This is a genomic window from Pseudomonas sp. GW821-FHT09C09, from assembly GCF_059418105.1.
Map to the genome: position 1 here is coordinate 227,123 of NZ_JBWKPF010000006.1, position 57,671 is coordinate 284,793.

At 60.8% G+C, this 57,671-nt stretch carries 43 protein-coding genes (2 of these 43 running past the window's edge); 26 read left to right on the plus strand and 17 right to left on the minus strand.

Features of this window, described 5'->3' with window-relative positions; translation table 11 throughout:
- A protein-coding gene (locus AC07NR_RS20560; RefSeq protein WP_248739007.1) for a helix-turn-helix transcriptional regulator crosses the window boundary here: on the minus strand, positions 1-66 show its 5' portion. The gene continues 780 nt to the left of window position 1, outside the view; the window shows 66 of its 846 coding nt (coding positions 1-66); it begins with the start codon at positions 64-66; its stop codon lies off the left edge, out of view.
- A gap of 95 nt (positions 67-161) precedes the next feature.
- Between AC07NR_RS20560 and AC07NR_RS20565 the strand changes: the two genes are divergently transcribed.
- From AC07NR_RS20565 to AC07NR_RS20575, 3 genes are all read left to right on the plus strand, one after another.
- Positions 162-1,118, plus strand: a complete 957-nt coding sequence (locus AC07NR_RS20565) for a threonine dehydratase (RefSeq protein WP_248739008.1) — start codon at positions 162-164, stop codon at positions 1,116-1,118.
- Between the two features lie 103 nt (positions 1,119-1,221).
- Complete coding sequence (locus AC07NR_RS20570; RefSeq protein ID WP_495079306.1) at positions 1,222-2,766, plus strand: methyltransferase regulatory domain-containing protein; 1,545 nt, start codon at positions 1,222-1,224, stop codon at positions 2,764-2,766.
- A 196-nt stretch (positions 2,767-2,962) separates the two neighbouring features.
- Positions 2,963-4,498 (plus strand): sensor domain-containing diguanylate cyclase, encoded by a 1,536-nt coding sequence (locus AC07NR_RS20575; RefSeq protein WP_495079307.1) that lies wholly within the window; start codon positions 2,963-2,965, stop codon positions 4,496-4,498.
- Positions 4,499-4,546: 48 nt separating this feature from the next.
- Here AC07NR_RS20575 and AC07NR_RS20580 read toward each other — a convergent pair whose 3' ends face one another.
- Together AC07NR_RS20580 and AC07NR_RS20585 are read right to left on the minus strand one after the other, a co-directional pair.
- Entirely contained in the window at positions 4,547-5,668 is a 1,122-nt protein-coding gene (locus AC07NR_RS20580) for an alkene reductase (protein WP_495079308.1), read from the minus strand.
- A 107-nt stretch (positions 5,669-5,775) separates the two neighbouring features.
- Positions 5,776-6,453 (minus strand): type 1 glutamine amidotransferase domain-containing protein, encoded by a 678-nt coding sequence (locus AC07NR_RS20585; RefSeq protein ID WP_192553318.1) that lies wholly within the window; start codon positions 6,451-6,453, stop codon positions 5,776-5,778.
- A 211-nt stretch (positions 6,454-6,664) separates the two neighbouring features.
- Between AC07NR_RS20585 and curR the strand changes: the two genes are divergently transcribed.
- Positions 6,665-7,249 (plus strand): TetR family transcriptional repressor CurR, encoded by a 585-nt coding sequence (curR, locus tag AC07NR_RS20590; RefSeq protein WP_423205418.1) that lies wholly within the window; start codon positions 6,665-6,667, stop codon positions 7,247-7,249.
- 4 nt (positions 7,250-7,253) lie between these two features.
- Here curR and AC07NR_RS20595 read toward each other — a convergent pair whose 3' ends face one another.
- On the minus strand, positions 7,254-8,510 hold the full coding sequence (locus AC07NR_RS20595) for a PucR family transcriptional regulator (RefSeq protein WP_495079309.1): 1,257 nt from the start codon (positions 8,508-8,510) through the stop codon (positions 7,254-7,256).
- A 248-nt stretch (positions 8,511-8,758) separates the two neighbouring features.
- Here AC07NR_RS20595 and AC07NR_RS20600 point away from each other — a divergent pair, with 248 nt between their 5' ends.
- Genes AC07NR_RS20600 through AC07NR_RS20610 form a run of 3 tightly spaced genes read left to right on the plus strand, consistent with a single transcriptional unit; the run spans position 8,759 to position 12,096 of the window.
- A complete protein-coding gene (locus tag AC07NR_RS20600; protein ID WP_248739015.1) occupies positions 8,759-9,028 on the plus strand; it encodes a YtcA family lipoprotein in 270 nt (89 codons plus the stop codon).
- 9 nt (positions 9,029-9,037) lie between these two features.
- Complete coding sequence (mdtN, locus tag AC07NR_RS20605) at positions 9,038-10,090, plus strand: multidrug transporter subunit MdtN (protein ID WP_495079310.1); 1,053 nt, start codon at positions 9,038-9,040, stop codon at positions 10,088-10,090.
- Positions 10,087-12,096 carry an FUSC family protein gene (locus tag AC07NR_RS20610; protein WP_495079311.1) on the plus strand — a complete coding sequence of 670 codons (2,010 nt, stop codon included), beginning with the start codon at positions 10,087-10,089 and terminating at the stop codon, positions 12,094-12,096. Before mdtN ends, AC07NR_RS20610 begins: the two co-directional genes overlap by 4 nt.
- Here AC07NR_RS20610 and AC07NR_RS20615 read toward each other — a convergent pair.
- Both AC07NR_RS20615 and AC07NR_RS20620 read right to left on the minus strand, forming a co-directional pair.
- On the minus strand, positions 12,093-13,031 hold the full coding sequence (locus tag AC07NR_RS20615; RefSeq protein WP_495079312.1) for an AraC family transcriptional regulator: 939 nt from the start codon (positions 13,029-13,031) through the stop codon (positions 12,093-12,095). The two genes, AC07NR_RS20610 and AC07NR_RS20615, sit on opposite strands and share 4 nt — an antisense overlap.
- A gap of 21 nt (positions 13,032-13,052) precedes the next feature.
- Positions 13,053-13,886, minus strand: coding sequence for an oxidoreductase (locus AC07NR_RS20620; RefSeq protein WP_495079313.1), 834 nt, complete (start codon positions 13,884-13,886; stop codon positions 13,053-13,055).
- A 189-nt stretch (positions 13,887-14,075) separates the two neighbouring features.
- Between AC07NR_RS20620 and tspO the strand changes: the two genes are divergently transcribed.
- From tspO to AC07NR_RS20640, 4 genes are all read left to right on the plus strand, one after another.
- Entirely contained in the window at positions 14,076-14,519 is a 444-nt protein-coding gene (gene tspO, locus AC07NR_RS20625; RefSeq protein ID WP_085708550.1) for a tryptophan-rich sensory protein TspO, read from the plus strand.
- Positions 14,520-14,529: 10 nt separating this feature from the next.
- Complete coding sequence (locus AC07NR_RS20630; protein ID WP_495079314.1) at positions 14,530-15,498, plus strand: alpha/beta hydrolase; 969 nt, start codon at positions 14,530-14,532, stop codon at positions 15,496-15,498.
- 181 nt (positions 15,499-15,679) lie between these two features.
- Positions 15,680-16,405 (plus strand): Nmad2 family putative nucleotide modification protein, encoded by a 726-nt coding sequence (locus AC07NR_RS20635; protein WP_495079315.1) that lies wholly within the window; start codon positions 15,680-15,682, stop codon positions 16,403-16,405.
- 367 nt (positions 16,406-16,772) lie between these two features.
- A complete protein-coding gene (locus AC07NR_RS20640) occupies positions 16,773-17,738 on the plus strand; it encodes a hypothetical protein (RefSeq protein ID WP_495079316.1) in 966 nt (321 codons plus the stop codon).
- A gap of 243 nt (positions 17,739-17,981) precedes the next feature.
- On the opposite strand, the gene AC07NR_RS20645 is transcribed toward AC07NR_RS20640, so the two are convergent.
- The gene (locus tag AC07NR_RS20645; protein ID WP_495079317.1) at positions 17,982-18,302 is read right to left on the minus strand and encodes a hypothetical protein; all 321 of its coding nucleotides are present in this window, start codon (positions 18,300-18,302) and stop codon (positions 17,982-17,984) included.
- 529 nt (positions 18,303-18,831) lie between these two features.
- On the opposite strand from AC07NR_RS20645, the gene AC07NR_RS20650 reads away from it, so the two are divergent.
- Positions 18,832-19,278 carry a hypothetical protein gene (locus tag AC07NR_RS20650; protein ID WP_495079318.1) on the plus strand — a complete coding sequence of 149 codons (447 nt, stop codon included), beginning with the start codon at positions 18,832-18,834 and terminating at the stop codon, positions 19,276-19,278.
- Position 19,279: 1 nt separating this feature from the next.
- Positions 19,280-20,302: a serine/threonine-protein kinase gene (locus AC07NR_RS20655; protein ID WP_495079319.1), complete on the plus strand. Its 1,023-nt coding sequence runs from the start codon at positions 19,280-19,282 to the stop codon at positions 20,300-20,302.
- A 203-nt stretch (positions 20,303-20,505) separates the two neighbouring features.
- Here the strand turns inward: AC07NR_RS20655 and AC07NR_RS20660 are convergent, their stop codons facing one another.
- Complete coding sequence (locus tag AC07NR_RS20660) at positions 20,506-20,988, minus strand: hypothetical protein (RefSeq protein ID WP_495079320.1); 483 nt, start codon at positions 20,986-20,988, stop codon at positions 20,506-20,508.
- Between the two features lie 579 nt (positions 20,989-21,567).
- Here AC07NR_RS20660 and AC07NR_RS20665 point away from each other — a divergent pair.
- Positions 21,568-21,930 carry a DUF6124 family protein gene (locus AC07NR_RS20665; RefSeq protein ID WP_102621811.1) on the plus strand — a complete coding sequence of 121 codons (363 nt, stop codon included), beginning with the start codon at positions 21,568-21,570 and terminating at the stop codon, positions 21,928-21,930.
- Positions 21,931-22,068: 138 nt separating this feature from the next.
- Here AC07NR_RS20665 and AC07NR_RS20670 read toward each other — a convergent pair whose 3' ends face one another.
- Positions 22,069-23,025, minus strand: a complete 957-nt coding sequence (locus AC07NR_RS20670; protein ID WP_495079321.1) for a GlxA family transcriptional regulator — start codon at positions 23,023-23,025, stop codon at positions 22,069-22,071.
- Positions 23,026-23,131: 106 nt separating this feature from the next.
- Here AC07NR_RS20670 and AC07NR_RS20675 point away from each other — a divergent pair, with 106 nt between their 5' ends.
- Both AC07NR_RS20675 and AC07NR_RS20680 read left to right on the plus strand, forming a co-directional pair.
- On the plus strand, positions 23,132-23,926 hold the full coding sequence (locus AC07NR_RS20675; protein ID WP_495079322.1) for an SDR family NAD(P)-dependent oxidoreductase: 795 nt from the start codon (positions 23,132-23,134) through the stop codon (positions 23,924-23,926).
- Positions 23,927-24,115: 189 nt separating this feature from the next.
- Positions 24,116-26,998 carry an ATP-binding protein gene (locus AC07NR_RS20680; RefSeq protein WP_495079323.1) on the plus strand — a complete coding sequence of 961 codons (2,883 nt, stop codon included), beginning with the start codon at positions 24,116-24,118 and terminating at the stop codon, positions 26,996-26,998.
- Here AC07NR_RS20680 and AC07NR_RS20685 read toward each other — a convergent pair.
- From AC07NR_RS20685 to AC07NR_RS20695, 3 genes are all read right to left on the minus strand, one after another.
- On the minus strand, positions 26,985-27,599 hold the full coding sequence (locus tag AC07NR_RS20685; protein ID WP_495079324.1) for a response regulator transcription factor: 615 nt from the start codon (positions 27,597-27,599) through the stop codon (positions 26,985-26,987). The two genes, AC07NR_RS20680 and AC07NR_RS20685, sit on opposite strands and share 14 nt — an antisense overlap.
- A gap of 77 nt (positions 27,600-27,676) precedes the next feature.
- Positions 27,677-28,048 (minus strand): response regulator, encoded by a 372-nt coding sequence (locus AC07NR_RS20690; protein ID WP_085733930.1) that lies wholly within the window; start codon positions 28,046-28,048, stop codon positions 27,677-27,679.
- On the minus strand, positions 28,048-29,634 hold the full coding sequence (locus tag AC07NR_RS20695) for a PAS domain-containing sensor histidine kinase (protein WP_495079325.1): 1,587 nt from the start codon (positions 29,632-29,634) through the stop codon (positions 28,048-28,050). The genes AC07NR_RS20690 and AC07NR_RS20695 overlap by 1 nt, the downstream gene beginning before the upstream one ends.
- Positions 29,635-29,977: 343 nt before the next feature.
- Here AC07NR_RS20695 and AC07NR_RS20700 point away from each other — a divergent pair, with 343 nt between their 5' ends.
- Entirely contained in the window at positions 29,978-30,943 is a 966-nt protein-coding gene (locus AC07NR_RS20700; protein WP_495079326.1) for a quinone oxidoreductase family protein, read from the plus strand.
- Here AC07NR_RS20700 and AC07NR_RS20705 read toward each other — a convergent pair.
- Complete coding sequence (locus AC07NR_RS20705) at positions 30,930-32,159, minus strand: MFS transporter (RefSeq protein ID WP_495079327.1); 1,230 nt, start codon at positions 32,157-32,159, stop codon at positions 30,930-30,932. The genes AC07NR_RS20700 and AC07NR_RS20705 overlap by 14 nt on opposite strands.
- A 216-nt stretch (positions 32,160-32,375) precedes the next feature.
- Here AC07NR_RS20705 and AC07NR_RS20710 point away from each other — a divergent pair, with 216 nt between their 5' ends.
- The 4 genes from AC07NR_RS20710 to AC07NR_RS20725 all read left to right on the plus strand — a co-directional run bounded on the left by AC07NR_RS20710 (position 32,376) and on the right by AC07NR_RS20725 (position 36,200).
- The gene (locus AC07NR_RS20710; protein WP_495079328.1) at positions 32,376-33,722 is read left to right on the plus strand and encodes an epoxide hydrolase family protein; all 1,347 of its coding nucleotides are present in this window, start codon (positions 32,376-32,378) and stop codon (positions 33,720-33,722) included.
- Positions 33,723-33,821: 99 nt separating this feature from the next.
- Entirely contained in the window at positions 33,822-34,865 is a 1,044-nt protein-coding gene (locus AC07NR_RS20715; protein ID WP_495079329.1) for an alpha/beta fold hydrolase, read from the plus strand.
- 24 nt (positions 34,866-34,889) lie between these two features.
- Positions 34,890-35,399 (plus strand): cytochrome P460 family protein, encoded by a 510-nt coding sequence (locus AC07NR_RS20720; RefSeq protein WP_248739042.1) that lies wholly within the window; start codon positions 34,890-34,892, stop codon positions 35,397-35,399.
- A gap of 24 nt (positions 35,400-35,423) precedes the next feature.
- Positions 35,424-36,200: an alpha/beta fold hydrolase gene (locus tag AC07NR_RS20725; protein ID WP_495079330.1), complete on the plus strand. Its 777-nt coding sequence runs from the start codon at positions 35,424-35,426 to the stop codon at positions 36,198-36,200.
- Positions 36,201-36,246: 46 nt separating this feature from the next.
- Here the strand turns inward: AC07NR_RS20725 and AC07NR_RS20730 are convergent, their stop codons facing one another.
- The gene (locus tag AC07NR_RS20730; RefSeq protein ID WP_495079331.1) at positions 36,247-37,461 is read right to left on the minus strand and encodes an MFS transporter; all 1,215 of its coding nucleotides are present in this window, start codon (positions 37,459-37,461) and stop codon (positions 36,247-36,249) included.
- A 135-nt stretch (positions 37,462-37,596) separates the two neighbouring features.
- On the opposite strand from AC07NR_RS20730, the gene AC07NR_RS20735 reads away from it, so the two are divergent.
- Positions 37,597-38,412 (plus strand): AraC family transcriptional regulator, encoded by an 816-nt coding sequence (locus tag AC07NR_RS20735; RefSeq protein ID WP_495079332.1) that lies wholly within the window; start codon positions 37,597-37,599, stop codon positions 38,410-38,412.
- Between the two features lie 134 nt (positions 38,413-38,546).
- The gene (locus AC07NR_RS20740) at positions 38,547-39,296 is read left to right on the plus strand and encodes a creatininase family protein (RefSeq protein WP_115077463.1); all 750 of its coding nucleotides are present in this window, start codon (positions 38,547-38,549) and stop codon (positions 39,294-39,296) included.
- A gap of 61 nt (positions 39,297-39,357) precedes the next feature.
- On the opposite strand, the gene AC07NR_RS20745 is transcribed toward AC07NR_RS20740, so the two are convergent.
- From AC07NR_RS20745 to AC07NR_RS20755, 3 genes are all read right to left on the minus strand, one after another.
- Positions 39,358-40,791, minus strand: coding sequence for a catalase (locus AC07NR_RS20745; protein ID WP_495079333.1), 1,434 nt, complete (start codon positions 40,789-40,791; stop codon positions 39,358-39,360).
- A gap of 150 nt (positions 40,792-40,941) precedes the next feature.
- Entirely contained in the window at positions 40,942-41,358 is a 417-nt protein-coding gene (locus AC07NR_RS20750) for an organic hydroperoxide resistance protein (protein WP_119429218.1), read from the minus strand.
- 22 nt (positions 41,359-41,380) lie between these two features.
- Positions 41,381-41,806, minus strand: a complete 426-nt coding sequence (locus AC07NR_RS20755) for a hypothetical protein (RefSeq protein WP_265814865.1) — start codon at positions 41,804-41,806, stop codon at positions 41,381-41,383.
- 815 nt (positions 41,807-42,621) lie between these two features.
- Here AC07NR_RS20755 and AC07NR_RS20760 point away from each other — a divergent pair.
- The 3 genes in view from AC07NR_RS20760 to AC07NR_RS20770 are tightly spaced (each overlapping or abutting the next) and all read left to right on the plus strand, a layout consistent with a single transcriptional unit that may run on beyond the window.
- On the plus strand, positions 42,622-51,621 hold the full coding sequence (locus AC07NR_RS20760) for an amino acid adenylation domain-containing protein (RefSeq protein WP_495079334.1): 9,000 nt from the start codon (positions 42,622-42,624) through the stop codon (positions 51,619-51,621).
- Entirely contained in the window at positions 51,618-55,730 is a 4,113-nt protein-coding gene (locus AC07NR_RS20765) for a non-ribosomal peptide synthetase (RefSeq protein ID WP_495079335.1), read from the plus strand. Before AC07NR_RS20760 ends, AC07NR_RS20765 begins: the two co-directional genes overlap by 4 nt.
- Positions 55,727-57,671: the 5' portion of an amino acid adenylation domain-containing protein gene (locus tag AC07NR_RS20770; RefSeq protein WP_495079393.1), read on the plus strand. The gene runs 7,151 nt beyond the window's last position; the window shows 1,945 of its 9,096 coding nt (coding positions 1-1,945); its start codon is at positions 55,727-55,729; the stop codon falls past the right edge of the window. The genes AC07NR_RS20765 and AC07NR_RS20770 overlap by 4 nt, the downstream gene beginning before the upstream one ends.

Here is a 57,671-nt window from a genome sequence, read left to right on the forward strand (position 1 = left end):
GATACGACGGACCGGTTCCGGGACGACGGCTGGCTGCTGACGGTTTCGATGGCTCATGAGCGCCATAGTAGTGAAGAGTGCAGGCGAAAGTCAGGTCAGTTTTTTGAAAGCCGATGTGATGTGCCCATGCCTAGACTGGGGCCAGGCACAAGGAGATTCTCATGCATTCACTCACTCGCGAAGACATCGAACAGGCTGCCCGTCAGGTTTACCAGGTGATGCCGGCCACCGCCCAATACCGCTGGCCGTTGCTGGCCGAGCGGCTGGGCTGCACGGTGTGGGTCAAGCACGAAAACCACACACCCACCGGCGCGTTCAAGGTGCGCGGCGGCATCACCTTCATGCACTGGCTGCGGCGCGAACATCCCAACGTCAAAGGCATTGTTTCCGCGACGCGTGGCAATCACGGGCAGAGCCTGGCGCTGGCAGCCAGTGCCGTCGGGTTGAAGGCGCTGATCGTGGTGCCGAAGGGCAATTCGCTGGAAAAGAACAACGCCATGCGCGGTTTTGGCGGCGAAGTGGTCGAGTACGGGCGTGATTTCGACGAGGCCCGCGAGGAAGCGGCACGTCTGGCGCTGGAACACGGACTCTATCTGGTGCCACCGTTCCACACCGAACTGGTCAAGGGCGTGGCGACCTATGCGCTGGAGCTGTTCAGTGCGGCGCCGGATCTGCACACCGTCTATGTGCCGATCGGTTGTGGCTCGGGCATTTGTGGCGTGATCGCCGCTCGTGATGCGCTGGGTCTGGATACTCAGGTCGTAGGTGTGGTCTCGACCGAAGCGGCCGCCGCCAAGCTGTCCTTCGAGGCGAAAACGATCTGCGAGACCGCCTCCGCCAATACCTTTGCCGACGGCCTGGCCGTGCGCAAACCGATTGCCGAGGCGTTCGATGTCTATGGGGCCGGCGCTGCACGAATCGTGTCCGTCAGCGAGGACGAAATCGCCGAAGCCATGCGCGTGTATTACACCGACACCCACAACCTTGCCGAAGGTGCCGGCGCCGCCGCGCTGGCCGCATTGATGCAGGAGCGGGACAGGATGCAGGGCAAAAGGGTGGGGGTGATTCTGTCCGGGGGCAACATCGACCGGGCGGTGTATGCGCGGGTGATTGGCTGATAGACAACGGCTGGCTACGGGACGTCGCTTTTGCGCTTGTGATTGGTCCCGACTACCCCTTATAAGATCGACTTTCACTTTCGATATAAAAAGGGTGTCACGCATGAGCAATGCCTGGAACGAAGGTTATTTCACGGACGAAGGCTACACCTACGGGTATAGCCGCGAGATCAATCCGGTTTTCCAGCGCTATTGTTTGTTGCTGCGTGGTTTCACCACGCTGGAGAGCACTGACGGCTATCACTGCGAGCTGGGTTTTGGCCAGGGCGTTTCGATCAATATCCATGCGGCGGGCAATCCGGGCACCTACGTCGGTACGGATTTCCATCCGGGCCAGGCCGCCCATGCCATCGGGCTGGCGAACGATTGGGGCAGCGATGCGCGGCTGTATGACGACAGCTTCGAGCAACTGCTGGCCCGCCATGACCTGCCGCAGTTCGACAGTATCAGCCTGCACGGCATCTGGACCTGGGTCAGCCGTGACAATCACAAGCTGATCATCGAGTTTGTCCGTCGTCATCTGAAGCCGGGCGGTCATGTGTACATCAGCTACAACTGCTTCCCGGGCTGGTCGCCCATGGCGCCGTTGCGCCAGTTGTTCAGCCTGCATGACCGCTTTGCCACACAGACTTCGGCACGCCCGGACCAGCGGATCGACGCCGCGCTGCAATTCTCCGAAGCCCTGCTGGCGGCCAACCCCAACTACGCCAATTCGGTGCCGGGGCTGGACGCCAAACTCCAGAGCATCAAGGGCCAGAATCGTCAGTACGTCGCCCATGAATACTTCAACCGCGACTGGAACTGCATGTACTTCACCGACGTGGTCGATGCCCTGGCTCCTGCCAAACTCGACTACGCCACCACCGCCGTGCCGCTGGACACGGTGGACCCGCTCAATCTCAGCGCCGAAGGCATGGACTTTCTGGAAGGCATCGAGCATCCGGTCATGCGTGAGCAGGCGCGCGATTACTTCGTCAATCAGAACTTCCGTCGGGACCTTTACGTGCGCGGCGCCAACCGCTTGTCCGCCAGTGAACACCGCGAGCGCATGCTCAGTACCCGTTTTGTCCTGATGCAATTGGCAGACAGCGTCGCGGGCAGCGTCACCGGTCCGGCAGGCTCGGCCACGTTGCAGGCAGATATTTACGGCCCGGTACTCGACGCGCTGGCGGATGAGGCCTATGTGCCGAAAACCCTGCGTCACTTGCTGGAAGCCTCGCCTGCATTGGGCTATGGCGATGTGGAGCAGGCCATCAACGTTCTGATCGGCATGGGCGCCGTGGCGCCATGCCAGAGCGAAGCGGCCGAGAAACTGGCACAGGCGCGCTGCAACACCCTCAATCTGCAACTGTGCAGACGCTCGTTGTTCGACCACAAGATCCAGGTGCTGGCCAGCCCGGTCACCGGTGGCGGCGTAACGGTCAGTCGTTTCCAGCAGTTGTTCCTGATTTCGATCAAGCAAGGCAAAACCCGTCCGGCCGAGTGGGCATTGCTGGCGTGGGGCATCATCGGCGGTCAGGGTGAAGGTCTGCTGAAAAACGGCAAGGCGCTGACCACCGCCGAAGAAAACATTGCCGAACTGACCGAACAGGCCGAGGCGTTTGCCGGACAGTCGCTGGTCATTCTCAAGGCCCTGAAAATCGTCTAGCGGCAAAAGTCTTTTGGGGTCCGGTTTTTTCATCGAACCGGCCGATCAGCGAACAGTTCTTCGAGGGCCTGACACGCCGTTGCTGCGCCTTCGATGGACTGCTTGTATCCTGCGCGGCCCGGGACATACGGTCGCTGTTGTGGCCCCGGTCCGACAACGGCCGTGACGGAAAACGGACTTTCCAAAAGGTACTGATGTGAAGCGTGATACCCACCTCGTGATGCTGTTGCTGTTGGTGATCGGCTGCTCCCTGGCGTCGCTGACCATCTGGAAGGTGCTGGGCTCTCGGGACCGTGCGCTGGACGAGGTGAACGTCCATGGGTTGAACCTGACCCAGGCGCTCGCGACCTATTCCGAAGGCATCGTCCGGCAAAGCTCGCTGCTCTTGCTCGGGCTCGTCGAACGCCTGGAAACCGAGGGCAGCGGCCCCGCGCAGATCGAACGGTTGAATGCGCTGGTCAACCGTCAGCAGCCGCTGATGCCGCAGCTCAGCGGCATCACCGTTTACGATAATCGCGGCCGCTGGCTGATGTCCTCCAACCGACCGATTCCGGCCGGGGTCAACAGCAGCGACCGGGACTATTTCATCCATCACCGTGACGATCCTTCCCGCGAGCCCTTCATCGGCCCGCCCATCCGTAGCCGCTCGAATCAGGAGTGGGTGATTACCGTCAGCCGCCGCTTCAATGACGCGCGCGGAGAGTTCGCCGGCGTGGTGGCGGTCACCCTGGGAGTCGAAAACTTCCTGCGACTGTTCGGCAAGCTCGATGTGGGGCAGGAAGGCGCCATCGGTCTGTCCTACACCGACGGCACGCTGCTGGTGCGTTATCCCTTTCGCGAACAGGACATGGGGCGCAATTTCTCCAAGTCGCCCATTTATGCGAAGTACCTGGTGGATCAGTCGGTGGGCACCGCTTCCTTCACGTCCAGCCTCGACGGGGTGGAGCGGCTCTACGCATTTCGCAAGAGTGAAAAGCTGCCGCTGATCACCACGGTCGCGCTCGGCAAGCGCGAGGCATTGGCGGCGTGGCGACTGGAGGCGCTGCTGTCGATTGTGGTCGTCGCATCGTTGCTGGGGCTCACTGGCGTGATCGGCTGGTTTCTCATTCTCGATATACGTCGGCGGACCCAGGTGGAAGGGGAGTTGCGGCTCACTCAACAGCAGTTGCTCGGATCAAACCGGCAGCTGGAATTGCTGGCGATGAAGGATGCGCTGACCGGTCTCGCCAATCGCCGCTGCTTCGATGAAACACTGGCCATGGAAGCGCGCCGGGCGCAACGGGACGGGGCTTCGCTGGCCTTGCTGATGATCGATATCGACTACTTCAAGCTGTTCAACGATTCCCAGGGACATGTTGCCGGCGACGCCTGCCTGCAACGGGTGGGGAAGGTGCTTGAGGCCTGCGTGCGGCGACCGTCGGATCTGGTGGCGCGCTATGGCGGGGAAGAGATGGCGATCATCATGCCCGACACCGATGGCGAGGGGGCGGCTGTCGTGGCGCAACTGATTCTGGAGCGACTGACGCAAGAGCACATTGCTCACCCGGCGAGCCCGTTCGGTCAGGTGACGGTCAGTATCGGCGTCACTGCGGCGGCCGGGCCGCAACTGGCCGTGGTGCAAGCGCTGATCGAGACGGCAGATCAGGCGTTGTACCAGGCGAAGACCACAGGGCGGAACCGGATGGCAAGGAAAGCTCCAGGCGACAGCATCCCTTCAGCACAGCCCGTGTGAGCGGTGCTGAAGGGGCGGGTGTTGCGCCTTATCGATAATCGGCAGTCATCACGCGTACTCGGGGTAGTCCACATACCCTTCGGCATTGCCACCGTAGACCGTGGCCGGATTCAGCGCGTTGAGCGGCCAGTCATTGGCGATGCGCGCCGGCAGGTCCGGGTTGGCCATGAACGGGCGACCGAAAGCCACGAAATCCGCCAGCCCGGAATCGAGCAACTGCGCACCGGATGCTGCGGTGTAGCGCCCGGCGTAAATGATCGCGCCACTGAAGGTGTCGCGCACTGCCTGACGGAACGTGAGCGGCATCGCCGGGGCATCGTCCCAGTCGGCTTCGGCGATGGACAGGTAGGCGATGCCCACGTCCTGCAGCACCTTGATCGCTTCGATGTAAGTGGTGTGTGGATCTTCCTCGACCATGCCCAGGTAGGTGCGCGCCTCGTCGGTGGTGGTGAACAGCGGGGCAAAACGCACACCGACTTTTTCACGACCGATGCACTCGGCAACACCGGCCACCACTTCACGCAGAAAGCGCAGGCGATTGTGCAGCGAGCCGCCGTACTGGTCGGTGCGCAGATTGCTGTGGGCCGAGATGAACTGGTTCACCAGATAGCCGTTGGCGCAGTGCAGTTCGATCCCGTCGAAACCTGCCTCCATGGCATTGCGTGCGGCCTGGATGTACAGCTGAACCAGTTCCTGCACTTCATCGGTGGTCAGTGCGCGAGGGGTGGACGGTGGCACCAACGCGCCGGCGCCGGGCGCGGTTTCGATGAACACGCTGACCCGGTCAGTGGCCACCGCAGAGGCCGAAACCGGTGCGGCACCGTCAGGTTGCAGAGCTGTGTGGGACACGCGCCCCACATGCCAGAGCTGAGCGAAGATCACTCCGTCCCGGGCATGGACGGCCTCGGTGACCTTGCGCCATCCGGCGATCTGCTCAGGGGTATGAATGCCCGGCGTCCACGCATAACCCTGGCCGCGCGGCTCGATCTGCGTGCCTTCCGTCACCAGCAGACCGGCGCCGGCGCGCTGCTGGTAATACTCGGCCATCAATGCGTTGGCGATGTTGCCCGGTTGCGTGCTGCGCTGGCGGGTGAGGGGTGGCAGCACGATGCGGTTTTTCAGGGTGTGACGACCCAAAGTGGCGGGTTTGAAGAAACTGCTGTGATTCATGGATGTGCCTTGAATGGGGTTTATTAGACCAGTCGACTAATGGTCGGGCGAAAAAAAGACGCCGTGCAACACGCGCACGGCGTTCGGGTGGATGACGGCTGTAAATGTCAGCCGAGCAGGTTCAACAGTTTCTCGGCGACAGCGGCGGAACTGGCAGGGTTCTGGCCGGTGACGAGTTTCCCGTCAGTCACCACGTGCACCTGCCAATCGGCGACCTTGGAATAACGGGCGCCGAGGCGCTGGAACTCGTCTTCGACCAGGAACGGCACAACATCCGTCAGACCGACCGCCGCTTCTTCAGAGTTGGTGAAACCGGTGACATCACGATCCTTGACCAAGGCTTTGCCGTCGGCGCCGAGTACATGACGCAGCACACCCGGGGCATGGCAGACGAAACCATGAGGCTTGTTGCTGCGGGCGAAGGCTTCGATCAGGGCGATGGAATGCTTGTCCTCGGCCAAGTCCCAGAGCGGGCCGTGGCCACCTGGATAAAACACGGCATCGAAATCCTCGGCGCTGACATCGGCCAGGCGCCCGGTGTTCGCCAGCGCTTGTTGCGCCGCCGAATCCTTGCGGAAGCGGTCGGTTTCGGCGGTCTGGGCGTCGGGTTCGTCACTTTTCGGATCCAGCGGCGGTTGGCCGCCGGCGGGCGAGACCAGCGTGATATCGGCGCCGGCGTCCTTGAAGGCGTAGTAGGGCGCGGCGAACTCTTCGAGCCAGAAACCGGTTTTCTTGCCGGTGTTGCCGAGTTGATCGTGGGAAGTCAGAACCATCAAGATTTTCATAGAGCACCTTGGGTGGGTCGGGTGTCGTGGCTGTACGAGGGATTCGCACACGATCGACACCGGGGAAAAGGTTTGTCGGGGCGCAGCATAGATTCCAATTAGACCAGTCGTCTAGTAATTTTTTATCCGCATGTTTTTCATGGACCGGTGTGGCAAACTCCCGTTCCTTCGAGTTAAACGACTGGTCTATTGCCTGGTAATCTGCGCCCCGATGAAACCGACCTACGACGACACCCGCCAACACCTGCTCGACACCGGCCACCGGATGATGGCCGAGAAAGGCTTCACCAGTGTCGGCCTGAACGAGATCCTGCAAACCGCCGGCGTGCCCAAGGGCTCGTTCTATCACTACTTCAAATCCAAGGAACTGTACGGTCAGGCGCTGCTCGAGGATTACTTTGTCTGTTACCTCGCCGACATGGAACGACGCCTGACGCTGCCCGACCTGAATGCCCGCGAGCGGCTGATGGACTACTGGCAGGGCTGGCAGGATCGCTGCACGCTGGAAGGGCACGGCGACGAGTGTCTGGTGGTGAAGCTCAGTGCCGAGGTGGCCGATCTGTCCGAAGCCATGCGCCTGACTTTGCGCGATGGCGCCGAGCGAGTGGTGGCACGCATCACCACTTGCATCGAGCAGGGCCAGGCCGATCAATGCCTGCCCGACGGCGATGCCCGGCAGCTGGCGGAAACCCTGTATCAGCTTTGGCTGGGGGCCAGTCTGTTGAATAAGTTGCAACGGACCGGGCAGTCGCTGGACACGGCGATGACGACCACGAAGCGATTGTTGGACGCCTGAGCTTTTAGCTTTCCTGTCCCTTGCTGATCGAATGCCGACGCAGTTTCAGGGCCGTGTCGAGCCGGCTCACCCAGTTGATGTCATTCAGATCCGCGCCCAACAGATTCTCGATGCGTCCTGTCCGGTAATTGAGGGTGTTCGGGTGGATGCCGAGGGTCTTGGCGGTCTGGGCGCGGTGACGGCCGCTCGAGAAAAACGCTTCCAGTGTCAGCAGCAGGTCGGGTTCATGGCTGAGCTGCTCGATGAGCGACATCAGGTACCTGAGGGTGTTGTCGTGGCTGCGCACGCTGTCTTCGATCAGCACGCTTGAATAGCGTCGGACACGTGCTTCGGCCCCGTCGAAAGGGAACAGGTCGATGGCCTTGATCGCTTCCTCCGCCGTGCCAATCCAGCCGGCGATCCCCTGATTCAACAGACCGATGCCGATACCCCGCAACGACGGCAGCAACGCCGGCAGTGACGCGGCGCTGTCGCTCATGCGCTGATCGCATTGCGTGAGGGTTTCGCCTTTGATGCCCGGCAGCCAGATCACCAGTCTGTCGCGGTACCAGACGCGGATCAGCTCCTTGACGGGAATCTTCAGGTGCCGGGCAACCTGCAGGGTCATGCGGTCGAATTCGTCCTCGCGCTGCAACGGCTGGACCGGGCGCAAGGGCAGTTCCAGTGCAAGTGCCACCCGGGGCGTGCTGGCGTCCAGGCCGAGTGCCGACAGGGTGTCTTCGAATCCCTCGATATCGTGCGGCGAGTGCAGCAGGAAGTGATAAAGCCGCTGGTGCAGATGTTCCCGCCAGCGGACTTTCTGAATCTGTTCTTCCAGATACGCCTGGACCACTTCTTCGGCAATGTCGTCGAAGAAGTCGAACATGTAGCCGGAAATCTGCAACAACAATTCTTTGCTCAACGCATCGTCGTCTCTGGCAAGTTCCAGATAGCCGCTCCAGATTTCACGCACTCCAAGACTGAACCCGCGCATCAGCGATTGCAGGGGCACACCCTGATGGACGCGCCGGCAACCGATCTCCTTCAGCGTACGGCGAGTGTCCTGCGACAGACCCTCGCCGGTCAGCAGCGTTTCGCACCACAGGCGCGCGGTGTAGCTCAGGGAGTTTTCCAGATCCTTGCGGGCTTCGGGCGTGAGGTCCTTGTAGCCTGCCATCCCGTTGAGCTGGCGGTTGATCTTCGCGGTGAGCAGGGAAGGGGTGTTCGCAAACTCGCGGGTGATCGTTGCAAGTCGAGCGCTGAGGGTGGGAATGGGCGTCATTGCGTTCACCTTTTTGCGCCTGGAAGTGTCGGTTTCACTCGCCGGCGAGTGTCTGTGCGCGCTCTATACTCTTACGTTCACCAGGCCAGTTCAACAACGCTTTCAGCCCGGATTTGCGGTTGTTTACTGTCACAACGAAGTTATGTTTTTTTCCAATATCGGGGCCGTCTTCGGATCGGTAAGGTGCGCAGGTCAATTCCTTGCCCAGAGGTTCCGGTTTGCGTCAGTCGTCACTCGCGGAGGTAGACATGCCTTCATTCGATTCCGTCAGGCTGGCACTGATACCTGTCGTTCTACTGCTCAGTGGATGCTCCACTTCCCCCTCGCTTGTACTGTTCGGTGCGGCTTTTCCCGACTGGCTGTTCTGCATTGTCGGCGGCGTTGTGGCGACCACGACGATCCACGTGATACTGGGCAGATATTCGCTGCGCGAACGCATTTCTCCTCTGGCACTGAGTTACCCGGCACTGACCGGGCTCCTGGCGATGCTGTTGTGGCTCGTCGTCTTCCACGGATGAATGCCCGCCATGAATAAACCCGACGCAAAACCGCATTCAAGCCGTGTGCCGGCGCTGCTGATCGTGCTGGCGGCGTTCCTGCTGCTGGGTTACGTGCTCTGGCAAACCGAAACCCGGCCCAGTACCGATGATGCCTACGTGTATGCCGACACCATCGATGTCGTTCCGGAAGTGAACGGCCGGATCGTCGAGATGCCGGTGCGCGACAACCAGTTGGTCAAGCAGGGCGATCTGTTGATCCGCATCGACGCGCGTCCCTATCAGGACGCGCTGGATCAGGCCAAGGCGCGGCTGGTGACCCTCAATCACCAGATCGGTTTGACCCAGCGCAGCGTGAATGCCCAGCAATACGAGGCCGCATCGGCCGTGGCATCGGTCGAGCGGGCGAGGGCGCAGGCCACGCAGTCCAACGACACCCTTCAACGTCTGGAGAAGTTGCTCGCCAAGGGCTACGTGTCCGTGGAGGCCGTGGATCAGGCGCGAACGGCCCAGCGTTCGACGGCTGCCGAACTCAACGCCTCCCGATTGCAGGCGCAACGGGCCGGGGCTGCCGTCAGTGGCGTGGATGCGCTGGTGGCGCAGCGGGCCGAGGTCGAAGCGCAGATTTCTCTGGCCGAACTGAGCCTGGAGTTCACCGAAGTACGCGCACCTTTCGACGGACGAATCGCGTCCCTGCGCACCACCGTCGGCCAGTTCGCCTCGGCCTACAAACCGATCTTCACACTGATCGATACGCGCCACTGGTACGTGGTGGCGAACTTTCGCGAGACCGATCTGAAAGGCATCAAGGCTGGCACGTCCGCCACGCTTTATCTGTTGGGCGACACCGGCAAGCGCTTTCAGGGGCGGGTCGACTCGCTCAGTTTCGGTGTGTTGCCGGATGACGGCGGGACCGTCATCGAAGGGCTGCCGCGTGTCCAGCGCACCATCAACTGGGTCAGGGTTTCGCAACGTTTTCCGGTGAAAATCTCCGTGCAGGATCCCGACCCGGAGCTGTTCCGCATCGGCGCCTCGGCCGTCGCGGTGCTGCGCCCTGACGAACCGGCCAAGACCGGTCAATGAAACCCTCGGCGGAAGACTGGAACCGGGGCGGTCTGGAGCGCCTGTACCGGTTTCTGGTCGATGAGCTTCAACCCTATCCCGGTCGTATGAACCTGTTGCTGCGCACGCTGCTGGGCAGTGCGCTGGTGATCATCATTTCGATGACCCTGCAGGTGCCGTTGCTGGCGCTATCGCTGATCGTGGTCTTCTACGTGACGCAGACCAACGTGGTGCTGACTCGCATGGTCGGGATGCTGTTTCTGGTCGGCGCGACGCTGGCCATCGGCTTGACCATCCTGCTTCTGAAGTTCACCTACGGATACCCGCTGCTGAGAATTCTCGGCGCGAGCGTGCTGTTTTTCTGCAGTGCGTATCTGATCCGGGTGACCCGGATCGGCGTGGTGTTTTTCGTGGTCGGCATTGTGGTGATCTATGCCCAGACCTTCGTCGACCTGACCGATCAGGCCGAGGCGGTTTTGCGTCTGGTGCTCTGGGTGTGGGTGGCGGTCAGTTACGCCATCGGCCTGACGCTTTTGGTCAACACGTTGCTGTTGCCGGCGGAGCCTGTCAGGCAATTGCAGAATCATCTGCGCTCCCAGGTGCTCACGGTTGCCCGGTGTCTGAGCGGCGAGCAGAGCGGGGCGGCGTTGGGTGCCGCCGCGATTCAGCGCAGCGTGTTGGCCTCGCAACAATTGTTGCGGTTCGCCTGCATGCGCGACGCCGATTTTCGAAGTCAGCAGGCTGCGCATCTGGCGCGCATCAGCAGTATTTCCCGGCTGTTGACGCTGGCCGCTCAACTGCCGCCGCCCACAGCCAATGCCCGGGCCACCGAGTTGTTGCGTCAGGCCGTGCTGGATCTGGGGGCTTCTCTGGAGACGGGCCAGGTGCCTGAGGGATTGTCTGCACTTGATCAGATCGATACGACCGGTCTGCCCGGCGTTTACGAAGAAATGCGCCTGGAGTTGTTGTCTTTTCTCAATGTGCAGGCGGCAGACAGCATCCCGGAAACCAAGGCGAAGGGGCCGCCGATGTGGGTGCCGGATGCCTTTGAAAACCCGGTGTACACGCAGTTTGCCGTCAAGACGCTGCTGGCCGCGTCGCTGTGTTACCTGTTCTACATGGGCACCGACTGGCAAGGCATCCACACCATCATGCTGACCTGCCTGATCGTCGCTCAACCCAGCCTCGGCGCCACCGGGATGCGCGCGACGTTGCGTGTCGGTGGTGCGCTGGTGGGCAGCGCTTTGGCATTGGCGATGGTGATTCTGGTGGTTCCGCACATCGACGGAATCGTCGGCCTGCTGTTCATGTCGTTGCCGGTGATCGCGCTCGGTTCCTGGATCGCCGCCGGCTCCGAGCGAATCAGCTATGCCGGCGTGCAGATCGTGTTCACCTTTGCGTTGGCGTTGCTGGAGCAGTTTGAGCCCAGCACCAATCTGACGGAGATTCGTGATCGCATCATCGGTGTGCTTTTGGGTGTCGGGATTTCCCTATTGATTCACGCTTTCCTGTGGCCCGAGGCAGAGGGTGAAACGCTGCGTCAGCGATTGGCTACGCTGGTTGGCCGGCTCGCGGATTCGCTGAAAACCAGACGAACAGCTGACGATGCCCCCCGTGATTTGCGGGTGTGGAGTGAGTTGGCCGATTGCCAGGCGATGGTGGCCCGGGTGGCACTGGAACCCGGTTGGCAAGTCGCCGAGAGTCATCAGGAAGTGCTGGTTTTTCGCATGCAGGAATTGCTGGTGCGACTCCGCACCATCGCCATGGCAATCGATGCGTTACAAGTGGAGTTGACTCACGGTCAGTCCCAGGGCGAGGCCTGGCTGGCATCCCTTGAACTGTGCAACGCAACGTCCGCCGTGCTGGGTGACTACGCGCAGCAACTGAAAGGTCAGCAGGGCTTTGCAGTCGCGAGCGGGGAGCTGGAGCGCTTGCGGGAATACGCCAGCGCAAGGCTGGCGGACGATGTACTCAAGGCGCGTTTTCTTCAGTTGCTGGCAAGCGTGGAAAACCTGCCTGCCAGTTAGTGCGACGAAACATACTCCGAGGGCGTAGTCGGCGCAGGCAAGGCGTACGTTGCCTTCATCCACTCTATCTCCGCCTGCGGTGTTCTGCCAAAGAAGCGTTTGAACTCGCGACTGAATTGCGAGGCGCTTTCATAACCCACGTTGAACGCCGCTGCCGAAGCGGTCATGGCATTGCGCAGCATCAGCAGTCGCGCCTGGTGCAGACGTGTCGACTTCAGATATTGCATGGGTGAGGTGTCCGTCACGCCGCGAAAGTGCAGGTGAAAATTCGGCACGCTCATGCTGGCTTCGTGGGCGAGTTGCTCGACGTCCAGGCGCTCCTGATAGCAGCTGTGGATCTTGCGGATCGCCCGGGTCACCTTGCCGAAATGCCCCTGTCGATTGAGCGCGGCACGCATCGATCCGCCTTGTTCGCCCGTCAGAATGCGGTAGTAGATTTCCCGCAGCAGCGATGGCCCCAGAATCTGCGCGTCCCCGGGAATGCTCATCGCTTCGAGAAAACGCAACGTCGAAGCGCGGAGCTTGTCGTCCATCGGTGAGGCGTACATGCCCTTGGGCTGCGAGTCGCTTGGGCCGTGCAGGTCATCCACTTGCTGCATCAACTCGCTGGCCAACTGGAAGTCGAGGTGCATGTAGATCGCGAGCATCGGTTCGGCCTCGGTGGCATCGGTTTCCATGGTGAAGGGGATCGGCACGGATACCACCAGATAATGCTGGGCGTCGTAGACGTAGATGTCATCGCCCAGATAACCGCGCTTCTGGCCCTGACAGAGAATCACGATGCCCGGGTCGTACAGCACCGGCGTGCGGGTCAGCGGCCGGTTCGAGCGCAGGAAACGCACGCCTTCAAGTGCACTGAGGTTATAACCCTCGACCGGTGCGAGGGTTTCCATGAGCTGCACCATGCGCGAGGTGCCTGCGTCGACCTGCTTCATTGCGCTCTCTCTATTGGCCACTCAATGGTCGGTGGAGCGAGTCAACGCTTCCCACTGATCGATCTCGCTGGCGGCGTGTTCGAGCTTTTCACGCACCAGGCGCAACGCGTCACTGCCCAGGAGCAGGTGCGCCGGTGGTGTCGGGCTGGCGATGATCTGCAACATCGCCCGGGCCGCTTTTTGCGGATCGCCGAGTTGCTTGCCGCTCTTTTCTTCGCGGGCCTTGCGCACCGGATCGAAACTGGCGTCGTAGTCGGCAATGCTGCGCGGCGTGCGCTGCATCGAGCGACCGGCCCAGTCGGTTCGAAATGAACCCGGCGCGACGGCGGTCACGGAAATATTAAAGGGCGCCAGTTCCTTGCTCAGCGTATCGGAGATGCCTTCGAGCGCAAACTTGCTGCCGCAGTAGTACGCGATGCCCGGCATCGTGATCGTGCCGCCCATCGAGGTGATATTGATAATGTGGCCCGCCCGCCGCTTGCGAAAGAAGGGCAGGAGCGCCTTGATCACCGCGACCGCACCGAACACGTTCACGTCGAACTGGCGGCGCATCTCTTCGAGCGGCGACTCTTCGAAGATGCCTTCGTGACCGTAACCGGCGTTGTTGATCAACACATCGACCGGGCCATGAGTCGCCTCAACTTCGGCAATGATGCCGTCGATCCGATCGAAGTCCGTGACATCCAGCATCACCCCGTAAGCGTTATCCACGGAGAGTGATTGAAAGGCGTGCAAGTCGGCTTCCTTACGCACGGTGCCAATAACGCGGTGGCCGGCCGCGAGCGCTTCCCTGGCCAGCGCATGGCCGAAGCCGCTGCTGACGCCGGTAATGAAAAGGGTCTTGGTGGTGGTCATGACGGGCTCCGGTGATTGGGGTTTCAGCTCATGGTATCCATCGTAGAAACGCCCACCTATGTCGGTTTGTCTTTGAGCATTGCCTATTCCTATCAGCGATGCGAGATAACGCCCGATGAACTTTTTGCATGGCTCCGGGCATCCAAGCAGGAACAGACCCAACGCGCTGATATCAGCCAAGGACAGACGATGACCTTTCTAATTTTCCTGTTGGCCTGCGGTGCGGCAGCGAGCACCGGGATGATTTTCCAGCCGGGCCCATGGTACCAATCGCTGGTCAAACCACGCTTCACACCGCCCAATTGGGTATTTCCTGTTGCCTGGACAACGATCTACCTGTTGCTCGCGTGGGTTGGTTATCGTCTGACCCTGACGCCCGGCAGCGAAACGGTCCTCGCCTTGTGGGCAGCGCAAATTGCATTGAACACCTTGTGGACGCCGGTATTCTTCGGCGCCCATCGTATCTTCGCCGGCATGCTGATCATCACGCTGCTGTGGCTGGTGGTCGCCGCGATGGTGGTGTTGGCCTTGCGCCTGGACGTGATTACCGGTTTGATCCTGTTCCCTTACCTGGCATGGCTGTGCGTCGCGGCGGCGTTGAACTTCTCCATTCTGCGTAACAACCGCGAATAAAAAGGACGAAATGAAAACATCAATGGACTGGCCCGCCGACGAAAACGAGTTGGCGCAATTGCGCGCCTTCAACAAGAAACTCGCCCGGCTGCCGCGCTTTCGCATCCGCAATCGCATCACGCCGCGAGTGATTCAGTTGCTGCTGCGCCTCAGCCAATTGGGCGGCGCGAAAAAGTTGCGCAAGCACGGGCTCGAGGCCGAACGCAAAGTGGTGGGTGTCGACGGTGCTTCAGTGCCGGTGCGGATCATTCGGCCAAAGACAAAAGCCAAAGGCGTGGTGCTGGATTTTCATGGCGGCGGCTGGGTCATCGGCAACGCGCAGATGAACGATCACCTCAACATCGGCATGGTGAAAGCCTGCGATGTGGCAGTGGTCTCGGTCGATTATCGGCTGGTGGTCTCGACGCCGATCGAAGGCGTCATGCAAGACTGCCTCACCGCGGCCCGCTGGCTGCTGAGCGATGACTGCCACGAATTTGCGAACCTCCCCGTCATCGTCGTAGGCGAATCCGCCGGCGGCCACCTCGCCGCCGCGACCCTGCTGCAACTCAAACAGTGGCCGGACTTGCTCGAACGGGTGCGCGGTGCGCTGCTGTACTACGGCGTCTACGACCTGACCGGAACCCCCAGCGTACGCAACGCCGGGCCCGAGACCTTGCTGCTGGATGGGCCGGGGATGGTTGAAGCGCTGCAAATGCTCACGCCGGGATTGAGCGATGAAGAACGCCGGCAACCGCCGTTGTCTCCGCTGTACGGCGACTTCACCGGGTTCCCGCCGGCGTTGATGTTCGCGGCGGAGCTGGATCCGCTCAGGGATGACACGCTGGAGTTGGCTGAGCGTTGGGGTAGGGCGGCGGAGGTGGAGGTGCATCTGCTGCCGGAGACGGCGCATGGGGTGATTCATTTTCCGCTGGGGTTGGCGGGGAAGGTGGTTGGGTATGGTAGGGCGTGGGTTGGGGGGCGGGTTGGTGAGGGGTGAGTGTTTTATGGAGGGTCGGTTTCGGCTGCTCATGAATGTTCGCTATCGGCCAAAAGCTGCCGGTCGAGCCAGTAGCTTCCTACCCATTCTGTGATTTAGCACTGGCAGAAATTGGCAAAAGAAAGACAATTGAACGCGTCTAGGAATCAACGTCGACTCAAAACTCAAAAAGAGCCTGCGCATGAAATTACTCAAGTATGTAATAACGAATGACTCAGGTTTGGCCCCCAACCCGTTCTTCGGCGTATGTTCGCTGGCGCTTTGCACGCCTAACCATATGAACGCAAATCTGCTGCCGGGAGATTGGATTGTTGGTCATACGTCAAAGGCGACTGGTCATCGGCTGGTATATGCCATGCAACTGACGAAGGTGCTTGGTATGGACGAATACTTCAGCCAATTCCCTGAGAAGCATCCCAATCCCTACGGCAGTATCGAGCAACAGTACGGCGACAACATGTACTTTCGCGAGAATGGTCGATGGTTGCGTTTGCCATCGGCTGAGCACAATAGCGTGGAGTCCTTTCGGCAGGATCAGGGCCGCCGTGTTTATCTGGCGCAAGGCGAGAATCACTTTTGGTATTTTGGCGCAGCCAATCCTCTACCTGACCTCTTTGGATTTGCCGATCAGTTTCCATGGCTTATTCAGGGGCAACAGGGCTTTGGATACATTCATGATGCGGAGCGTATACCAGTATTCACTACATGGCTGTCATCACTGGGGCAAAGCGGCCTTCGGGGACAGCCGCGCGATCAGCAAGCAATTGCGACAGATCGCCACCTGATATCAATTGATCCTGAGCCTACCTGGCGCGATGCGCAATCCAATGAGGATCAAAACCAATCGGACGCGGCCTGTTGCAAACGCTTTGCTGCCCGTCCGAGTGTCACCAAGCGGGGCTGTTGAGCAACGTTAGATTGGTGAGTACATCGAACTAACGCGATGTTTCAGCCGATACACTGCTATTTTTCACGCCTCTAAGGTTGTTCGTGCCTCATATAGACCTGAACTCTCGCTGTCCGTTGGATCTGGCACGCGAGACTAAAAATAGTCGATTTGTGCACGTAGTGATCGGCAGGAGTCGGCCAAGAGGGGCCCTGCGCGAATTGCACGAAACGAAGCAAGCTAGCTAGCTAGTCGTTTCGCTTACGTGAGATTTCATGATTTTTTAATCTGGTGATATTTTAAGGCTCAGTGGTTTTTACTATTGCAAAAAAAATCTCCACTGCATATGAATAGCTCGAACAAAATTATTAATATTGGAGCAGGGTCTATGGAAGTGATGAAGAAAGGGATCGAAACGCGATTTGTGGCATTCTTGGATATTTTAGGCTTTAAGGGTTTGGTAAATAAAATAGAGGCTGAGAACGAGGATGGAAAAGATTACGAAAGGGTTGCATGGGCTTTAGAGTTCTTACATGAGGAGTCCAAAGAGTCAAATGGGCATCATGATCTGAATGTCTATGAGTTGACTTCTGATGGTTGTTTAGTAAAGGAGCTAGGCGATCCAAGATTAAACTATATATCAGATTGCATCATAATTTCAGCTGAAGGTAGCTTTGATGGATTTAAAGCTCTCTGCAATAAAGTGACCAAGTTTTCTATTCAAGGTGCCTGCGCAGGTATTTATATGAGAGGGGGCATAACCTACGGAAAGATTTATCATCATGGCCCCATACTTTTTGGTACCGCTTATCAAAGAGCATTGGAGCTAGAGGCGGGCGCTTCTAGTCCCAGGGTATTGGTCGATGATGTTGTTTGTGAAGTGTTGTATGAGCACGTAGGGAGATTCCCTCTCAATGGTCATGCAATTAGAGTTGATGATGATGGAAAAAAATACCTTATTAATTATCCATTTGGGTATGAATCCGGTTTTGACTCAAGCTGGATTGATACATTGTTAAGAGTGAAGGCCTCGATTTTATATTTTTTGAACAAATTTGATGTTCGGGTTGGTGGCTTTGGGCCGGAATTACGACGGCTTGATCAGTTTTGCTGTTGGAAGGAGAAATACTCGATGAATTTGAATTTTGATGGCGGTGATGAGCATGTTTTAAAAAAATATATCTGGCTGCAGAAAGAGTTCAATCGGACGCTAAGGAGATATTCAAGAGTTATTAACGCTCGTCATCAGGTACGCATAAATCCTTATGCTGTGCAGGCCGGTCCTAGGATTGCGCCCATTACTTGGAACGGCAGAATATGGGCGCCGGAAAAAGAACTTGGTCGGTACCGATAGGCTTTGTCCACTCTAGCTGTTTGACGTGGCAGGAAGCTAGACTAAGAAGATTTATATAGGCCTGGTTTTGCGAGATAAAACTGTTGAAGAAAAAGGGGGGATTGATTTTTCGCAATATAAATCAGTCCCCTTTTTAATGAATGGTGGAGGACTAGGGTGGATCAATCGATTGGTACTATTGTCGCTATTCGGCCAGAAACGGGCGTTCAACGCTAAAGCCCAGCCGTCCATTTGGATGAATGATTAGGGCGCATTCCAGTCAATGGTAATATCACCTGTGTTAACGAAGAGGGCGATCTCCGCGAACCATAACAAGCAGCCACCCCATCCGGCCACTGCATGCCAGTAGCTGTATTGCCAAACTTCTGGCGATACTTGGACACAGCTTCCATGAGCACAAACAAAATATTTTCCCGCTTGGATATACCCGTTGAGCGCATCGCCACCAATGTATTTGCTGATCGCTACGAAGATAAAAAAATTGAGCATGCCAAGCACTAATGTTGGGTACAAAACCCACCGTGCTCGATTCGACAAACTCTTGAAAGTGAGACGTGATTTCATGACCCCTCACTAATGAATATACAAAGCCCTGGGGCCGGTTATACGGCCTTGGTCGCGTCCAAAAATCTAAACGCGCCCCCTGTACTGATTGGAGCTTATCTTCGCTGAGGCCGGCTAACAACCAGATGCATAATCGGACGGAGGAAGCGAGTTAGGAAGTGGCTGTTTTGGATCGAGAAACGCCGGTTGAGAGAGTCGACTTTCCCCCCAAACCTAAGATTCGTAACAGGTAAAAGACGACCAAATGCGGACGTTCACAAGCGACCGCTATCGGCCAGAAGCGGACGTTCGGCCCTTGGCCACTTCTGGCCAAAAGCATACGTTTATCTAGCACAGGGCCGGCATAGGCGCTGTCTTTGAGCCCATATCATCAACTGGTGTGAAGGAATCCCCAAAGAGTGTTTCGGTATCTGCCTAGCCTGGACTGGTACATTATGTAATCTTCTGCTATAGACAAATGACCGCTTTTTCAGTGAGGCGATTTTGGAGCTGTAAAAATAATTACTAAAAATTGAAGGGAGATCAGATTATGAAAATTGGAGTAAGGGCCTCACCGACTGAAGTAATTTATTGCGTATTCGACCCTAGTAACGACACGATAGTGAATATAGGAAAAATAAACATCCCTAAATCACTTGGAGTTCCTGAGCAGCTTAAGCATATCAGACTAAATTTACTCGACGTGCTTCGGGAATATGATGTTCTGGAAGCTGGTATAAGGATTTTAGAGCCTACAGCGCAGAGTATTTCCATTGAGCGAGTCCAAATCGAAGGCGTTATACAAGAAGCATTCGCCAGTAGCAATGTGAAAAGTTACTATGTCGGCCAAATTTCAAGTATCTCTTCCAGAGTCGGGATCGATCGAACTCAATTCAAACCATTAGTTGAAGGTGAGACTAGTCTAGACGGCTTTGAAAACTGGCGTGACCTGTCTAAAACAGAGCGCGAAGCGGCGCTTTGCGCTATAGGAGCCTGATATGTACGGCGTATATAGTCGCGCAGAAGTCGAATTTGAGTATAAAAAAGAGATCGGTCAAGACGGGAAAAATTCTAGAGCCTACCTTGCACACGATAAATATCTTGATGCCGAATTAGTTATTAAAGAAATGGCTCAAAGCAGCTTTGAAAACAGCGATGCCTTTTTTGCGGAGTCCAGATTGCTATACAAGGCTGCCCATGCGCACGTTGTTCAAATTCAATATGCTTGCGCGTGTGAGAGCAACATTTACCTGGCATTACCGTTTTACAGGAATGGCTCTTTAAAAGATTTTTCAAAGAACAACAACCTCACCGTGCGAGAAATAGTCAGGTTTTCGATTCAGATATGCTCCGGCCTTCATAATATACATTCAAAAGGTCTTATACATTTTGATGTCAAACCCGATAACATCTTACTTTCAGACAGGCTAGAGGCATTAGTTTCAGATTTTGGGCTAGCAAAAGCAATGGGACTAAATTACATGGCCACGCCTGCTCAGATGTATACGAAGCACATGGCGCCTGAGTATTTTACCGAAACTGAATTTACCAGCCAGTATGATATTTACCAATTGGGATTGACCATTTATAGACTCATTGTCGGAGAGGCAGAATTTAATGCCCAAATAGCAGCCTTTGGCTCCTTTGATGAGTTAAAAGATGGGATTCTCACTGAAGCATTCCCCCGCCGTTTGTCGCTTGAACACATACCCTCACGCCTGAAATCGATAGTGGAAAACTGTCTGAAGGTCGAACGCAATGAAAGGTATAACTCGGCACTTGAAGTTGCGAATGATTTGGCTCAGATAGACGACAAAACACTCGATTGGGTATATGAGAACGACGATGGCATACGTCGATGGCACAAAGTGACGCCTACCCACGAATACTTGCTGGAGATCGACCGAACTGGCACGTCCGTCGCCCAAAAGAAGACTACAGCAGGGAAATGGTCTAGGATAAAGGAGTCATGTGGTGGATTGACCACCGCTGCAATCAAGAGATTTCTAAGGAAATTCTGATGCGTATTATACGCAATGACAGGAAAACATATAAAACTCGAGAGTCACTCTCGTCGCCGCCTAAAATTAAAGATTTCGAATCGAAACCAAAAAATATGGAGTTTGAATTTGAGATCTGCGGTCACTTTGTAAAACGCCGAGTAAAGTCCGACCAATAGAAAAAGCCCGGTTAATGCCGGGTTTTTAGCCTCTTCACTTCCAGCCTATACACTTAGCCTGATGGATAACATACTGGAGTCACGATAACCTGTGTGTCGGCTAAGCTCCTTCATTGCAAAAATGGGGACGGATTTATTTTCTGCAAAAATGTGAGAAATAAATCCGTCCCCATTTTTGTTTTTCTCTTCAGCAGCCGTTCTGATCGGCGACCAATCGTCGTGATCAAATATGAACCAGTCATCGCAGTGAAATGCAGCCCCGCTCAGGTCATTGCATAGTTCCCAGGTCGCCTGTAGCCGTGTTTTGATCTCTGTTGGCAACGCGCTGCCGCAGTTTGAAAGAGCGTCGTTTAACGGCAGTATCATTTCAGACCAGGCTTCGCATGCCGGACAGTACGGGATTGCGTTCCGCTGTGAATCCGCAGGAAGTGCCAGAAATTGCAGGGCCGGGATTACCTCGCACACGGCGAGCACTCGTTTGTACTCATCCTGACCGTACCACTCCCACAATGTCGTTGAAAAACCCATCATCACACTCCAGAAAACCAATCCAGTCGAACGGTCTGCAACGGGGCTGCTCAACGCGCTCAGGCTGTTCTCGCTCAGATCGAACGATTGCTCAGGGTTGTGGATTCAACCAGTGGACTCAATTGGTCGCAATCGCGTTTCTGAAGTTCTTCCAGTTTGCACCGCAGCAAGAAAAGGGGGGCGAGTTTATTTCGGAATCCGCCCTCATTTTTCTCCACCCGTTTAACCCTCCAAAAATCCACGTTTAAAAGACACCATCCGTTACGCCCTCAAGGCTACATCACCTTGCGTCATTGCCTACGACTACGCCAGAATCCGCCGGCTTGTGCGTCTGGGACGCGGGTTTTATCGTTTCCGGGTCACTGAAAAACAGTGATCGGGTTTGGTAGCCCGAGTTAACTAGTCGCATAGCACATCGTTCGCAGACCTCTTCGGGTCTTTGCTTAATGGTGGCCATGCGCAGGGCACCTTCGGGTGCGCCGGGTTCCTAGTTACCGGTCTACCAACCCGCGTATTGGCCGCCACCCTTCGTTTGGTAGCGAGGGTGAAGGCTCCTTATCAATAATTAGGAGTTTCACCATGATCAAACCAACACCCAACCCACCCGAAACCGACCCGGTTTCCCCCTACCAATTCCCCGATTCCCGAACCCTCAACGAAGCCGCCGAACGCGCCCTCGATCATTACCTCACCCCGCAACAACGCATCATGGGCAGTCACACCAAGCACGACCCCATGTTCCTGGCCAACCCGGCCTACAACAGCGAATCCCTCCTGGCCAATGCCAGCGAGTCCCTCGATTCCGCCAGCGAAATGCTCAGCAACTTCGCCGCGATCCTCGAGCCCGGCCACCGCAAAACGGCGCTGGGCATCGCGCAAGTGGTGATGGTCGCGGGGCTGGCGGTGAATCAGGCGCTGGATCATGTCGAGGTGAAGACGTGATCGGTTGATGGCTGTCGCTCAATAGCCGAAAAGTAAATGGCCGAGGTTGTCAGGTGTCACTGACGACCTCGGCCATTTTTCTTTTTTCCTGCACCTATCAACGCTCCAACAAGAGGACGCCTCGCCAGTCCGCGATATCTACACTTTCCCCACCACTTGGCGAGCATCCCGCCGCACCGCCTGCGGAGGCACGCCGAATCCTCGGATAAAGGCTTCCCGCATATGGCGCCGATCGCGAAAACCGGATTCGCTGGCCACCACATCAAGGGAATGTCGGCTCTGTTCGATCATCAATCGAGCGGCCTCCAGGCGCAGGCCTTCGATGGCTTTGGCGGGGGACTGGCCGGTTTCTGCGCTGAATATGCGGGTGAATTGACGAGGGCTCAGGTGCGCCACGCCGGCCAGTTCTTCGACGCTGAGCGCTCGGCTCAGATGCTGGCGTGCATAGTTCAGCGCGCTTTGGATGCGGTCGGACTTGGGTGCGAGGTCGAGCATTTCCGAATGCTGCGACTGGCCGCCGGAGCGGTGCTGGTGCATCACCAGTTTGTGCGCCACCGAGCGGGCGACATCGGCGCCCAGATCCTTCTCCACCATGCCGACCGCGAGGTCGAGGCCGGCGGTCATGCCCGCCGAAGTCCAGAAGGGGCCGTCGACGATATAGATGCGGTCGACGTCGACGCTGATTTCGGGATGGCGCTTCTGCAAGGCCTGCGCGTAGGCCCAGTGGGTTGTGGCGCGGCGTCCGGTCAACAGGCCGGCTTCGGCGAGGATGAATCCGCCGGTGCAGATGCCGACGGTGCGCCGTGCCTGGTTGCCGGCCTGGCGCACGAAGTCGAGCACAGCGGAGGCTGTGTCGGTTTTTTCCGGATCGTTGACCCCGACAACGATCCAGGTGTCGGCCAGTCCGGGCGCCTCGAGCGGGCGGGTTTCCATGGCCAGCCCCAGCGAGGAGCGCACCATGCCGCCGTCTGGCGAGAAGTTCTCGACGCTGTAGAAGGGTTCTTCGGCGATCTGATTGGCGAACTCGAAAACGGCTTGAGTCGCCAGGGAGAGCACCTGAAAACCGTCGGTGAGCAAGTAGCCGATACGATGCATGGTGATTTCTCGGATGTCCTGAATCCATACCATATACGTCATTTGAGATATGGCCAAGCCGTCGCATCCTGTTCTCCAGTACTTCCCACAACCCTGGAGATTCGACATGACTCAATCCCGCCTTGGCACTGCCCTGATCACCGGCGCTTCGTCCGGCATCGGTGCCATTTACGCTGAACGCCTGGCCCGCCGTGGCCATGATCTGATCCTGGTCGCGCGAAATCGCGACCGCCTGAATGTCCTGGCCAAACGCCTGAGTGAAGAAACCGGCCGCCACGTTGAAGTTCTGGCTGCCGATCTGTCCTACAAGGCCGATCTGGCACGGGTCGAAGATCGTCTCAATACGGACGCCAACATTTCTCTGCTGGTGAACAATGCCGGGGTTGGTGCGACTCATCCTTTGCTGGAGTCAGACGTCGACAAGCTCGAAGACCTGCTCACGCTCAACGTGAACGTGCTGATGCGCCTGACTTACGCGGCGGTCCCGGGTTTCGTCGCCCGTGGCGGTGGCACGCTGATCAACATCGCCTCGATCGTGGCCATCGCCCCGGAGGTGTTGAACGGCGTTTACGGCGGCTCCAAGGCTTTCGTCCTGGCGTTCAGCCAATCCTTGCGTCACGAACTGGCGGACAAAAATGTCCGGGTCCAGGTGGTGCTGCCCGGCGCGACGGCCACCGAATTCTGGAGCGTGGCCGGCACACCGCTGGAGCACCTGCCGGAGGCGATTGTGATGCGGGCGGACGACATGGTGGACGCTGCACTGTCCGGTCTCGACCAAGGCGAGTTCGTCACCATTCCGGCACTTCCCGAAATCGCCGACTGGGATGCCTACGAGGCGGCGCGCCAGAAGCTGATGCCTGATCTGTCGCGCAGTGAGCCGGCTGCACGCTATCGCGACTGATGTTCGACGCAGGCATCGATTTGCGAACGAAGGGGGCTACGAACATAGGGGCCGAAATTACCGGCTGAAGTTCTCACTCCGCACGCGTCAGGCTTGAACGACCGTGCAAAACTCCTATGATGCAAAGGGCCTGCGCCTGTGGATTGCAACCGGCGACGCCCCCTTCGTTTCCCAGTGAGATCGCCCCTCGTGGAGTCTATTCCAGACGCTTTGCATGAATCACTCATGACCCGGTTCGTGTTCGGGCCGTTTTGCGTCGTTCCAGGCAAAAGGCTGCTGACCAGAAACGGGGTGCCGGTGGAGATCGGCGGTCGGGCGCTGGATCTGCTGATTGCCTTGCTTGAGCAGCCGGGACGGGTGCTTTCCAAATACGATCTGATCGAAAAGGTCTGGCCCGACAGCGTGGTCGCCGAAGGCAGTCTGCGCTTTCACATGACGGGCCTGCGGCGGATTCTCGGGGATGGCGAGGAGCACGCGCGTTATATCGCGACCCAGGTGGGTGTGGGTTATGCCTTCGTGGCGCCGCTGGAAAGGCAACTGTCCGGGGTTCAGCCGACGCCCACGAAGACCGGGCATCTCCGGGCCGCCAGCAGCCTGCCGCCGCGGGCGAAGTTGATCGGTCGCGAAACCGACCTGCAACTGGTCGTCGATCACCTGCAGCAACCCAGGTTGTTTACCCTCGTCGGTCCCGGTGGCGTCGGCAAGACCAGCCTCGCCATCGAGGTGGCGCATCGCATCGCCGCCCAGGGTTACGAACGCGTCTGCTTCGTCGACCTGGCTCAGGTGGAAGACAGCACGCTGGTGCCTTCAGCACTGGCCCGGTCGCTGGAAATCGCCGTGCAGGCCGAAGATCCGATGTTCGTGTTGCTGGCGCATTTGCGCGAGCAGCGGCTGATGCTGGTCATCGACAATTGCGAACACCTGATCGACGCCGTTTCGACCCTTCTGGAACAGATCAGCGACAGCGCGCCCGACGTGGGCATTCTGGCAACCAGTCGCGAGCCGTTGCGGGTGCGTGGCGAATACGTGCATTGGCTCAATCCGCTGGAGTTTCCTCGCGAGTCCCGACACCTGTCCACTCAGGAGCTGCTGGCATTCGCAGCGATCAAACTGTTTGTCGAGCGCGCGTCGTCGAGCAATGCGGCGTTGCTGCTGGAGTCGGGTGGCGGGCAAATGATCGCGGACATCTGCCAGCGCCTGGAGGGCATGGCCCTGCCGATCGAACTGGCGGCGATGCGGGTCGCCAGCCACGGCCTGAAGGCCACGCATGCCTTGCTCGGCGAGCGGTTTTCACTGGGCTGGTCGGGGCGCCGGACGGCGGTCCCGCGGCATCAGACGCTGCGTTCCATGCTCGACTGGAGTTACGACTTGTTGTCGGCGCCGGAGCGACTGGCGCTGGAGCGGTTGTCGGTGTTTATCGGGCCGTTCTCTCAGGAGGCGGCGTCCCAGGTGGTTGCCGAGTCCCAATCCGAAGGCCCTGCGGTGGCAGCGATCCTCGATGATCTGGTGTGCAAGGGGCTGGTCACGGTCGATCACAGTGATTCGACGGATTCCTATCGACTGCTTGAGATGACACGCGCCTACGCCCGGGAAAAACTGGCGGCCCGGGGCGACGCCGAAGTGAACTCGCTGGCTTTCAGGCATGCGGCGTATTACATGGATCTGCTGGGGCATCCCGGTAACTCGCCCGATGAGTTTTTTCGCAACTTTGCGCGCCTTGCCAGTCAGTTGGGCAACGTACGCAGTGCGCTGGAGTGGAGCTTCGGGCCCCATGGCGATCCGGGCCTGGCGTTGCCCCTGGCAGCGGCGAGTGCACCCTTGTTTTTGCATTTTTCCTTGCTGGTCGAGTGCCGGACCTGGTGTGCCCGGGCTGTGGAACTGCTCGAACTGGGGTACTACGGCACGTCGACCGAAATGGAACTGCAGGCGGCGCTCGGGCTGGTGCTGATGTTCACTCAGGGCAACAGCGAAGCGGCCGAGAAGGCTTTGCTCCGGGCGCTGGATATCGCCGTTGCGCTGGCTGACCACGGGTCGCAGTTGAGGCTGCTTGGCCGCCTGCAGATTTTCTACGAACGCATTGGTGATTTCCCTTCTTCGCTGGCGTGGGCGGAGCAGGCAGCCGTGGTCGGCAACCTGCTGAATCAGCCGGCGGCCATCGCAATCGCTTCATCGCTGACCGGCATCTCCCATCATTTGCTGGGCGATCAGCGTCTGGCGCGGCAGGAGCTGGAACGCTCGCTGCGCAACAGTTTGCCGTCCCATCCCAGCCATACCATCTACTACGGCTTCGATCACCGCAATCGCACCGGGCTGGCACTGGCCCGTTCGCTGTGGTTGCAGGGCTTTCCCGATCAGGCCCGGCACTGGGCCGAACTGATAGAAGCCGAAGCGTCGGCGCTGCAGCATCCGGTCACCTACTGCATCGCCATGGTCTGGATTCTGTGCATCTATATCTGGACCGGCGATCTGGAGAAGGCGGCCGCCAGCCTTGAACGGTTCAGTGCGGTGGCCGAGACCAACGCCCTGGGCCCTTATATTGCCGCCGCCCATGGCTTGCGGGCGGCGATTGCGATCCGCGCCGAACAGCCTGGCGATGCGGTGCCGCTGCTGGAGGAAAGCCTGGCGCGGCTGCGTGGCATGCGCTACGAACTGCTCACGACATCGTTTGAAATCGCGCTTGCCGAGGGCCTGATTCTGGGCGGGCAACACGCGAAGGCGCTGGTGCTGGTCGACGGCACCATCGATCACTGTCGTCAGAGCGGCGACGCCTTCGCGCTGCCGGAACTGCTGCGGATCAAGGCCGGTATTCTCAAGGAAATCGATGGTGAAAATGTCCAGGCCATCACGACCCTGCTTGAGGCGTCCATCGCGCTGAGCCGCGATCAGGGGGCCTGGGCGTGGGAGCTGAGGACTTCGATGGATCTGGCCAGGCTCTGGCTGGAACAGGGCAGGGCGGAGCAGGCCAAGGCGTTGCTCGACGCGTGTCGCGAGCAGGTTTCTGAGGGCTTCGACACCCTTGACCTGCGCCGGCTGGAAAGCCTCTGGCAAAGCCTTTGCGTCACGCGGGGGTGATCAGCGCCGCCATTTTCACCAGATCCGCCAGCGAACGGGCTTTCATCTTGCGCATGACCTTGCCCCGGTGGGCCTTCACCGTGATCTCGCTGATTTCGAGGTCTGCGGCAATCAGCTTGTTCAGACGACCACTGACCACCGCGGCCATGATTTCCTGTTCGCGGGGCGTCAGGGTCTTGTAGGCCTCAAGCACGGAACGCAGGGCTTTTTCCCCCTCCAGAGCCGCACGGCTGCCTTCGAGCGCATCGCCCATGGCGGTCAGCAGCTCATCATCGTTGAACGGTTTGGTCAGAAACTCCACCGCACCGGCTTTCAAGGCCCGCACCGTGCGCGGAATGTCTCCGTACCCGGTGATGAAGATGATCGGCATGTTGTAGCGCTCGTCAGCCAGGGACGTCTGCAGATCCAGACCGTTCAAGTCCGGCAGGTTGATATCCAGTACCAGGCAACTGGGTACTCGCGCGCGGGGCTCCGCGAGAAAGTCCTGCGCGGATTCGAAGAGTCGTGGCTGCCAGCCGGCGCATCGGATCATCAGCTCCAGCGACTCGCGCACGGAGATGTCGTCATCCACAACGAACACCACAGGCGTGACATCACTCATCGGCAATGCTCCGTGGCCGGGGGACACTGTGTGATTCGAGTTCAACATGTCGATTCCTTTTCTTTACCGCTTCGCGTTCAGTCGAGGGGCAGGGCAGCGCTCAGGGCCTTGATCAGTTGCGCTTCACTGAAGGGCTTGAACAGGCACTCCACCGCACCGGTATTCAACAGCTTTGCCTGTTGGCTGGCGTCGGCGTGAGCGGTGATGAAAATCACCGGAATGCGATAGCCGCGTCGCAGCAGTTCCTTGTGCAGATCCGGGCCGGACATGCCCGGCATGGCCACATCGAGAATCAGGCAATCGGTCAGGCCGAGATAAGGCGAGGCCAGAAACGCCTGCGCCGAGGCGAACGCCTGGACAGCGAATCCGAACTCCCTGATCAGGTCAGGCAGCGATTCACGAACCGACTCGTCATCATCGACAACCGATACGAGCAAGTACTTACCCATCAGTGATTCTCCATGACGCGATCACAGGCCTCGCGGTTGTCGGCATACGGGATTGAAAAGGCGAACATCGCACCCGGGCCGTCGTTGGCAGAGGCCCGGAGTTGCCCGTCGTGGTGTTCGATAATGGAGCGACTGATCGACAGACCGACCCCCATGCCCGAGCTTTTGGTGGTGTAGAAGGCATTGAAAATCCGTTCCATGTCCTGTGGATCGACCCCGGTGCCGCTGTCCTTCACCGCCAGATAAACGCTCCGGTCTTGCTCCTGGCCGGTGCTGACGATCAGGTCTCTGGAGCGACCGGTGATGCTGCTCATGGCCTCGACGGCGTTCATGATCAGGTTGAGGATCACCTGTTGAAGCTGGACCCGGTCGCCCCTGACCGGCGGCAGGGCTTCGGCGAATCGAGGATGAAGCACCACGCCATTGCGTTGCAGCTCGCCCAGCAACATGGCGATGACTTCCCGTGCGGCGTCATTGAGGTCGACCTTTTCAATCGTGATGCTTTTTTTCGAGAACAACGCTCGCAAGCGGTTGATCACATCGGCGGCCCGATTGCCGTCGCGAATGGTGCGGCGCGCGGTTTCCAGGGCTCCGTCGACATTCGGCGGATCGGCTCCGAGCATGCGCAGACAGGTACTGGCGTTGGTGATGATACCGGCCAGAGGCTGATTGACCTCATGGGCAATGGACGCGGTGACTGCCCCCAGGCTGGCGACTCTGGCCAGATGTGTCAGTTCGGAACGGGCCTTGGCCAGAAAGGCTTCCGCCTGTTTGCGGTCTTCGATGTCGGTGTTTTCGCCATACCAGCGCACGATCCGGCCCGCCTCGTCGCGCTGGGGCACGGCGCGGATCAGAAACCAGCGATAAATGCCGTCGAAGCGTTTCAGGCGAGCCTCGTACTCACCGGCATTGCCCGAGTGCAGAAGCGCATGCCAGTAACCGCCCAGTCCGGGGGCGTCGTCGGGATGGATCGATGCCACCCAGCCATCGCCGCACGCCTCTTCGAGCGACATGCCGGTGTAATCGCACCAACGCCGGTTGACGAATCCGACACTGCCTTCGGGCGAAGCGCTCCAGACAAACCCGGGAACAGCATCGATGATGCCGCGCAGGCGCTCCTCCGAGCTGCTGACCTCCGCGAGGGCTTTGGCGATCAAGACCTTGTCCCGTCGGCGCTCATCGATATCGACCTGCAACACGCACCAGCGAGTGATGGTGCCTTCGCTGTTCCTGACCGGCAGGCCGCGCACATGAAACCAGCGATAGACACCGTCGGCGCGCCGAATCCGATGCTCGATATCGTAGGGTGTGCCGGTGCTGACCGAATGCATCCACGCCGCGCTGACCGATGGCAGATCGTCGGGGTGCAGGGTGTCGCTGGCCTGCCAGTTTTTCAGTTCATCGAGCGGGATGCCGATGTAGTCCAGGATTTGCCGGTTGACCTGCTCCAGCTCACCGGACGGTGTCATGAAGGCGACCATGGCCGGAATGCTGTCGATGATCGAGTCGGCCTCAGGCATTGGCAGGCCCCTGTCATTGACGTGGCCTGGACCGTCTTCGATGACGCGCTCCCGCTCGTTCGCCATGTCGATTCTCATTGTGCAGTCACCGTTGAACAAAGATGCGCCTTCTGATGGCACTCGCCCATCATACTTTGGTGTCGCTTTCCGCGAATATCGGCCGCCCTCACGCATTGCGATGCGCATCACAGACCGCCCGGGGCTTTTGTAAGCCACTGTATCTACGGCCGCTCAAGCCACACAAGCATGCAAATGAGCCTGTTCGCGAAACTGCGCGGATACACCACCCGGCCACCCTTGGCGCTGGTTTCAACGCCCTCCGGCGATTGAATGAAGACAACGTGACGTCCGCGCTCCTGCCACCCGAACGGCAGCAGGACAGGTCGTCCCTGTGGCAGGGCAGAACACAATGAAAGCAGTCGTGATCCAGGCCTTTGGCGGGCCCGAAGTCTTGACGGTGCAAGACATTCAACTGGCAGAACCGGGGCCCGGACAAATCCTGGTCAAGGTCATGGCGGCGGGTATCAATTTCATGGACACCGGTGTCCGTCGCGGCCTCGGCGCTGCCCGGGAGCTGCCGCTGACGCCGGGGGCGGAAGGCGCCGGCATCGTCCTGGCCACCGGGCCGCAGGTGACGGAGTTCGCTGTCGGTGACCGCGTGGCCTGGCATTACGTGCCGGGCAGCTACGCCGAACAGGTGATCGCCCCGGCCAGCCAGTTGGTGCCGTTGCCGGACGAGATCGACTTCAGCACCGCCGCCAGCCTGATGATGCAGGGCCTGACCGCCAGCAATCTGGTGGACAAGGTGCATGCGATCCAGCCGGGCGATGTGGCATTCGTGCACGCGGCGGCGGGGGGCGTGGGGCTGATGCTGACTCAGTTGATCAAGCTGCGGGGCGGCAAGGCCATTGGCCGGGTGTCCCAGGCCGACAAGGTGGAGGCGGTGCTCGCGGCCGGGGCTGACTACGTAGTGATCGGGCGTGCGCACAACATTGCCGGCCAGGTCATGCGCCTGACGGAAGGGCAGCGGGTGAATGTGGTGTACGACGGCACAGGGGCGGAGGGCTTCGCCGAGTCGTTGAGCCTGCTGGACCATTTCGGCACCCTGGCCTTGTACGGGCCGTTCATGGACCCGATCCCGCCGATCGATATCTTCAGCGTGCCGCGCAGTATCAAGCTGACGTATCCCTCGGTCATGCACTACGTGCGCAACCGCGAGGTCCTGCTGGATAAGTCCCGGCAACTGTTCGCGTGGGTCAGCACCGGCAAACTGAAAACCTTCATCGGCCAGCGTTATTCTCTGGACGGCGCGCAGCAGGCCCATCGCGATATCGAGTCGCGCAATACGACGGGCAAGCTGATCATTGTTCCTTAGTGCCACGCCAGATCAGCAGCGCTGCCAACAGCTGGCTGCCAGCGAAGAACGTGAACAGCTCTTGCGCGGTCCATCGGGCATCCAGCAGAAAACCGGCGACTATCGGCGAAATGATCGCCCCCAGACGCCCCATTGCCAGCACCACGCCGACGCCGGTCGTACGGACTGACGTGCAGAACGCCTGAGGGGCCAGGACATACAGGGCGGCGACCGCACCGTTGAGCATCAGGCCAAGCGTGACGGCCACGAGCGCGGCCAGACCGGGCACGTGCGAGGCCGGCACCATCAGTGGCAGCAGGGCAGCGTTGAGCAACAGGAAACCCGACGACAATCGCCGGCAGCCATACCGATTGGCCGCCAGTCCCAGCAACAGGGCGCCGAGCATGCCCCCCGACGCCAACAGAACGCCGATCCTGGCGCCTTGCCGATCGGTAAAACCGTTATGGACCAGAAGACTCGGGGTCCAGCTCATCACGAAGTAAAAGCAGAACATCAACAGAAAGAGTGCCAGCGCCAGCGATGTGGTCTGTTGCCATTGACCGGACGAAAACGGTCGGCGGGCATTGTCTGGCGACGCTGGCGTGACAGGCGCGCGGCGTTCAAGTGCCAGAAATGACGGTGACTCTCGCAGCCAGAAGACGCCCGCCAACGCCGCCGCCAGCGTGATACAGCCCCCCGCGAGAAAGACATACCGCCAGCCCATGAAATCATTCAATACGTGAGCCAGCACCCCGCCCAGGCTGGCGCCCATGGCGAAGGCGAGGGACTGCAACGCGATGGCCAGGTTGCGCCGCTGCGCGCTGGCGTGCTCGAACGTCAGCACGTTCGCCCCCACCAGCACCGCCCCCGTGCCGATGCCGGTCAACAATCGCAAAAGCATCAATACGTGATGATCCTGGCTCCAGAACGACAGCAACATGCTCAGTCCGCCGAGCAGCAGGCCGGCGAGCAATAACGGCCTGCGCCCGAAGCGGTCGGCCCTCGGCGCGGCCAGCAGCGAACCGAGCGCCATCCCGACCAGGCTGGCGCTCAACAACAGGCCCGTTTGCGCGCCGTTCAACGTCCACTCCGCTGACACCCGGCTGGCGGTGAAGGCCATGGCCATCACGTCCAGCCCGTCGATCACGTTGAACAGCATGCACAGCCCGATCACCCACCACTGCGAAGTGGTCGATGACGTGCCGCACGGGCGTTCGAGCGCTGTTTCCCCACGCATCCGCAATCCTTGTTCTGCCAGGTCATTCGAATGGACCGGCTCGCCGAGCCGTATCCCCGCCGCATTTTGCCCGTTAACCACTGCTGAATTCGAGCGCGATTTTGCGCGTCATACCAAGGTATCGACCGACACCATCGTGTAATCGCAGCGAGGGTGGCGGGGTGGTCTGATCCGATTGGCGATGCCTTTCGAATAATGACTACAAGGAGATCCAACATGGTTGCGGTTACGTGCGGTTCCACATGGCGCCATTGCCTGGCGTCAGCCATCAGAAGAGGGGCCCTGGGCCTTGCCGTGCTGGCAGGCAGCAGCGGCGCCTGGGCCACCAGCCCGACAACCGATCAGTCGCAAGCCATTCGCCCGTACCACGTTCATGTGGATGAGGCGAAATTGACTGATCTGCGCAAACGCATCGCCGACACCCGTTGGCCCGACAAGGAAACGGTCAACGACGTGTCCCAGGGTGTGCAACTGGCGCAGGTCGAGGCCCTGGTGAAGTACTGGGGCAGCGGTTATGACTGGCGCAAGGCAGAGGCGAAACTCAACGCCTTGCCGGAGTTCGTGACCACGATCGATGGCGTCGACATCCAGTTCATCCACGTGCGCTCGCGCAACCCCAACGCGATGCCGCTGATCCTCACCCATGGCTGGCCGGGTTCGCAATTCGAGTTCCTCAAGACCATCGGCCCGCTGACCGATCCCGTGGCCTATGGCGGCAAGGCGGAGGACTCGTTCGATGTGGTGATTCCGTCGATTCCCGGTCACGGCTTTTCCGGCAAGCCGACCGAACTCGGCTGGGGTCCGGACCGGGTGGCGAAGGCCTGGGATGTGTTGATGAAGCGTCTGGGTTACACCCACTACGTATCTCAGGGGGGCGACCACGGTTCGGTGATCTCTGATGCGCTGGGCCGTCTGGCACCGCCCGGTTTGCTGGGCATTCACTTGAACATGCCCGCCACCGTGCCGCCGGAACTGGTCAAGCCGATCAATGGCGGAGACCCGGCCCCGGCTGGGCTGAGCGGCCCGGAACTGACGGCGTTCAACTCGCTCAGCAAGTTCTTCGGGCGCAACGCGGCCTATGGCGCAATGATGGTGACCCGACCACAGACCATCGGTTATCTGCTGGCGGATTCGCCTGCTGGCACGGCGGCGTGGATGTATGAAAAATTCGCCGCCTGGACCGACAGCGACGGTCAGCCCGAGAAGGTGTTGAGCCGCGATGAAATGCTCGATGACATCAGCCTGTACTGGCTGACCGACAGCGGCGCCTCGTCCTCCCGTTTCTACTGGGAGAACAACAACAATAACTTCAGTGCCGCCGCGCAAAAGACCGCGGACATCAAGGTGCCGGTGGCGATCACCGTGTTCCCCCACGAAATCTACCGTGCGCCGAAAGTCTGGTCGCAGCGGGCCTATCCATCGCTGGCCTACTTCAGCGAGGTCAGCAAGGGCGGCCACTTTGCGGCATGGGAGCAACCGCAATTGTTCAGCGAAGAACTGCGCGAAGCCTTCCGGCCACTGCGCGCGGCTGCGCAGAAAACTGCGGCTCAGGCCGCGCGCTAGCCCTGCAATCGGCAATTCCTTCAACGCTAAGCCCTTCAACGCAAGCCCTTCAACCAAAGCCCGGAACCGCCGCCCGGCGGTTCACGAGGGAGACTCGGCATGACTGACCATAACGCTGTAACTCAATCCCGGCGCGTACTCGCCGTTTCGATGCTGGCGATTGCGCTGGGCATCGCCTCGGCCTACGCCAGCGCCGCCGAAGTACCCGGCGGCAAGATCGACGCGATCACCGCCGGCAGCAACGTTTCTTTCGGCGCGCTGAAACACGTCAAGGCCGGACTGCTGGACGTGTCGTACGCGGAAGCCGGCCCCGCCGACGGGCCGGTGGTGATCCTGCTGCACGGCTGGCCCTACGACATTCACAGCTACACCGACGTGGCCCCGGCACTGGCGCAGAAAGGCTATCGGGTACTGATTCCCTATGCGCGCGGTTATGGCGATACGCGCTTTCTGTCGGCCAAAACCGTGCGCAACGGCCAGCCGGCGGCGCTGGCGAAAGACCTGATCGACTTCATGGATGCCCTGAAAATCAAGCAGGCCGTACTCGGCGGCTACGACTGGGGTGCACGCACCGCCGATATCGTCGCCGCGCTCTGGCCGGAACGGGTGAAAGCGCTGGTGGCGGTGAGCGGTTACCTGATCGGCAGCCAGGACGCCGGCAAGACGCCGTTGCCGCCGGCTGCGGAGTTGCAGTGGTGGTATCAGTTCTACTTTGCGACCGAGCGCGGTCGTCTGGGTTACGAGAAAAACACCCATGACTTCGCGAAACTGATCTGGCAATTGGCGTCGCCGAAATGGAACTTCGACGATGCGACCTACGACCGCAGCGCCGCCGCGTTGCAGAACCCGGATCACGTCGCCGTGTCGATCTTCAACTACCGCTGGCGTCTGGGGCTGATCAAAGGGGAAGCGCAATACGATCCGCTGGAGAAAAAACTGGCGGCGTTCCCGTCTATCAGCGTGCCGACCATCACCCTGGAAGGCGACGCCAATGGCGCACCGCATCCACCGGCCGAGGCCTACGCCAAACGCTTCACCGGCAAATACGAATACCGGCTGGTCAGCGGCGGCATCGGCCACAACCTGCCGGAGGAAGCGCCGCAGGCGTTCGCCCAGGCAGTGATCGATGCTGATCATCTCTGATAACCGACCTGAGGGGATCTGACGATGAAACTCAACCATTGGGCCGTGTTGCCGTCGGCCATTGCGCTCGCTGCACTGGCGGCCACCGGTGTCGCGTTGGGCGAGGCCGATGATGGCGACGCCTCGCCGATCTACGGCGTGAAGCTGCCGAAAAACTATCGCCAGTGGGCGCTGATTGCGCCGGCCCAGGAAGCTGCGCCGCTGGATGAATTGCGCGCGGTGCTGGGCAATGACCGGGCGATCAAGGCTTACCAGAGCAAGACGCTGCCGTTTCCCGACGGCACGGTGTTGGTCAAGCTCGCGTGGAAGCACGTGCAGTCCCCGGAGTTCGAACCCGCCTCGATTCCGGGGGCGGCCACCACCGTTCAGGTGATGGTCAAGGACTCGCGCAAATACGCCGCGACCGGTGGCTGGGGATTCGGCCGCTTCATCAACGGCAAACCCGCCGATGAAGCCCAGCACCAGACCTGCTTTGCCTGCCATCAGGCGCGGGTGCAGAACCATGACTACGTCTTTACCCGATACGCCCCCTGATCCCGTCATACAAGGAGTTGTCACATGAAAAAAACATTGACTGCGTTGACCCTCGCTGCCGGCCTGTGCCTGGGCGTGAGTGCCTTCGCCCAATCCGCCAAACCGACTGTGGTACTCGTACACGGCGCCTTTGCCGACGCGTCGAGCTGGAACGGCGTGGCGAAAATTCTCGAGAAGGATGGCTACACGGTGATCGCCGCCGCCAACCCGCTGCGCGGCGTCAAGAGCGATGGCGCGGCGGTATCGGCGTTGTTGAGCAGCATCCAGACGCCGGTGGTGCTGGTCGGTCACTCCTATGGCGGCAACGTCATCAGTGAGGCGGCCAACGATCATGCCAATGTCAAAGCGCTGGTGTATGTCAGCGCCTTTGCGCCCGAGGCCGGCGAAACCGTTGCCGGACTCGCCGGCAAGTTTCCCGGCAGCACCCTCGGCCCGACACTGGCGGCGCCCGTCGCACTGGCCGATGGCGGCAAGGACTTGTACATCCAGCAGAGCAAGTTTCACGATCAGTTCGCCGCCGATGTCCCGGCTGCACAAGCGGCGCTGATGGCCGCGACCCAACGCCCGGTCACCGAAGCGGCGCTCAACGAGCAAGCCGGAACGCCTGCCTGGAAGCACATTCCGTCGTGGTACATCTACGGCGACAAGGACAGGAACATCCCGCCCCAGGCGATGGCGTTCATGGCCAAACGTGCGGATGCCAAGGCGGTCGAGGTGGTCAAGGGCGGCTCTCATGTGGTGATGGTGTCGAACCCGGCACCGGTGGCCCGATTGATTGAAAAAGCCGCTGCGGCCAACTGAAACCCTGCGACGTGCCGAGGCGCGTCGCAGGTCTTTCACTTCCCGTTCAGGCAGCAGATACCTGTGGCAATGCTGCCGGTGTCACTCTGAGCAGGGGGGTGATGCCGAGCATCAACATCAGGACCGCGAACAGCAAGGTGTACGCCGGGCCATAGTGTCCGGTGTATTCGCGCAGGGCACCAAAAAACAGCGGGCCGAGCGCGGCGATCAGGTAACCGATGAACAGCATGAACACCGTCCACAGTCCGGCCTGTTCGCTGGTGCTGGCGTGATCCAGCGGCAAGGTCATGGCCACGGTGAAACCCATGCCCAGCCCGATGGCTGCGAGCACCACATAAAGCATCGGCCAGTACCCCGGCAGGAACGCCATGCCACCCAGCCCCAGCAGGGCCAGCAACGCCGACAGCCCGAGCAGGCCGCGCCGGTCGTGGGCCTTGCCTGGAATCAGCCCCGCACCCACGCTGGCCACGGCGAACACCGCCGTAAAAATGCCCAGCAGGACGCCCGGAGACACACTCGTCGTGGCCGCTTCCACCGACGCAGGTGCCATCCAGGCGAAGAGGGCGTAAACCACAAACTGACCTGCACCGAAATTCAACGCGATCAACCACGCCTGCGGATTGCCCCACGGCAGGCACTTGCGCTGGTGCGACGGCGATTTCACTACTGGCGCCGGGGTCGCAAAACGCCGCGCCATCCACACCCAACTGGCGATGGCGGTGAGGCACAACACGCTCCAGATACCGGCGCTGACCCGCCAGTCCTGCGCCAGCTCGGCAATCGGCGCGCTGCACACTGCCGCGAGGGTCGCGCCCAGGCTCAGTCCGCCGGCATAGATGCCCATGAACAGTGCCGGTCGTTGCGCAAAGTGAGTCTTGATCCACGCGCCGGTCATTGCACCGGCGACCGCAATGCCGACGCTGGCGAAGAACGTACTGCCGAGCAGGAAAAACGCATTCGGCGAGAGTGCCCGCAGCAAGGTCGAGGCCCCCAGCAGCGTCAGTGCGACAACCACACTGCGATCGATCCCGAAGCGTCTGGCCAGGCTTGGAACCACCAGCGCGAACACGCCCATGCAGACGTCGGGGATCGAGGTCAGCAGCGCGGCCTGGGTGTAGCTCAACTGGAAGTGCTGCTGGATCAACAGCAGGATCGGCCCCACCGAAATGATCGGCGGCCGCAGGGCGATGGACAGGATCAGCAGGCCGATCACCGCCGTAATGGCCTGCTGGCTGCTGGAGAGATTGCGGGTGATTGCCATGGGAAAATGCCTCATTGATGAACAATGAGCGCAAGGCTAACAATGGGCCGGCCATGGCAAATGCCAGGATTTGTCGTCAAAGTGACAATCCTGGCCTTACGACGATCAAGGGCTGTTTTCAGGAGACTCCACGCGATGAAACAAGAGGTGCGCAGGGTCGTCGCCAGGCGTGAGCCCACGCGGCGCAGCGAACGTTATCCCGACTATCAGGATGTGCCGCGGGTGATGACCGTGCTGGTGCGCGATCAGGCCACCGGCGAATACAACGAACCGCACGTGCATCGGCACGGGCAGTTGCTGTATGCCTCGAACGGCGTGATGCGGGTGGCCACCGAACGCGGGTTGTGGATCCTGCCGCCGAAGCGGGCGTTATGGATTCCGCCCGGGGTGATCCATGATCAGTTGATGCTGAGCGCGGTCAGGATGCGCTCGATCTACATCGAGCCGCAGGTCTGCGCAGGGCTGGGCCATCACTGCAAAGTGCTGGAGATCCCCGGACTGCTGCGCGAGTTGATTCTGGCCCTGGCCGACCAGCCGATCGAATACCCGCAGGAAGGGCGCAACGCGCACATCGTGGCGTTGATACTCAGTGAACTGCAGGCGGCGCGGACGCTGCCGATCGAAGTGCCGTGGCCGCTCGACAGGCGACTGGTCACGGTGTGCGAGGCGATTCTGCAGAACCCCGGACAAGACCATTCGATCGGCTATTGGGCAGACCGGGTTGGCGCCAGTTCGCGCACGCTGATTCGCCTGTTCGTCAATGAAACCGGCCTGAATTTCCGCCACTGGCTGCAACAGGTGCGGCTGGCGACCGCCATCGACCGGCTCGACAAAGGCCAGTCCGTCGGGGTGATTGCCCGGGACCTGGGCTATGCCAGCCAGAGTGCCTTCAGTGCGATGTTCAGACGGGTGATGGGCGAATCGCCCCGTGAGTTTCTCGTTCGCGATTAGAGCGTTCTGCCGATTCCGATACCTTCGTATTCTGTCGTCAAAGGGAGGCGGGTGTTATCAATGACGCTGCTGTTGCAGGTGCATTGAACGCCAACCCTCGTTCCGCGAGGAACCTTCGAAGAGTGAGAATCCTGATGCTTTTATACCTATCGACCTGGTCCGAAATCGCCCAATTCCTCGAACGCAGCCGCACCATCGTCATCCCGATCGGCTCCAACGAGCAGCACGGGCCGACCGGCCTGCTGGGCACCGACTGGATGTGCCCGGAGATCATCGCCCATGAAGCGCAGAAAAGTGCAGACATCCTGATCGCCCCGACCTTCAATATCGGCATGGCGCAACATCACCTCGGTTTCCCCGGCACCATTTCGCTCAGGCCCTCGACCTTCATCGCGGCCATCGCGGACTGGACCCGTTCGCTGGCCGCCCACGGCTTTGAAAAGATCTTTTTCCTCAATGGCCACGGCGGCAACATCGCCTCGATCGAAGCGGCGTTTTCGGAGCTGTACGCGGAGGCGAGTTTTGCCCGGCGCAAGGCCGGGTTCGCCCTGAAGCTCTGCAACTGGTGGGATCTGGAAGGCGTGAATGAGCTGGCGCGTGACCAGTTCCCGACCGGCCACGGCATTCATGCGACGCCTTCGGAAATCGCCGTGACCCAGTGGGCCTATCCCGATTCCATCAAGTCGGCCGACTACTCGCCGCAGATCGCCAACTGGGGCCCGATCCGCGAAGCCGCTGACTTCCGTGCCCGTCACCCCGATGGCCGCATGGGTTCTGACCCGGCCCAGGCTTCGCCGGAAAAGGGCCGGCAACTGGTGGAAATGGCGGCTCGCGGTCTGGTGCAGGAGGTGCAGGCCTTCAGCCGCGAATCCTTGCCTGACTGACCGTACAAACAACAACGCCCGGTTAATCCGGGCGTTGTTGTTTCGGCTCCGTCATTGCAGATCAGCCCAGTGCCTCAATGGCGTGCGCAACCCCTGCGCCATACGCCGGATCTGCCCGGGTGCAGTGGTCGATGTGTCGTTGTTTCGACTCAGCGCTGGCGCCATGAATCGAGCGCGCGGTGTTATCGAACAGGACCTGTTTCTGGGCCATGGTCATGGCCCGGAACAGCGCGCCGGGTTGCGAAAAACAGTCGTCGTCCTCGCGGTAATCCCAGTGCCCGGCGCTGCCTTTGAGGGCCAGCGGTGGCTCGCTGAAATCCGGTTGTTCGGCCCATTGGCCATGGCTGTTGGGTTCGTAGCCGGGGGTGCTGCCTGCGTTGGAATCGGTGCGCATCTGGCCGTCCCGGTGATAGCTGTTGACCGGGCAGCGTGGGGCGTTCACCGGGATCTGATGATGATTGACGCCCACGCGATAGCGCTGTGCATCGCCGTAGGAGAACAGGCGGGCCTGGAGCATCTTGTCCGGTGAGAAACTGATGCCGGGCACGACGTTGGCCGGGTTGAAGGCTGCCTGCTCGACGTCGGCGAAGTAGTTGTCGGGGTTGCGGTTGAGTTCGAGTACTCCGACTTCGATCAACGGGTAATCCTTGTGGGGCCAGACTTTGGTCAGGTCGAAGGGATTGATCGGGTACGTCTCGGCGTCCAGCTCCGGCATCACTTGCACGTAGAGCTTCCATTGCGGGAAGCGGCCTTCCTCGATGCTGGTGTACAGGTCGCGCTGGGCACTTTCGCGATCATCGCCGATCAGTGTCGCGGCTTGCTGATCGGTCAGGTTCTCGATGCCTTGCTCGGTCTTCCAGGTAAATTTCACCCAGAATCGCTCGTTCGCCGGGCTGATGAAACTGAACGTATGGCTGCCGAAACCATGCATGTGGCGGTAGGTGCGCGGCAACCCGCGATCACTCATGACAATCGTCACCTGATGCAGTGCCTCGGGCAGCAGCGACCAGAAATCCCAGTTGTTGCGGGCGCTGCGCAGGTTGGTGCGCGGGTCGCGTTTGACCGCATGGTTGAGGTCGGGGAATTTCAGCGGATCGCGCAGAAAGAACACCGGCGTGTTGTTGCCCACCAGATCCCAGTTGCCTTGCTCGGTATAGAACTTGATGGCAAACCCGCGAATGTCACGTTCGGCATCGGCGGCACCACGCTCGCCGGCCACGGTGGAAAACCGGACGAAGATATCGGTGGTCTTGCCCACGCTCGAAAACAGTCTGGCCTTGGTATAACGGCTGATGTCACGGGTGACGGTGAAGGTGCCGAACGCCCCCGAACCCTTGGCGTGCATGCGCCGTTCGGGAATGACCTCACGATCGAAATGGGCCAGCTTTTCCAGCAGCCATACGTCTTGCAACAGCACCGGGCCTCGCGGGCCGGCGGTCTGCGAGTTGTTGTTGTCCACCACTGGTGCGCCGGCGGCGGTCGTCAGTTTTTTCATGCGCTACTCCTGGCTTTTGTCGGTTTGCCGCCATCACATCAAAAGCCTTGGGAGCCCTCTATTGCACCATGGTGTCGCTGCAGGGCCGCCGGGCAGGGCAGGCGTGTTTTGCGTGTCGGCGTTCGACCGTTCGGGAGCGGCAGATGGGGATCAGGCGAGGGTGATGCTGACGTTGATGTTGCTGCGCGTGGCTTTGGAGTAGGGGCAATTCTGGTGCGCCGCTTCGATCAACTGGTGTGCCACTTCCGGCTCGATTTCCGGCAACGACACGGCCAGGCGGGCCTGCAGGAAGAACCCGTGTTCTGCGTGTACGAGATCGACTTGAGCTTCCACCCCGGCGTTTGCCGGGAAGCCGATCCTGCGCGCATTGCAGGCGTGGCGAAGGGAACCGAGAAAGCAAGCCGACCAGCACACCGCGAACAACTGCTCGGGATTGGTTCCCGTCCCCGGTGCGCCCGGTGGAGAGAGCCTGAGATCAAGTCGACCATCGTGACTGCGTGCAGTCCCCTCACGGCCTCCTGTGGTGCAGGTCTGTGCGGTGTAGAGCGTTTTTTCGATGTTGATCATGGGCATTCTCTGGTGAAGATTTTCACTGCGTCGAAAGATCGATGCAGGCTGAGCGTGGGGTGTCGTGACGTTCCGCGGCAGACGCACCCGCTAGCGGCGTGGGGTGGTCCGGCGCTGTGATGCCCCGATGGCCCAGGTTGTCGAGCAGCGTGGATCGTGCAATCTCGATGAGCCATGCCCGAAACGGGAAGCCGGGGTCATGCCGGGCCTGCTCGAGATAAAGGGTCTTGAAGGCTTGCTGGACGAGGCGGCCGGTGTCCTCGCGACTGATTCTTCCGGCCTGTACCTGGCCTTCGAAATAGGCGATGAGCAACGGTGTCACCGTTGCGAACAGTTGCTGGGATTCAGCCCTGTCATGCCTGACGGCACCCGAGACCAAGGCATACAGTTCGTCGTTGCCGAGTCGGTCAGCCTCGCACAGGCAATGTTGGCGATAACCTTCAGCCATGATCGGATCCCTCGCAAAACCATCGTTCGACCGACCGCGACAACCCATGATGTCTGCAGGTTGCCTGACGTTCAGCGGTGAGCTTCAATCCTGCTCCTTGAACGTGAGCGACTGCCAGTTATGCGTTGTTAGCGCTTGTTAGCGATGCTTGAATGATGTGTTTGAAGTGACGACTGCCTGGCTGTCAGGCCGGGGTCTTTGCGTGGTTTTCCGGCAGTGGATGCCTGAAGGACGGGCAGGTTTGCGCTGGCGCATTTATGACAACCCGGTCGCTTGGCCATCATTCCGATGGCGTAGGAAACTTCCGATATTTATTTCGCATTTTTCCTACATTTTGTTTGCCTCTCCAGCAAAAAACGTGGTTATTATCCGGCGGCGCTTCGGGTCACAAACCCGGCGCCAGAAGATTGCCGTGCGTCTACAGACCCGGCAGTCGCAGCCGATCGGGACCACCCTGGCGCTGTCACCCACCGCGCAGGTTGTTCCTCGTCGTTGACCCTCAAATGGAAGTCGAGGTTTCAATTGATCACGCGGTTTGCAATCGACGATGCAATGAGCAGGGCGACGGATGTCGTCAACGATTCTGTCATCTCCCCAGCTGCCTGCGCGGACCGCGCCGCGGTGTTCTTCGCCAGCCTTTCTCCCCCCGGTTTCCTGTGTGTGCCTGCGTGCGACGCGAGTCTGCATGCGCGTGCCGCGCCATCTTCCTGAATTCGAATGACCGAACCGGTAGCTGATACCGGGGCCTGACTGGCGGGGCGCGTGCTGTCTCTGCCTGATCACAAAAATAATGCAGTCATGGACGGTAGCCTCCGATGCTCGACAACACTTCCTTGCGTGGGACGAATCCCGCGCAGCCCGACGTTTCATCCTCGATTCCGTTCGACACCGATCTGTGTGTGCACGGTCTGTTCGAAGCGCAGGTGCTGCGCAACCCCGAGGCCATTGCCGTCCGTTGGCAGGAAGAGGCGCTCAGCTACCGCGATCTCAATATCCGCGCCAACCGCCTGGCCCATCACCTGCGCAGCCTCGGGGTCGGGCCGGACGTGCGGGTGGGGATTTGTCTTGAGCGCTCGCTGGAGATGCTGGTGGGTGTGCTCGCGGTGCTCAAGGCCGGCGGCGCTTATGTGCCGCTGGACCCGGCGTATCCGCAAGCGCGGCTGGCGCACATGCTGGCCGACAGCGCGCCGCCGGTGGTGTTGACCCACGGTCAGGCGCGGCATGTCCTGATGACTGCGCTCGAACAATCGACCACGGTGCTCGATCTGGGCGATTCAACGCATTGGGCTTCACAGTCAACCGAGAATCCTGATCCCTGCGCGACAGGCCTGACACCCCGACACCTGGCCTACTTGATCTACACCTCGGGTTCTACCGGCACCCCGAAAGGCGTGATGGTCGAGCATCGCGGGCTGATCGCCGTGAGCGCTGCCTGGGCGCAACTCTATGCCTTGGGCGAGCCGATCAATCATCTGCAGATGGCCGGGTTTTCCTTCGACGTATTCAGCGCCGATCTGATTCGTGCGCTGGGGTTTGGCGGCACGCTGGTGCTGTGCCCTCGGGACACTTTGATGGACCCGCCGGCCCTGTATCGCCTGATGCGCGATGCGCAGATCGGCTTTGCCGACTTCGTCCCGGCGCTGCTCAATCCCTTGCTGGCCTGGGTCGAAGAGACCGGCCAGGACTTGTCATTCCTGCGCACCGTGGTCTGCGGCTCGGACATCTGGACTGCCCATAGCGCCCGGCAACTACGCAGGCTGTGCGGTGAGCGGGTGCAGATCGTCCAGGCCTATGGCGTGACCGAAGCGAGCATCGACAGCACCTGTTTCGAGTTCACCGAAGGCAGTCAGGTCGACGCGGTGTTGCCCATCGGCCGGTCACTGCCCAATACCCGGATTTACCTGCTCGACGAACAAGGCGAGCCCGTTGCCGAGGGTGTCGCGGGCGAGTTGTACATCGGTGGCGTCGGCGTGGCGCGGGGTTATCTGAACCTGCCGCAACTCACTGCCGAGCGTTTTATCGACAACCCGTTCGTGGCGGGTGAACGCCTTTACCGCACCGGAGATCTGGCGCGTTATCGGGCTGACGGCCAACTGGAATTCCTCGGCCGCAACGATTCCCAGGCCAAGTTGCGTGGCTTGCGTCTGGAGCTGGGGGAAATCGAAACCCGGCTGGCAGACATTGCAGGCGTGCGTGAAAGCGTGGTGCTGCTGCGTCAGGACGGCCTCGGTGAGCCTCGACTGGTTGCTTATTACTGCGAAAAACCGGGCACAACGCTAAGTCCGCGTTCCCTGCGTGAACAGCTGAAAATCAGCCTGCCGGACTACATGGTGCCGACGGCATTTGTGCGTCTCGATGCGCTGCCGCTGACCGCCAACGGCAAGGTCGATCGGCCCGGTTTGCCGGCGCCAAACGTTGAGGCGTTCGATCAGCAGGAATACCAGGCGCCGCAGGGTTCGCTGGAAACCGAGCTCGCCGCGATCTGGGCCGAAGTGCTCGGTGTCGAGCGAGTGGGGCGTGAGGATCAGTTCTTTGCCCTCGGCGGTCACTCGCTGCTGGTGATGCGTGTGCTGGCGCAGGTTCGCCATGCGCTGGGGCTGGAAGTCGCGCCTTCGACGCTGTTTGCCGCCCCCGTTCTGAAACAGTTCGCCGAACGACTGCAAGCCAGTCAGGCTGCGGCTCGTCCTGCCATCACGGCCCTTGAACGGACGGGCGCGCAAACGTTGTCGTCTGCCCAGCAGCGACTGTGGTTTCTGGCGCAAATGGAGGGTGGCAACGCGGCGTATCACATGCCGTTGAACCTGCGATTGCGCGGTTTGCTGGATGTGCCGGCGCTCGAACGCAGCTTCAATCAACTGGTGGCGCGGCATGAGGCGCTGCGTACCACTTTCATCGCTGTTGAAGGGGAAGGGCGGCAGCAGGTTTCACCGCCCGCGCACAGCCTTCGACTGACCGTAACCGATCTGCAAGGGCCCGATGCTCAAAAGCGTCTTACTCGATTGATCGACGAGGAGGGCGCCCGGCCGTTCGACCTGAGCCGGGGCCCGCTGATGCGTGTATGCCTGGCGCGGTTGGCGCCGGACGACCATGTGTTGCTGCTGACCCAGCACCACATCATCTCCGATGGCTGGTCGATGGGCGTGCTCACTCGTGAGTTGGGGCAACTCTACGAAGTGGCGTTGCAGGATCGCGACGATCCGCTGCCGCCATTGCCCGTGCAGTACGTGGATTACGCCGTGTGGCAGAAGCAATGGCTGACCGGTGAAGTGCTGGAACAGCAAAACCGCTATTGGCGCGAAACCCTCACGGGAGCGCCGGTGGTGCTGCAATTGCCGACGGATCACAAGCGGCCTCCCGTGCAAGACTACCTCGGTGGTTTTGTCCCGCTGGTCTTCGACGAAGCCTTGACCACGCGCCTGAAAGCCTTGGGCATGCAACAAGGCACCACGCTGTTCATGAATTTGCTGGCCGGTTTTTCGCTGCTGTTGTCGCGCCTGTCGGGGCAGGACGATGTTGTGATCGGTGTGCCATCGGCCAACCGTCCGCAACAGGAGCTGGAAGGGCTGATCGGCTTCTTCGTCAACACCCTGGCCCTGCGCATGACCCGGTCGGGTTCGCCGTCGGTGGCGCAATGGCTGCAACAGGCGCGCCGGGTCGCGTTGGGGGCTCAGGAACATCAGGACCTGCCGTTCGAGCAAGTGGTGGAATTGCTCAACCCGCCGCGTAGTCTGGCCCACAGTCCGCTGTTCCAGGTGCTGTTTGCCTGGGAGCAGGATCAGGATTCCGATCTGCTGTTGACCGGGCTCGACGTCACGCCGGTCGAAAGCAGCCATCACGTGGCCAAGTTCGATCTGCAACTGGCGCTTCATGAGCGCGACGGACAGATCATCGGTGGTCTGGAGTACGCCTCGGGCCTGTTCGAACGCGGCACCGTCGAGCAGTTCGGCGAGTACCTGCGCCGGGTGCTGACGCAGATGGTCGAGGACAGCGAGCAGTCGCTGGCCGGGATCAAACTGCTGAGCGCCGAACAACACCAGCAGATCGTTCATGACTGGAACCGTACCGCACGGGATACGTCATCGCTGCCCGGTTGCGTGGCGCGTTTCGAAACCCTCGCCCGGCAAACGCCTGATGCCGTGGCACTGCTCGCCGACCGTGAACAACTGACCTACGGCGAACTGAATCGCGCCGCCAACCGCCTCGCGCATTACCTGATCGAACAGGGCATCGGCCCCGAGCATTGTGTCGGCCTGTGCCTGGAGCGTTCGCCGCAAATGGTCATCGGCCTGCTGGCGATCCTCAAGGCCGGCGCGGCGTATGTGCCGTTCGACCCGGCTTACCCGAGCGAACGTCTGGCGTTCATGTTCGGCGATGCCGCGCCGACCATGCTGCTGACGCAATCGAGTCTGATGGCCGGGCTGCCGGCGAACGATGCGCAGATCTGCTGCCTGGACACTGACGCATCGCAATGGGCACAACACCCGACTGATGATCCGCAAGTCAGGGTGAGCCCGGAAAACCTCGGCTACGTGCTCTACACCTCCGGCTCAACCGGGCGACCTAAAGGCGTCGCCCACAACCGTCGCGCGCTGGACAACCTGATTACCTGGCAACTCGATCAAGCGGCGACACCGCAGCGCGTGCTGCAATTCGCCTCGCTGAACTTCGACGTTTCGTTCCAGGAAATCTGCAGCACCCTCTGCCAGGGCGGCAGCCTGTTGCTGATGACCGAAGACAGCCGCAAGGACCTCGCCGCGCTGCGCCCGACCCTGGTGGCCGAAAGCGTGCAGCGGGCGTTCCTGCCGTTCGCCGTGTTGCAGCAACTCGCCGGCCTGACCGAAGCCGATGCACCGATGCCGGCCGGCGGTTGCGAGATCATCACCGCCGGTGAAGCCCTGCAAATCAATGACGAGCTGCGCAGTTTTATCCGTGGGCTCGGCGGCGCGCAGTTGCACAACCAGTACGGCCCGACCGAAACCCATGTAGTCAGCCAGTTCAGCCTTGACTGCAATCAGGCTGAATCTTGGCCGGACGCGCCGCCCATTGGCCGCCCCATCGCCAATGCGCGGCTCTACGTGCTGGACGAATATTTGAATCCGGTGCCGGTCGGCGTGGCGGGCGAGTTGTACATTGCTGGCGCGTGTCTGGCCCGGGGTTACCTGAACCGCCCGGACCTGACCGCCGAACGCTTCCTGCCGGACCCGTTCAGTGACGAACCGGGCGCGCGGATGTACCGCAGCGGCGACCTCGCGAAGTTCCAGGCCGACGGCAACGTGCAGTACCTGGGACGCATCGACCAACAGGTGAAACTGCGCGGCTTCCGTATCGAGCTGGGTGAGATCGACAGCCTGTTGCATCAACAACCCGGCGTGCAGGAAGCCGCCGTGCTGTTGCGTGAAGACGTGGCCGGGGACAAGCGTCTGGTGGCCTATGTGGTCGGCTCCGCGACCTGTGAATCCTTGCGTGCCGAACTGCAACGCCAGTTGCCCGAACACATGATCCCGAGTGCCTGGGTCCGGCTTTCGCAATTGCCGCTGACCCGCAACGGCAAACTCGACCGACAGGCGCTGCCGGCACCGGAACGCAGCGCCGGGGCGACTTACGAGGCGCCGCGCAACGACATCGAACGGCAAATGGCCGAGATCTGGGCCGAGGTGCTCAAGTGCGAGCGGGTCGGCATCCACGACAACTTCTTCGACCTCGGCGGCCACTCGCTGCTGGCGACGCGGATGATCTACGCGATCAATCAGCGCATGGGCGCGCAACTGTCCCTGAGCAGCCTGTTTCAGACCCCGGTGTTGAGGGATCTGGCGGCGCAGGTTTCGCGTGAAGAGCAGAGCGTAGAACCGGCGTTCATCCAGATCGAGCCGGATCGCGGCAATCGGCATGAACCCTTCCCGCTGACTGATATCCAGCAGGCCTACTGGTTCGGTCGCGAGGCCACGGTCAGCCTCGGCGGCGTCAGTGCCCACGGCTACGAAGAACTGCGCATTCCCGGGTTCGACGCCGAGCGTTTCGAGCAAGCGCTGAACCGCATGATCCTGCGCCACGACATGCTGCGCGTGGTGTTCCTCAGCGACGGCACGCAACAGGTGCTGGCGCAGGTGCCGACCTATCGCATGCTCCGCAGCGATCTGCGCGGTTTGCCCGCCGAAGAGGCGCAGTGCACGCTGGAAGCCACCCGCGAACGCCAGTCCCATCAGGTGCTGGACGCCAGTCGCTGGCCGCTGTTCGAGTTCAGCCTGTCGCTGCTCGATGACGGCATCACCCATTTGCACATCAGCCTCGATGCGCTGATCGTCGATGCCGCGAGCACGCAGATTCTCGCCCGCGAACTCATGGCGTTCTACGTCGATCCGACCCTGGAATTGGCGGAACCGGGCCTGACTTTCCGCGACTACGTATTGGCCGAACAGCAACTGCGCAACGGTCGCCGCTACGAGCAGGCGCTGGGCTACTGGCGTGAACGGGTGACCACTCTGGCCCCGGCGCCGGACCTGCCGCTGGTGCGCCAACCTGAAAGCATTGCCAATCCGCACTTCACCCGCCGCGACCGCGACATGTCGGCGGTGCAGTGGGCGCAACTCAAAGCCGTGGCCAAGCAGTTTGCGGTGACGCCGTCGGTGATGCTGCTGACGGCCTTTAGCGAAGTGTTGGCGCTGTGGAGCCGCACGCCGCGTTTCACCTTGAGCCTGCCACTGTTCAACCGCATGCCGTTGCACCCGGATGTCGACGAAATCATCGGTGACTTCACCTCGCTGGTGCTGCTGGAAGTCGGCATCGACGGGGCGCTGAGCTTCACCGACAAGGCCCGCGCCGTGCAGGCGCAGCTGTGGCGCGACATCGACCATTCGGTGGTCAGCGGCGTGCGGGTGCTGCGTGAATTGTCCCAGGCCCGGGGCGTGCAGCAGACGGCGATGCCGATTGTGTTCAACAGCACGCTGTCGGAAGCGGCGCCGGAACTCGCCGAGTTCAACCTGGCTGACGCGTTGAACGCCAAGCACATGCACAGCATCACCCAGACCCCGCAGGTGTGGCTCGACCACACGTTGCTGGAGCTGGAAGGACGGCTGTTGTTCAACTGGGACAGCATCGACGAACTGTTCCCGCAAGGCATGATCGAGCAGATGTTCGTTGCCTATAACACGTTGCTCGACAGCCTCTGCGAGCCGGCGGCCTGGGGCGCCAACACGCCACAACTGCTGCCGCAGGCGCGGTTGCCGGCACCGGTCGACATTCAGCAAACGCTGCCGTTGATGCACGAACTGTTCGAACGTCAGGCCCTCGCCACGCCAGATGCAATGGCGGTAATCGGCGCGCGACAACTGACTTATGCCCAGTTGCGTTTTGAGGCCCGGCAACTCGGCGCCCGCCTGCAAACGCAGGGTGTGCTGCCGAACCGATTGGTCGCGGTGGTGATGGAGCGCGGCTGGGAACAAGTGGTGGCAACGTTGGCGATTCTGTACGCCGGCGGCGCTTATCTGCCCATCGAGCCAACCCAGCCAGCGGAACGGCTGCGGCATATTCTGGAACGGGCCGAGGCGAGCCTGGCCCTGACCCAACCGACGCTGCTCGACAAAGTCGAATGGCCGGCGCAGGTCACGCCCATTGCCGTGACCGATGCAGTCTCAAACGACGCATTGCCATTGCAACCGGTGCAGGTGAACGAAAACGACCTCGCTTACGTGATCTACACCTCCGGCTCCACCGGTCAGCCGAAGGGCGTGGTGATTGACCATCGCGGTGCGGTCAACACCTTGCTCGACATCAACCGGCGTTTTGCCGTCGGGCCGAATGATCGGGTGTTGGCGATCTCCTCGCTGAGTTTCGACCTGTCGGTCTATGACTTCTTCGGCACCCTCGCCGTGGGCGCGGCGGTGGTCATTCTCGACCCGCAACTGACCCTCGATCCGGCGCACTGGCTTGCATTGATCAAGCGTCATCAGGTCAGCCTGTGGAACTCGGTGCCGGCGCTGCTCGGCATGCTGGTCGAGTACGTGGAGGGCGAGGGCGGCGCGTTGCCCGCGAGCCTGCGGGTGGCGATGTTGTCCGGCGACTGGATTCCGTTGACCCTGCCCGAGCGGGCCTGGGCCTTGCAGCCGGAAATGCAGTTGATCAGTCTGGGCGGCGCCACCGAAGCGTCGATCTGGTCGATCTATTATCCGGTGAAGCACGTCGATCCGGCCTGGCGTAGCATTCCCTACGGCAAGGCCCTCGATCATCAGCGCTTCTACGTGCTGGACGAAGCGCTGCAAGTGCGCCCGACCTGGGTCGCAGGGCAGCTGTACATCGGCGGCATCGGCCTGGCCAAGGGTTACTGGCGCGATGAAAAACTCAGCGCGGGTAGCTTCTTCCACCATCCATTGACTGGCGAATGGCTGTATCGCACCGGCGACCTGGGCCGCTTGCTGCCCGACGGCAACATCGAATTCCTCGGTCGCGAAGACAATCAGGTCAAGGTCCAGGGCTATCGCATCGAGCTGGGCGAGATCGAAGCCGCGCTCAATCGCCATCCTGGCGTGCAGAGCGCGGTGGTGCGCATCCTCGGCAGCACGCTGGGCGAAAAGCGTCTGGCGGGTTATGTGCTCAAGGCCGACCCGGCGTTGCAGGCCAGCGACTTCACCGACTACCTGACGGACAAGCTGCCGGCGTACATGATTCCGTCGTCATTCACCTTCGTCGAAGCCTGGCCGTTGTCCTCCAACGGCAAGGTCGACAAGAAACGTCTGCCGGAACCGGAGCAAATCGAGGAACAAGGCCCGGCGCTGGAAGTCGATGGCCCGCAGGAACAGCGGCTGGTGGAAATCGTGCAGGGCGTGCTCAAGCGCGAGTCCATTGCCGCCAATGCCAACCTGCTGAACCTCGGCGCGACCTCGATCGATATCGTCAGGATCAGCAACGCCTTGTCCGGCGCCTTGCAGTTCCGCCCGCATGTGGCCCAGTTGCTGGCCCAGCCGACGTTGCTGCATCTGCTCGGTATGTACCGCCAGAACCGGGCCCGTCAGGAATTGCTCGGCAACGTCCAGCCGACACCGGAGACCCCGCAGGACATCATCGAAGATCCACAGCAACGGGCACAGTTCAAGGCTGAGCAACGCGGTCGCCGTGTCTTCACTCAAGCCTTGTCGGAGGTGGCACTGGACTTGCCGCAAGACCCGGCCTTCGCCCGGCGTTTAAGTGATTACCGCTCGGTGCGCCAGTTCGGCGCGCAGCCGATTGCGACCCAGGCGTTCGCGCATTTGTTGGCCGCACTGGCCCAGGGGCAACTCGACGGTGAGGTGAAATACCAGTTCCCGTCGGCGGGCGGGTTGTACCCGATTCAGGCGTACCTCTACGTCAAACCGGATCGCGTGCTCGGTGTGCCCGGCAGCGCGTATTACTACGATCCGCGCCAGCATCGTTTGCTGGCGCTCCAGAGCGGATTGCTCGACCCGGACACCTACGACTATTTCGTCAATCGCCCGGTGTACGAGAACGCCGCGTTCTCACTGTTTTTCATCGCCGACATGGCCGCGATCCGCCCGTTGTACGGCGAGCGCAGCCGTGACTTCTGCCACATCGAAAGCGGCGCGATGGCGCAATTGCTGAGCATGACCGCCGTCGAGCACGGCCTGGGTCTGTGCGGGATCGGCTCGGTCGAGGAGCAGCAACTGACGACGCTGTTCGATCTCGGGTCGAGTCATGAATTGATCTACTCGATGATCGGCGGCCTGCGCACGGCCGATGAACAACACCGCGCGCCGGTCGAGGCGTTTGCCATCGAGCCTGTGACCGCAAGCCTGGACGACGAAGACATGGAGGAGTTCGAAGTATGAATGCCGATCAATTGCTGGCGTTGTTCGCTCGCCATGGCGTGGTGCTCGAGGTGGACGGTGACAGGTTGCGCTGCAAGGCGCCGCGCGGGTTTCTCACCGAAGAACTGACCGCGGCGCTCAAGCTTCACAAGCAGGAACTGATTGCGTTGCTGGGTGGCGGTGATGACGCAGTGATTCCCCGCCGTGCCGGCGCACACGCGTCCTGGCCGTTGTCGTTCTCGCAGCGGCAACTGTGGTTTCTCGATCAACTGGAACCCGGCAACCCGTTCTACAACGTGCCCACGGCGGTGACGCTGAAGGGGCGACTGGACGTGGCGCTGCTGGAGCAGGCACTGAACGAACTGGTTGCCCGCCACGAAGCCCTGCGCACGACGTTTTGCAGTGTGGATGGCGAGCCACGTCAGGTCGTGCACCCGTCGATGCCGCTGTCGTTGTCGGTGACGGACCTGCGCCAGTTGCCGGCCGCAGAGCGTGAGCAGCAAGTGCGATTCGCCGTCGAACAGGACGCCCGGGCACCGTTCGATCTGGCCACCGGGCCATTGCTGCGCGCGTCTTTGTTACGTGTGGCGGACGACGAATACCTGTGGCTGTACAGCGTGCATCACATCATCGCCGACGGTTGGTCGATGGGCGTGATCCTGCAGGAAGTCGCGACGCTGTACGGCGATTATCTGCGTGGTGAGACCTCGACGCTTGCGCCGTTGCCGGTGCAATACGCCGACTACGCCTGCTGGCAGCAACAGCGTGTCGGCGGTGCGGCGCTGGATGCTCAGCTCGATTACTGGCGTCGCACCCTGGACGACGCGCCACTGTTGTCGACCCTGCCCGCCGACCGGCCGCGACCGTTGGTGCAGCGTTATGTCGGTGCCACATTCAGTTCCTCTGTCGATGGCGGCACTCTGCGCGAACTCACGGCGCTGGCCCGGCAGACCCAGGGCACGCTGTTCAACGTATTGCTGGGGGCGCTGGCAGTACTGTTGTGGCGCCGCAGCGGTCAGCAGGATCTGTGCATCGGCACGCCGTTCGCCAACCGCAATCGGCCGGAAGTCGAGCCGCTGATCGGCCATTTCGTCAACACGCTGGTGTTGCGTCAGCGCCTGAATCCGCAGCAGACCTTCGCCGAACTGCTGCGCGACGTGCGTGGCCAGATGCTCGACGTCCACGCCCACCAGGACGTGCCGTTCGACCGTGTGGTCGAAGCCGTCAACCCGCAGCGCGATCCCGGGCATTCGCCGCTGTTCCAGGTGATGCTGGTGCTGCAGAACACCCCCGGCAGTGGCGTACAGATGCCCGATCTGGAACTGACGCCGTACGGCACCAGCAGCGCCACGGCCAAGTTTGACCTGGCGTTTGAATGGGTCGAGCGGGAAGGGCGGCTGGACTTGCTGGTGGAATACAACACTGACCTTTATGACATCGCGACCATCGAACGCCTGAGCGGGCATTACCGTCACCTGCTCGAACAGATCGCCGCCGACGCCAAGCAAGCGATCAATGCCTTGCCGTTGATGAACGAGGCCGAGCGTCAGCGGGTGCTGGTCGACTTCAACCGCACAATGCCGCTGTCGCAACCGGCGCAATGCGTGCATCAGTTGGTCGAAGCGCAGGCCGCGAGCAACCCTCAGGCCTGCGCGGTGGTGTTTGAAGGCGAGTCACTGAGTTACGCCGAACTCAATGCCCGGGCCAACCGACTGGCGCGGCACTTGCGCACGCTGGGCGTCGGCCCGGACGTGCGCGTGGCGGTGTGCATCGAGCGTTCGCTGGAACTGCCGGTGGCGTTGCTGGCAGTGCTCAAGGCCGGTGGCGCCTATGTGCCGCTGGACCCGGATTATCCGCTGGGGCGCCTGAGCCACATGCTCGGCGACAGCACGCCGGCGGTGCTGCTGACCCTCGGCTCGGCGCACGGGATTTTGCGTCAGGCTGTACAAGGTTCGACCTGGGAAGCGCCGATTCTCGACCTCGAAAAAGATGTCTCGAGCTGGGCGGCGTTGTCTTCCGACAATCTCGATCCGCGCCATGTCGGCGTTACCCCCGACCATCTCGCCTACGTGATCTACACCTCGGGCACTACCGGGTTGCCGAAGGGCGCGATGGTCGCCCACCGTGGTCTGAGCAACCTGCTGCTGTGGTGTTTGCAGGTCTGTGGCGAAGCGGGAGCGATGCTGCACAAGATCCCGTTCGGTTTCGATGCCTCGGCGTGGGAGACATTCTGGCCGTTGGCAACCGGCGGGCGTCTGATCATTGCGAAGCCCGGTGGGCATTACGAACCGGCGTATCTGGCCCGCGAGGTGCGCGAGCAGCAGGTCACGGCGCTGGTGTTCGTGCCGGCGATGTTGCAGCTGTTTCTGGAAGTCGAAGAGGTCAGTCTGTGTACATCGCTGACCGATGTATTCAGCGGCGGCGGTGAATTGCCGCCAGCCCTGGCCCGGCGTTTTCAGGAGCGCCTGCCCCACGCGCGGTTGCACAACGTCTACGGCCCGACCGAAACCACGGTGATCAACAGCATCTGGACCCTGGAACCAGGCGCCGAGGTGCCGGCCCGGCAACTGCCGATCGGTCGGCCGATTTCCAACAACCGTTTTTACGTACTCGATGACCGCGACGAGCCGGTGCCGGTGGGTGTCACCGGGCAATTGCACATTGGCGGCGTCGGCGTGGCCCGGGGGTATCTGGGGCTGGCGCAGCTCAGTGCCGAGCGTTTTATCGACAATCCATTCGTGGCGGGGGATCGCCTCTATCGCAGCGGCGATCTGGCGCGTTATCGCCCGGATGGCCAACTGGAGTTTCTCGGGCGCAACGACTTTCAGGTCAAATTGCGCGGCGTGCGTCTGGAGCTGGGTGAGATCGAAACCCGGCTCGAAGCGTTTCCCGGCATTCGCAGCGCTGTGGTGCTGATGGTCGGCGAGGCGGCGCAGGATCAGCGGCTGGTGGCCTGTTGTGTGGTCGCCGAGTCGATGGATGAAGCGGCGGTGCAGGCCCATCTGGCGACGACACTGCCTCGTGCGGTTGTCCCGGGCAGTTATCTGTGGCTCGATGCCTTGCCGCTGACCGCCAATGGCAAAGTCGATCGCGCTGCGCTGACGGCGTTGGCGGATGAGGAAATGGTCAATCGTCAGGTCAACCTGAGCAGCCCGCGCGATCACATCGAGCTGACGCTGTACCAGATCTGGAAACGCCTCCTGCTGGTGCCGCAGATCGGCATTCGCGACAACTTCTTCAACGTCGGCGGCACTTCCATCGCCGCGATCAAGATGGCCCATGAAATCAGCCAGGTGTTCGCGGTTGATATGCCGGTACGCGTGGTGCTCAGCTACCCGACCATTGAAGCGCTGGGCGGCTGGCTGCGGGTCGGGGCGAACCCGGCGGTGGCGCAGGGCAATCTGATCGAGTTCCGCCGTGGCGCGGGGCAGAGCAATGTGGTGTGCATTCACCCGGCGGGCGGTACGGCGTTCTGTTATCTGTCGCTGGCCAAGGTGTTGCCGGACGAGGCCGGTGTTTACGGCGTGCAATCGCCGGGGCTGAATCCAGGGGAGAGTACCGAGCCGACGGTTGAAGCGATGGCCGAAGCGTATCTGCGATTGATCGAACCGCTGACGACGCAACCACTGATTCTCACCGGGCTGTCGTTCGGTGGCCTGGTGGCTTATGAAATGGCGCGGTTGCTGACGGCGGCCGGGCATCGTCAGGTGACCGTGGTGTTGCTCGATACCCAAGGCAGCGATGATCCGGGTTTCCGCGAACAGATCGGCACCGTGGACATGGCCGAGTTCCGCGACAAACTGGTGCGCTTCAACGGCATGTACCCCGGCATCGAAGACGCGCAAGTCGAGCGCTATTTCCACATCTATAACCACAACCGGCTGGCCATGGCCGCCTATGAGTGCGCGCCACGTGCCGGTCGCGTGGTGTTGATTCAGGCGCGGGAAGACTTCAGCCGCCATCAGTTGCATGAACTGCGCGGCTTCTGGCGTCGCCGCTCCGGTAGCGGCTATCTGGCGAAACTGGTCAGCGGCGGGCACTGGGACATGCTGGAAAGCGCGGAAATCCATCGGGTCTCGCAGATCATCCGGCAGGAGCTGCAATGCTTCGCCGCGCAGGAGGCGAAATGATGAGTGCGCCCAATGACCTGACGTTGCTCGCGCGCTTTGCTGGGCAAGTGCAGCGCAATCCAAAAGCTGCGGCCGTCATCGACGGCTCGGTAACCCTGACCTACGCGGAACTGGCCAGCGCCAGCGAGCGTATCGCCCGAGGGTTGCTGGCACACGGCGTCGAGCCTGGTCAGTCGCTGGCATTGTGCATGCCACGTTGCTGGCAATGGCTGGCGGCGATTCTCGGCGCATTGAAAATCGGCGCCGTGGTCGTGCCGCTGGACCGTACCAGTCCGCTCAAACGTCGGGAGTTGATGCTGGCGGATGCGGCGTGCGTGGGGTTGATTACCCTGGACGAAGAACCTCAGTGGTCGCCTTCATTGTGGCAGTCCAGCGTCGAGGCCTTGCTCGACCAGCCGGACACTCCGTCGCAAGCGCTGACCGCAGAGTTCTCCGAGGTGATGTTCCTGTTCTACACCTCGGGCACCACCGGCATTCCGAAAGCTGTGGAAGTCGGCGAGCGTGGTCTGTTGCGTCTGGCGCACACCGACAGCTATATCGAGATTCGTCCAGCGGACCGGTTTGCCTGCCTGTCCAACCCGGCGTTCGACGCGTGCAGTTTCGAGCTGTGGGCACCGCTGCTAAACGGCGGTTGCTGCGTGATGATCGCCGACGAAGACGTGCTGGATGCCCGGCGTCTGGCCGAGGTGCTGGAGCGGACGCAGGTCGACAACCTGTTCATGACGGTGTCGTTGTTCAACACCTTGATTGCCGAGTGGCCGTCGTGCTTTGCCAGCGCTCGTCAGGTGTTGATCGGCGGCGAACAGATCAGCGCTGCGGCGGTTCGTGCATGGTATCGGGCCAATCCAGAGAGCCAGTGCCGGATTCATAACGTCTATGGCCCCACCGAATGCACCACGTTCGCCCTGTGCTGGCCGATCAACCGCGACTTTACCGGAGACCTGGCGCCCATTGGCCGAGCGCTGCCGGATACCGGCGTGCAGGTGCTGGATGAACAGCAACGGCCGGTGCCGGCGGGAGAGGTAGGCGAGCTGTATCTGAGTGGCAGCGGTGTTGCCCGTGGCTACCGTAACCGGCCCGAAGAAACCGCCCGCCAGTTCGTCCGTTTGCCCGACCTCGACGGTGGCGCGCACGTCCATTACCGCACCGGCGATCTGGTGCGCTGCAACGCCGAAGGCTTGATTGAGTGTCTGGGTCGGGTCGACCGTCAGGTGAAGATTCGCGGCTTCCGCATCGAACCGGGGGAGGTGGAGCAACGGATCCTGGAGCATCCGGGCGTGACGCAGGTGTACGTCTGCACCCGGCGTCAGGCGGCGGAGGACCATCAGCTGCTGGCGTTCATCGTGCCGCGCGGGGAGCTGGACTATCACGCCTTCGAAGCCCATTTGCGGGCGCAACTGGCGCCATACATGCGACCGCATCAGTTGTTCCTGCTGGAGCGCCTGCCGCTGACGGCCAATGGCAAGATCGATCGCGACAGCTTGCTGGGGCAACCGCTGAGTCCATGGCATCCAGCTTCCGTGGCCATGGAAAACGACAACGCTTCACCGGCGCTGGACTGGTTGCTGAGTCAGGCCCGTTCGCTGCTCGGCCAACCGGGCTTGAGTGCGCAGGACGACTGGCTGGGCAGTGGTGGTGATTCGCTCAAGGCCATGCGTCTGCGTTCGGCGATTCGTAACCGTTGGCAGCGCGAGATCCCCCTCGACACGTTGCTCAACGAGTCTTTCTCATCATTGGCCGGACAACTGCTGGGTGAGCGTGGCGATTCGATATATCCCCCTGCGCCCGGGATCAGTCCCGTCGTACGCTTGCCAGCCACCGCCGAACAGCGCCGCCTGTGGTTGTTGCAGCAACGCACGCCGACCTCGACCGCTTACAGCGTGCCGCTGATTCTGCATCTGGCGGCCGGTGTCGAGGTCGCGGCACTGGGCGAGGCCGTGG

Excerpts from the sequence above, each read along its gene's own strand:
- AC07NR_RS20745 (WP_495079333.1), bottom strand. The coding sequence starts at position 40,791 with ATGAAAAAACTGACGACCGCCGCCGGCGCACCAGTGGTGGACAACAAC.
- AC07NR_RS20720 (WP_248739042.1), top strand. The coding sequence starts at position 34,890 with ATGAAACTCAACCATTGGGCCGTGTTGCCGTCGGCCATTGCGCTCGCT.
- AC07NR_RS20615 (WP_495079312.1), bottom strand. The coding sequence starts at position 13,031 with ATGAAGCAGGTCGACGCAGGCACCTCGCGCATGGTGCAGCTCATGGAA.
- AC07NR_RS20760 (WP_495079334.1), top strand. The coding sequence starts at position 42,622 with ATGCTCGACAACACTTCCTTGCGTGGGACGAATCCCGCGCAGCCCGAC.
- AC07NR_RS20580 (WP_495079308.1), bottom strand. The coding sequence starts at position 5,668 with ATGAATCACAGCAGTTTCTTCAAACCCGCCACTTTGGGTCGTCACACC.
- AC07NR_RS20765 (WP_495079335.1), top strand. The coding sequence starts at position 51,618 with ATGAATGCCGATCAATTGCTGGCGTTGTTCGCTCGCCATGGCGTGGTG.
- mdtN (WP_495079310.1), top strand. The coding sequence starts at position 9,038 with ATGAATAAACCCGACGCAAAACCGCATTCAAGCCGTGTGCCGGCGCTG.
- AC07NR_RS20620 (WP_495079313.1), bottom strand. The coding sequence starts at position 13,886 with ATGACCACCACCAAGACCCTTTTCATTACCGGCGTCAGCAGCGGCTTC.
- AC07NR_RS20705 (WP_495079327.1), bottom strand. The coding sequence starts at position 32,159 with ATGCGTGGGGAAACAGCGCTCGAACGCCCGTGCGGCACGTCATCGACC.
- AC07NR_RS20700 (WP_495079326.1), top strand. The coding sequence starts at position 29,978 with ATGAAAGCAGTCGTGATCCAGGCCTTTGGCGGGCCCGAAGTCTTGACG.
- AC07NR_RS20655 (WP_495079319.1), top strand. The coding sequence starts at position 19,280 with ATGTACGGCGTATATAGTCGCGCAGAAGTCGAATTTGAGTATAAAAAA.
- AC07NR_RS20595 (WP_495079309.1), bottom strand. The coding sequence starts at position 8,510 with ATGACGCCCATTCCCACCCTCAGCGCTCGACTTGCAACGATCACCCGC.
- AC07NR_RS20670 (WP_495079321.1), bottom strand. The coding sequence starts at position 23,025 with ATGCATCGTATCGGCTACTTGCTCACCGACGGTTTTCAGGTGCTCTCC.
- AC07NR_RS20635 (WP_495079315.1), top strand. The coding sequence starts at position 15,680 with ATGAAATTACTCAAGTATGTAATAACGAATGACTCAGGTTTGGCCCCC.
- AC07NR_RS20650 (WP_495079318.1), top strand. The coding sequence starts at position 18,832 with ATGAAAATTGGAGTAAGGGCCTCACCGACTGAAGTAATTTATTGCGTA.
- AC07NR_RS20740 (WP_115077463.1), top strand. The coding sequence starts at position 38,547 with ATGCTTTTATACCTATCGACCTGGTCCGAAATCGCCCAATTCCTCGAA.
- curR (WP_423205418.1), top strand. The coding sequence starts at position 6,665 with ATGAAACCGACCTACGACGACACCCGCCAACACCTGCTCGACACCGGC.
- AC07NR_RS20665 (WP_102621811.1), top strand. The coding sequence starts at position 21,568 with ATGATCAAACCAACACCCAACCCACCCGAAACCGACCCGGTTTCCCCC.
- AC07NR_RS20695 (WP_495079325.1), bottom strand. The coding sequence starts at position 29,634 with ATGGCGAACGAGCGGGAGCGCGTCATCGAAGACGGTCCAGGCCACGTC.
- AC07NR_RS20610 (WP_495079311.1), top strand. The coding sequence starts at position 10,087 with ATGAAACCCTCGGCGGAAGACTGGAACCGGGGCGGTCTGGAGCGCCTG.
- AC07NR_RS20750 (WP_119429218.1), bottom strand. The coding sequence starts at position 41,358 with ATGATCAACATCGAAAAAACGCTCTACACCGCACAGACCTGCACCACA.
- AC07NR_RS20600 (WP_248739015.1), top strand. The coding sequence starts at position 8,759 with ATGCCTTCATTCGATTCCGTCAGGCTGGCACTGATACCTGTCGTTCTA.
- AC07NR_RS20660 (WP_495079320.1), bottom strand. The coding sequence starts at position 20,988 with ATGGGTTTTTCAACGACATTGTGGGAGTGGTACGGTCAGGATGAGTAC.
- AC07NR_RS20685 (WP_495079324.1), bottom strand. The coding sequence starts at position 27,599 with ATGAGTGATGTCACGCCTGTGGTGTTCGTTGTGGATGACGACATCTCC.
- AC07NR_RS20755 (WP_265814865.1), bottom strand. The coding sequence starts at position 41,806 with ATGGCTGAAGGTTATCGCCAACATTGCCTGTGCGAGGCTGACCGACTC.
- AC07NR_RS20710 (WP_495079328.1), top strand. The coding sequence starts at position 32,376 with ATGGTTGCGGTTACGTGCGGTTCCACATGGCGCCATTGCCTGGCGTCA.
- AC07NR_RS20570 (WP_495079306.1), top strand. The coding sequence starts at position 1,222 with ATGAGCAATGCCTGGAACGAAGGTTATTTCACGGACGAAGGCTACACC.
- AC07NR_RS20730 (WP_495079331.1), bottom strand. The coding sequence starts at position 37,461 with ATGGCAATCACCCGCAATCTCTCCAGCAGCCAGCAGGCCATTACGGCG.
- AC07NR_RS20640 (WP_495079316.1), top strand. The coding sequence starts at position 16,773 with ATGGAAGTGATGAAGAAAGGGATCGAAACGCGATTTGTGGCATTCTTG.
- tspO (WP_085708550.1), top strand. The coding sequence starts at position 14,076 with ATGACCTTTCTAATTTTCCTGTTGGCCTGCGGTGCGGCAGCGAGCACC.
- AC07NR_RS20645 (WP_495079317.1), bottom strand. The coding sequence starts at position 18,302 with ATGAAATCACGTCTCACTTTCAAGAGTTTGTCGAATCGAGCACGGTGG.
- AC07NR_RS20585 (WP_192553318.1), bottom strand. The coding sequence starts at position 6,453 with ATGAAAATCTTGATGGTTCTGACTTCCCACGATCAACTCGGCAACACC.
- AC07NR_RS20715 (WP_495079329.1), top strand. The coding sequence starts at position 33,822 with ATGACTGACCATAACGCTGTAACTCAATCCCGGCGCGTACTCGCCGTT.
- AC07NR_RS20690 (WP_085733930.1), bottom strand. The coding sequence starts at position 28,048 with ATGGGTAAGTACTTGCTCGTATCGGTTGTCGATGATGACGAGTCGGTT.
- AC07NR_RS20735 (WP_495079332.1), top strand. The coding sequence starts at position 37,597 with ATGAAACAAGAGGTGCGCAGGGTCGTCGCCAGGCGTGAGCCCACGCGG.
- AC07NR_RS20630 (WP_495079314.1), top strand. The coding sequence starts at position 14,530 with ATGAAAACATCAATGGACTGGCCCGCCGACGAAAACGAGTTGGCGCAA.
- AC07NR_RS20725 (WP_495079330.1), top strand. The coding sequence starts at position 35,424 with ATGAAAAAAACATTGACTGCGTTGACCCTCGCTGCCGGCCTGTGCCTG.
- AC07NR_RS20675 (WP_495079322.1), top strand. The coding sequence starts at position 23,132 with ATGACTCAATCCCGCCTTGGCACTGCCCTGATCACCGGCGCTTCGTCC.
- AC07NR_RS20565 (WP_248739008.1), top strand. The coding sequence starts at position 162 with ATGCATTCACTCACTCGCGAAGACATCGAACAGGCTGCCCGTCAGGTT.